General features: G+C 41.7%; 54 protein-coding genes and 4 pseudogenes. 35 read left to right on the top strand and 23 right to left on the bottom strand.

Annotated elements, in window-relative coordinates:
* The first annotated feature begins 230 nt into the window (after window positions 1-230).
* From trxA to CXF69_RS09985, 3 genes are all read left to right on the top strand, one after another.
* Window positions 231-557 carry a thioredoxin gene (gene trxA / locus CXF69_RS09995; RefSeq protein WP_057761928.1) on the top strand — a complete coding sequence of 109 codons (327 nt, stop codon included), beginning with the start codon at window positions 231-233 and terminating at the stop codon, window positions 555-557.
* Window positions 558-1,082: 525 nt separating this feature from the next.
* The gene (gene rho / locus CXF69_RS09990) at window positions 1,083-2,351 is read left to right on the top strand and encodes a transcription termination factor Rho (RefSeq protein ID WP_055125334.1); all 1,269 of its coding nucleotides are present in this window, start codon (window positions 1,083-1,085) and stop codon (window positions 2,349-2,351) included.
* 319 nt (window positions 2,352-2,670) lie between these two features.
* Window positions 2,671-2,898 carry a hypothetical protein gene (locus CXF69_RS09985; protein WP_101204904.1) on the top strand — a complete coding sequence of 76 codons (228 nt, stop codon included), beginning with the start codon at window positions 2,671-2,673 and terminating at the stop codon, window positions 2,896-2,898.
* Window positions 2,899-3,094: 196 nt separating this feature from the next.
* On the opposite strand, the gene CXF69_RS09980 is transcribed toward CXF69_RS09985, so the two are convergent.
* Entirely contained in the window at window positions 3,095-3,982 is an 888-nt protein-coding gene (locus tag CXF69_RS09980; RefSeq protein ID WP_101204903.1) for a KPN_02809 family neutral zinc metallopeptidase, read from the bottom strand.
* A 544-nt stretch (window positions 3,983-4,526) separates the two neighbouring features.
* Here CXF69_RS09980 and CXF69_RS09975 point away from each other — a divergent pair.
* Window positions 4,527-4,886: a hypothetical protein gene (locus tag CXF69_RS09975; RefSeq protein ID WP_101204902.1), complete on the top strand. Its 360-nt coding sequence runs from the start codon at window positions 4,527-4,529 to the stop codon at window positions 4,884-4,886.
* A 246-nt stretch (window positions 4,887-5,132) separates the two neighbouring features.
* Here the strand turns inward: CXF69_RS09975 and CXF69_RS09970 are convergent, their stop codons facing one another.
* The 5 genes from CXF69_RS09970 to rpmI all read right to left on the bottom strand — a co-directional run bounded on the left by CXF69_RS09970 (window position 5,133) and on the right by rpmI (window position 10,292).
* Window positions 5,133-5,432, bottom strand: a complete 300-nt coding sequence (locus CXF69_RS09970; protein WP_057761935.1) for an integration host factor subunit alpha — start codon at window positions 5,430-5,432, stop codon at window positions 5,133-5,135.
* A 215-nt stretch (window positions 5,433-5,647) separates the two neighbouring features.
* Entirely contained in the window at window positions 5,648-8,047 is a 2,400-nt protein-coding gene (gene pheT, locus CXF69_RS09965; protein WP_101204901.1) for a phenylalanine--tRNA ligase subunit beta, read from the bottom strand.
* A gap of 188 nt (window positions 8,048-8,235) precedes the next feature.
* Window positions 8,236-9,291 (bottom strand): phenylalanine--tRNA ligase subunit alpha, encoded by a 1,056-nt coding sequence (gene pheS, locus CXF69_RS09960; RefSeq protein WP_101204929.1) that lies wholly within the window; start codon window positions 9,289-9,291, stop codon window positions 8,236-8,238.
* Window positions 9,292-9,618: 327 nt separating this feature from the next.
* Window positions 9,619-9,975 carry a 50S ribosomal protein L20 gene (gene rplT / locus CXF69_RS09955; protein ID WP_011281252.1) on the bottom strand — a complete coding sequence of 119 codons (357 nt, stop codon included), beginning with the start codon at window positions 9,973-9,975 and terminating at the stop codon, window positions 9,619-9,621.
* Window positions 9,976-10,094: 119 nt separating this feature from the next.
* Window positions 10,095-10,292 carry a 50S ribosomal protein L35 gene (gene rpmI / locus CXF69_RS09950; protein WP_057761939.1) on the bottom strand — a complete coding sequence of 66 codons (198 nt, stop codon included), beginning with the start codon at window positions 10,290-10,292 and terminating at the stop codon, window positions 10,095-10,097.
* 434 nt (window positions 10,293-10,726) lie between these two features.
* Between rpmI and CXF69_RS09945 the strand changes: the two genes are divergently transcribed.
* The 7 genes from CXF69_RS09945 (at window position 10,727) to CXF69_RS09915 (ending at window position 17,124) form a co-directional block, all read left to right on the top strand.
* Window positions 10,727-11,170, top strand: a complete 444-nt coding sequence (locus tag CXF69_RS09945; protein WP_101204900.1) for an acyl-CoA thioesterase — start codon at window positions 10,727-10,729, stop codon at window positions 11,168-11,170.
* A 188-nt stretch (window positions 11,171-11,358) separates the two neighbouring features.
* Window positions 11,359-12,216, top strand: coding sequence for a bifunctional phosphoribosyl-AMP cyclohydrolase/phosphoribosyl-ATP diphosphatase HisIE (hisIE, locus tag CXF69_RS09940; RefSeq protein ID WP_101204899.1), 858 nt, complete (start codon window positions 11,359-11,361; stop codon window positions 12,214-12,216).
* Between the two features lie 218 nt (window positions 12,217-12,434).
* Window positions 12,435-12,674, top strand: coding sequence for a Sec-independent protein translocase subunit TatA (gene tatA, locus CXF69_RS09935; protein WP_101204898.1), 240 nt, complete (start codon window positions 12,435-12,437; stop codon window positions 12,672-12,674).
* 26 nt (window positions 12,675-12,700) lie between these two features.
* The gene (gene tatB, locus CXF69_RS09930) at window positions 12,701-13,411 is read left to right on the top strand and encodes a Sec-independent protein translocase protein TatB (RefSeq protein ID WP_101204897.1); all 711 of its coding nucleotides are present in this window, start codon (window positions 12,701-12,703) and stop codon (window positions 13,409-13,411) included.
* A gap of 149 nt (window positions 13,412-13,560) precedes the next feature.
* Window positions 13,561-14,298 (top strand): twin-arginine translocase subunit TatC, encoded by a 738-nt coding sequence (tatC, locus tag CXF69_RS09925; RefSeq protein WP_379544901.1) that lies wholly within the window; start codon window positions 13,561-13,563, stop codon window positions 14,296-14,298.
* Between the two features lie 216 nt (window positions 14,299-14,514).
* Entirely contained in the window at window positions 14,515-16,014 is a 1,500-nt protein-coding gene (locus tag CXF69_RS09920) for a UvrD-helicase domain-containing protein (protein WP_101204895.1), read from the top strand.
* A gap of 75 nt (window positions 16,015-16,089) precedes the next feature.
* A complete protein-coding gene (locus CXF69_RS09915; RefSeq protein WP_102078165.1) occupies window positions 16,090-17,124 on the top strand; it encodes a tRNA dihydrouridine synthase in 1,035 nt (344 codons plus the stop codon).
* A gap of 217 nt (window positions 17,125-17,341) precedes the next feature.
* Here the strand turns inward: CXF69_RS09915 and CXF69_RS09910 are convergent, their stop codons facing one another.
* Both CXF69_RS09910 and CXF69_RS09905 read right to left on the bottom strand, forming a co-directional pair.
* On the bottom strand, window positions 17,342-17,770 hold the full coding sequence (locus CXF69_RS09910; protein WP_416375003.1) for an MAPEG family protein: 429 nt from the start codon (window positions 17,768-17,770) through the stop codon (window positions 17,342-17,344).
* Window positions 17,771-17,781: 11 nt separating this feature from the next.
* Window positions 17,782-18,195 carry an OsmC family protein gene (locus tag CXF69_RS09905; protein ID WP_102078166.1) on the bottom strand — a complete coding sequence of 138 codons (414 nt, stop codon included), beginning with the start codon at window positions 18,193-18,195 and terminating at the stop codon, window positions 17,782-17,784.
* A gap of 475 nt (window positions 18,196-18,670) precedes the next feature.
* Between CXF69_RS09905 and CXF69_RS09900 the strand changes: the two genes are divergently transcribed.
* A complete protein-coding gene (locus CXF69_RS09900; RefSeq protein WP_057761956.1) occupies window positions 18,671-19,189 on the top strand; it encodes an RNA pyrophosphohydrolase in 519 nt (172 codons plus the stop codon).
* Window positions 19,190-19,285: 96 nt separating this feature from the next.
* Here the strand turns inward: CXF69_RS09900 and CXF69_RS09895 are convergent, their stop codons facing one another.
* Window positions 19,286-20,107, bottom strand: coding sequence for an NRDE family protein (locus CXF69_RS09895; protein ID WP_102078167.1), 822 nt, complete (start codon window positions 20,105-20,107; stop codon window positions 19,286-19,288).
* Between the two features lie 119 nt (window positions 20,108-20,226).
* Entirely contained in the window at window positions 20,227-21,879 is a 1,653-nt protein-coding gene (locus CXF69_RS09890) for a DUF4139 domain-containing protein (protein ID WP_102078168.1), read from the bottom strand.
* A 413-nt stretch (window positions 21,880-22,292) separates the two neighbouring features.
* On the opposite strand from CXF69_RS09890, the gene urtA reads away from it, so the two are divergent.
* The 11 genes and pseudogenes from urtA to CXF69_RS09835 all read left to right on the top strand — a co-directional run bounded on the left by urtA (window position 22,293) and on the right by CXF69_RS09835 (window position 36,723).
* On the top strand, window positions 22,293-23,645 hold the full coding sequence (urtA, locus tag CXF69_RS09885; RefSeq protein ID WP_416375002.1) for an urea ABC transporter substrate-binding protein: 1,353 nt from the start codon (window positions 22,293-22,295) through the stop codon (window positions 23,643-23,645).
* A gap of 214 nt (window positions 23,646-23,859) precedes the next feature.
* A complete protein-coding gene (urtB, locus tag CXF69_RS09880; protein WP_323807181.1) occupies window positions 23,860-25,689 on the top strand; it encodes an urea ABC transporter permease subunit UrtB in 1,830 nt (609 codons plus the stop codon).
* A 10-nt stretch (window positions 25,690-25,699) separates the two neighbouring features.
* A complete protein-coding gene (gene urtC / locus CXF69_RS09875) occupies window positions 25,700-26,770 on the top strand; it encodes an urea ABC transporter permease subunit UrtC (protein ID WP_102078169.1) in 1,071 nt (356 codons plus the stop codon).
* 98 nt (window positions 26,771-26,868) lie between these two features.
* Window positions 26,869-27,624 (top strand): annotated as a pseudogene (urtD, locus tag CXF69_RS09870) (urea ABC transporter ATP-binding protein UrtD); the annotation flags it as partial.
* Window positions 27,625-27,702: 78 nt separating this feature from the next.
* Window positions 27,703-28,401, top strand: coding sequence for an urea ABC transporter ATP-binding subunit UrtE (gene urtE, locus CXF69_RS09865; RefSeq protein ID WP_101204888.1), 699 nt, complete (start codon window positions 27,703-27,705; stop codon window positions 28,399-28,401).
* Between the two features lie 302 nt (window positions 28,402-28,703).
* The gene (lgt, locus tag CXF69_RS09860) at window positions 28,704-29,588 is read left to right on the top strand and encodes a prolipoprotein diacylglyceryl transferase (protein WP_101204887.1); all 885 of its coding nucleotides are present in this window, start codon (window positions 28,704-28,706) and stop codon (window positions 29,586-29,588) included.
* Window positions 29,589-29,736: 148 nt separating this feature from the next.
* Complete coding sequence (gene thyA / locus CXF69_RS09855; RefSeq protein WP_259358611.1) at window positions 29,737-30,378, top strand: thymidylate synthase; 642 nt, start codon at window positions 29,737-29,739, stop codon at window positions 30,376-30,378.
* A gap of 42 nt (window positions 30,379-30,420) precedes the next feature.
* Complete coding sequence (locus CXF69_RS09850; RefSeq protein WP_102078170.1) at window positions 30,421-31,656, top strand: tyrosine-type recombinase/integrase; 1,236 nt, start codon at window positions 30,421-30,423, stop codon at window positions 31,654-31,656.
* Window positions 31,653-34,106 (top strand): tyrosine-type recombinase/integrase, encoded by a 2,454-nt coding sequence (locus CXF69_RS09845; RefSeq protein WP_102078171.1) that lies wholly within the window; start codon window positions 31,653-31,655, stop codon window positions 34,104-34,106. Before CXF69_RS09850 ends, CXF69_RS09845 begins: the two co-directional genes overlap by 4 nt.
* A complete protein-coding gene (locus CXF69_RS09840) occupies window positions 34,106-36,214 on the top strand; it encodes a site-specific integrase (RefSeq protein WP_101204882.1) in 2,109 nt (702 codons plus the stop codon). Before CXF69_RS09845 ends, CXF69_RS09840 begins: the two co-directional genes overlap by 1 nt.
* Window positions 36,211-36,723: a hypothetical protein gene (locus CXF69_RS09835; RefSeq protein ID WP_101204881.1), complete on the top strand. Its 513-nt coding sequence runs from the start codon at window positions 36,211-36,213 to the stop codon at window positions 36,721-36,723. Before CXF69_RS09840 ends, CXF69_RS09835 begins: the two co-directional genes overlap by 4 nt.
* 171 nt (window positions 36,724-36,894) lie before the next feature.
* Here the strand turns inward: CXF69_RS09835 and CXF69_RS09830 are convergent, their stop codons facing one another.
* Both CXF69_RS09830 and CXF69_RS09825 read right to left on the bottom strand, forming a co-directional pair.
* Window positions 36,895-37,746 (bottom strand): thymidylate synthase, encoded by an 852-nt coding sequence (locus tag CXF69_RS09830; RefSeq protein WP_101204880.1) that lies wholly within the window; start codon window positions 37,744-37,746, stop codon window positions 36,895-36,897.
* 629 nt (window positions 37,747-38,375) lie between these two features.
* Entirely contained in the window at window positions 38,376-39,209 is an 834-nt protein-coding gene (locus CXF69_RS09825) for a cation efflux transmembrane domain-containing protein (protein ID WP_058023794.1), read from the bottom strand.
* Between the two features lie 172 nt (window positions 39,210-39,381).
* Between CXF69_RS09825 and CXF69_RS09820 the strand changes: the two genes are divergently transcribed.
* Entirely contained in the window at window positions 39,382-40,263 is an 882-nt protein-coding gene (locus CXF69_RS09820; RefSeq protein WP_102078172.1) for an IS982 family transposase, read from the top strand.
* 205 nt (window positions 40,264-40,468) lie between these two features.
* On the opposite strand, the gene dsbD is transcribed toward CXF69_RS09820, so the two are convergent.
* Together dsbD and CXF69_RS09810 are read right to left on the bottom strand one after the other, a co-directional pair.
* Window positions 40,469-42,640, bottom strand: coding sequence for a protein-disulfide reductase DsbD (dsbD, locus tag CXF69_RS09815; RefSeq protein WP_102078173.1), 2,172 nt, complete (start codon window positions 42,638-42,640; stop codon window positions 40,469-40,471).
* 113 nt (window positions 42,641-42,753) lie between these two features.
* Window positions 42,754-42,957 (bottom strand): annotated as a pseudogene (locus tag CXF69_RS09810) (transposase); the annotation flags it as partial.
* Between the two features lie 55 nt (window positions 42,958-43,012).
* Here CXF69_RS09810 and CXF69_RS09805 point away from each other — a divergent pair.
* Both CXF69_RS09805 and lspA read left to right on the top strand, forming a co-directional pair.
* On the top strand, window positions 43,013-43,663 hold the full coding sequence (locus tag CXF69_RS09805) for an IS1595-like element ISPssp3 family transposase (protein ID WP_101204403.1): 651 nt from the start codon (window positions 43,013-43,015) through the stop codon (window positions 43,661-43,663).
* Window positions 43,664-43,819: 156 nt separating this feature from the next.
* Window positions 43,820-44,527, top strand: a complete 708-nt coding sequence (gene lspA / locus CXF69_RS09800; protein ID WP_075107731.1) for a signal peptidase II — start codon at window positions 43,820-43,822, stop codon at window positions 44,525-44,527.
* 605 nt (window positions 44,528-45,132) lie between these two features.
* Here lspA and merA read toward each other — a convergent pair.
* From merA to merR, 5 genes are all read right to left on the bottom strand, one after another.
* The gene (gene merA, locus CXF69_RS09790; RefSeq protein ID WP_102078174.1) at window positions 45,133-46,572 is read right to left on the bottom strand and encodes a mercury(II) reductase; all 1,440 of its coding nucleotides are present in this window, start codon (window positions 46,570-46,572) and stop codon (window positions 45,133-45,135) included.
* 20 nt (window positions 46,573-46,592) lie between these two features.
* Entirely contained in the window at window positions 46,593-47,012 is a 420-nt protein-coding gene (gene merC, locus CXF69_RS09785) for an organomercurial transporter MerC (protein ID WP_008467331.1), read from the bottom strand.
* Window positions 47,012-47,296 (bottom strand): mercury resistance system periplasmic binding protein MerP, encoded by a 285-nt coding sequence (merP, locus tag CXF69_RS09780; protein ID WP_008110847.1) that lies wholly within the window; start codon window positions 47,294-47,296, stop codon window positions 47,012-47,014. Before merP ends, merC begins: the two co-directional genes overlap by 1 nt.
* 46 nt (window positions 47,297-47,342) lie before the next feature.
* On the bottom strand, window positions 47,343-47,690 hold the full coding sequence (locus CXF69_RS09775; RefSeq protein WP_016899520.1) for a mercuric transporter MerT family protein: 348 nt from the start codon (window positions 47,688-47,690) through the stop codon (window positions 47,343-47,345).
* A gap of 187 nt (window positions 47,691-47,877) precedes the next feature.
* Complete coding sequence (gene merR, locus CXF69_RS09770; protein WP_102078175.1) at window positions 47,878-48,330, bottom strand: Hg(II)-responsive transcriptional regulator; 453 nt, start codon at window positions 48,328-48,330, stop codon at window positions 47,878-47,880.
* Between the two features lie 268 nt (window positions 48,331-48,598).
* Here merR and CXF69_RS09765 point away from each other — a divergent pair, with 268 nt between their 5' ends.
* Both CXF69_RS09765 and CXF69_RS09760 read left to right on the top strand, forming a co-directional pair.
* A complete protein-coding gene (locus CXF69_RS09765) occupies window positions 48,599-49,231 on the top strand; it encodes a recombinase family protein (RefSeq protein ID WP_101204367.1) in 633 nt (210 codons plus the stop codon).
* A gap of 237 nt (window positions 49,232-49,468) precedes the next feature.
* On the top strand, window positions 49,469-49,858 hold the full coding sequence (locus CXF69_RS09760; RefSeq protein ID WP_036592946.1) for a DUF6122 family protein: 390 nt from the start codon (window positions 49,469-49,471) through the stop codon (window positions 49,856-49,858).
* Window positions 49,859-49,976: 118 nt separating this feature from the next.
* Here the strand turns inward: CXF69_RS09760 and CXF69_RS09755 are convergent, their stop codons facing one another.
* Together CXF69_RS09755 and CXF69_RS09750 are read right to left on the bottom strand one after the other, a co-directional pair.
* Window positions 49,977-50,600, bottom strand: coding sequence for a transmembrane anchor protein (locus CXF69_RS09755; protein ID WP_101204368.1), 624 nt, complete (start codon window positions 50,598-50,600; stop codon window positions 49,977-49,979).
* A 16-nt stretch (window positions 50,601-50,616) separates the two neighbouring features.
* Window positions 50,617-51,357, bottom strand: coding sequence for a HupE/UreJ family protein (locus CXF69_RS09750; RefSeq protein WP_101204369.1), 741 nt, complete (start codon window positions 51,355-51,357; stop codon window positions 50,617-50,619).
* 261 nt (window positions 51,358-51,618) lie between these two features.
* Between CXF69_RS09750 and CXF69_RS09745 the strand changes: the two genes are divergently transcribed.
* Both CXF69_RS09745 and CXF69_RS09740 read left to right on the top strand, forming a co-directional pair.
* Window positions 51,619-51,897 (top strand): metal-sensing transcriptional repressor, encoded by a 279-nt coding sequence (locus tag CXF69_RS09745; protein ID WP_101204370.1) that lies wholly within the window; start codon window positions 51,619-51,621, stop codon window positions 51,895-51,897.
* A 29-nt stretch (window positions 51,898-51,926) separates the two neighbouring features.
* Window positions 51,927-53,249, top strand: a complete 1,323-nt coding sequence (locus CXF69_RS09740) for an MFS transporter (protein WP_101204371.1) — start codon at window positions 51,927-51,929, stop codon at window positions 53,247-53,249.
* Window positions 53,250-53,417: 168 nt separating this feature from the next.
* On the opposite strand, the gene dmeF is transcribed toward CXF69_RS09740, so the two are convergent.
* Entirely contained in the window at window positions 53,418-54,311 is an 894-nt protein-coding gene (gene dmeF / locus CXF69_RS09735) for a CDF family Co(II)/Ni(II) efflux transporter DmeF (protein ID WP_102078176.1), read from the bottom strand.
* Window positions 54,312-54,413: 102 nt separating this feature from the next.
* Between dmeF and CXF69_RS09730 the strand changes: the two genes are divergently transcribed.
* The 4 genes and pseudogenes from CXF69_RS09730 to CXF69_RS09715 all read left to right on the top strand — a co-directional run bounded on the left by CXF69_RS09730 (window position 54,414) and on the right by CXF69_RS09715 (window position 56,923).
* Complete coding sequence (locus tag CXF69_RS09730; RefSeq protein ID WP_101204373.1) at window positions 54,414-54,689, top strand: metal/formaldehyde-sensitive transcriptional repressor; 276 nt, start codon at window positions 54,414-54,416, stop codon at window positions 54,687-54,689.
* A 306-nt stretch (window positions 54,690-54,995) separates the two neighbouring features.
* Window positions 54,996-55,586: a recombinase family protein gene (locus tag CXF69_RS09725; RefSeq protein WP_058368781.1), complete on the top strand. Its 591-nt coding sequence runs from the start codon at window positions 54,996-54,998 to the stop codon at window positions 55,584-55,586.
* A 99-nt stretch (window positions 55,587-55,685) separates the two neighbouring features.
* Window positions 55,686-55,804, top strand: a pseudogene (locus CXF69_RS14525) (acyl-CoA dehydrogenase); the annotation flags it as partial.
* Between the two features lie 357 nt (window positions 55,805-56,161).
* On the top strand, window positions 56,162-56,923 hold the full coding sequence (locus CXF69_RS09715) for a substrate-binding domain-containing protein (RefSeq protein ID WP_058368377.1): 762 nt from the start codon (window positions 56,162-56,164) through the stop codon (window positions 56,921-56,923).
* 124 nt (window positions 56,924-57,047) lie between these two features.
* Here the strand turns inward: CXF69_RS09715 and CXF69_RS09710 are convergent.
* Window positions 57,048-57,212: pseudogene (locus CXF69_RS09710) on the bottom strand (protein deglycase HchA); the annotation flags it as partial.
* A gap of 28 nt (window positions 57,213-57,240) precedes the next feature.
* On the opposite strand from CXF69_RS09710, the gene CXF69_RS14580 reads away from it, so the two are divergent.
* On the top strand, window positions 57,241-57,336 hold the full coding sequence (locus tag CXF69_RS14580; RefSeq protein WP_145990099.1) for a DUF4113 domain-containing protein: 96 nt from the start codon (window positions 57,241-57,243) through the stop codon (window positions 57,334-57,336).
* The last annotated feature ends 335 nt before the right edge of the window (window positions 57,337-57,671 follow it).

Below are 57,671 nucleotides of genomic sequence, written 5' to 3'. Positions count from 1 at the left end.
AAATAACAGATTAGACACTCTTGTGCTGCACCGTTTCGATTTATTGTGCTAATACTAGTTGTTAAACAATTTAACCAGCCTGTATCTGTCAAATTAGGGCAAACATGTTAATATAATGGCACATTTTCACCCCTTCTAAACAATTCTTTGACCACCAACTGATTTATTATTAAACCAATATATATGTTGATGAGTGGTGATAGAAGTAATAAAACAAGAGAGATAAAATTATGTCAGACCTTATTGTACATACTACCGACACAGACTTTGATCAAGACGTTCTACAATCAGACGTACCTGTACTAGTAGACTTCTGGGCGCCATGGTGTGGTCCTTGTAAAGCCATTGCTCCTATTTTAGAAGATCTAGCGACTGAGTACCAAGGTAAAGTTAAAATCGTTAAAGTAGACGTAGACAACAACCCACAAGCGGCTAGCCGTTTCGGTATTCGTAACATCCCAACGCTATTTGTATTCAAAGATGGCGAAAAAGTTGATTCAGTAATGGGCCTACAGCCAAAAGCTGAATTGGCTAAAGTATTAGACAAGCATTTATAAGTTACATTTGCTCGCTCTAGGTTACCTTGAGCGGGTAAAATAGAATAACCGAGAAAGCCATTATCTGACTAAGATAGTGGCTTTTTTGCTTGTTTTTTGTGCAAAAAACTCGATAATGTGACTTTTTTGGCAAAATTTATTGACAACGCTATTGTGAAGACCGTATAGTCTGCTGACAAGAGAAAACCAACTGTTTTCCTAAGTATCTTGTCGCTATTCTCCTCGTGTTTATCAACAAAAACACAATCGTCATTATAAACACCATTGCTGAACAAAATGACTAAACGCAATTACTGATATTGAGTTTTTGACGCAGACTCTTATGTAGCCTTTTTTATCCTTATTTCTTATTACCTTGCCTCCAATGATGGCAATGCGTACATAAGCAGACATATAAAACCAAAACTACATAAACTACAGCGCTGTGCACACACCCATATCATCATATTACCGTTATTTTAATCACTGTCGTGACTTGTGCTGCTAATGGCATCTCTCATCTGATCAATTGCTAATGACCTATCTATGAATCTTACTGAATTAAAGAAAAAATCAATCGCTGAGCTATTGGCTATCGCCAAAGAAATGGGTCTTGATAATATGGCTCGTAGCCGTAAACAGGACATTATCTTTGCTATTTTAAAAACCCATGCGCGTAACGGTGAAGCCATTTATGGTGACGGCGTACTTGAGGTTCTTCCTGATGGTTTTGGATTTTTGCGCTCATCAGAAGGCTCATATTTAGCCGGTCCTGATGATATTTATGTCAGCCCTAGCCAAATTCGCCGTTTCAGTCTAAAAACTGGTGACAGTATCGCTGGTACGATTCGTCCACCAAAAGATTCTGAGCGTTATTTTGCATTATTGAAAGTCGGCGAGATTAACTTTGATACGCCAGATCGCTCACGTCATAAGCTTATCTTTGAGAACCTGACACCCCTATTCCCAACTGAGCATTTAAAACTTGAGCTTGGTAACGGAACCACTGAAGATTTGACTGGTCGTATCATCGATCTAATCGCTCCGATTGGTAAAGGTCAGCGTTCTATCATCGTTGCACCGCCAAAAGCGGGTAAAACGATGTTGCTACAGACCATCGCACAATCAATCACTCGTAATAATCCTGAATGCTATTTAATCGTATTATTGATTGATGAACGTCCAGAAGAAGTCACCGAGATGGTGCGTACAGTACGCGGTGAAGTGGTTGCTTCTACTTTTGATGAGCCGCCACAGCGTCACGTACAAGTGGCTGAAATGGTCATCGAAAAAGCCAAGCGTTTGGTTGAACATAAGCAAGACGTGGTGATTTTACTTGATTCAATTACGCGTCTAGCACGTGCTTATAACACGGTCATTCCGTCGTCAGGTAAAGTATTGACCGGTGGTCTGGATGCCAATGCTCTAGAACGTCCAAAACGTTTCTTTGGTGCTGCGCGTAACGTGGAAGAAGGTGGTAGTTTGACCATTATTGCCAGTGCATTGATTGATACTGGCAGTAAGATGGATAGCGTCATTTTTGAAGAGTTTAAGGGAACGGGTAACCAAGAGATTACGCTTGAGCGTGACTTGGCTGAAAAACGTGTATTCCCTGCGATTAATATCAAAAAATCTGGTACACGCCGCGAAGAGCGTCTATTGGACGAAGACAAGCTGCGTAAAGTATGGATTTTACGCAAACTGCTTCAACCGATGGATGGCGTACAAGCCACTGAGTTCTTATTGGATCGCCTAAAAGAAGCGAAAACCAATGATGAATTCTTTGAGCAAATGAAGCGTAAATCACAAAACTAATTCTTAGTTAACTTGTTAAACATATTCAGCTTTGATTTGAAATTAAGACTACCTATAGGTAGTCTTTTTTATGACAGCATCAAAATATTAATAGTTAAACCCATTAAAATGTAATTCCTTCTGTCGTTTACAGCTATTGGTGATGATACAGTACGGCAACATCGCTTACATCTCGTTTGCAAAGTTTAGCGCTTTTACTACGACTATATTATTAGTAACCGACTATTATGACAGACAGTAGGAATATACTTGAAAATATCATGGACACAGTATTTTGAAGGTATTGTATTTTAAACTTGATGACTTAATAGGTGATAATATGAAATTTGCTAAAACGATCGCAATGACTGCAATTACTAGCTCAGCCCTAATCATGACTGGTTGTAACTCTTATAGCGGTATGAGCAATACAGCTAAAGGTGCTACCGCTGGCGCAGCAGCTGGTGCTCTTATTAGAAGCAAAGGCGACAGCAAAGATATCGCTCGTGGCGCATTGGCTGGTGCAGCGATTGGCGGTGCTGGTGGTTATGTTCTTGACAACAACTAAATCTTTCTACGCTGATATTATTTGACAATTGATTGAGTAATATCAGATAAAAGATGATAAAAAAGCCTGCAATTCGTTGCAGACTTTTTTATGTCTTAATTTTGATTATAAGTCCATGCGCTAGACTTATAATCAAAAACATTATTATTAGAAATACATCATTAGTCAAATACACAGTTATTAATACATATGGCCATTAAAGTGCACCGCTGAACGTATCGCAAGATTGTACATTACCGCTTTCTAGACCACGGGTGAACCATTCGACACGTTGTTGACTGGTACCATGAGTAAAGTTATCGGGCACTACTGCACCACCACTCGCTTTCGCTAGACGATCATCACCAATTTGACTAGCTGCATTCACCGCTTCATCAAGATCTCCAGCTTCTAAAAACTGTACACGCTCTTGATTGCGCTGTGCCCATACACCAGCAAAACAATCCGCTTGCAACTCTTGCAATACTGATAGCTTATTGGACTGTGCTTGGGTCACTTGCTGACGAGCTTCATTGACCTGTTGGCTAATGCCCAGTAGCGTCTGAACATGATGACCGACCTCATGCGCTATCACGTAGGCCTGTGCGAAATCGCCAGCCTTGCCTTGGTTCTCTTCACCACCAGAGCCTTGCTGATCGCCTGAAATACCAAGATTCTGACGCATCTCTACAAAGAATGACGTATCCAAATAAACAGTCTGATCCCCTGGACAATAAAATGGACCGGTTGCAGAGCTAGCACTACCACATGCTGAGCTGACCTGACCATTAAACAAAATCAATGACGGTTCTTGATAAGTACTACCAGCTTCATTAAAGATTTGATGCCAGACTTCTTCTGTATCTGCTAGTACAACTTTCACAAACTGCGTGTCTCGGTCTGTGCTGGTTGCCAGCTCAGTAGATGATTCACTACTACCACCTGTAACCGCTTGACCTGTCTGTAATGCGGTCATTGGGTTTACGCCAAATACCAACCATAAAATACCAGCGATAATGATACCCCCAATACCACCGCCGATCATCTTACCGCCACCTGTGCTAGAGCGCACATTAGAGCTACCTCGTCTACCTTGCCATTTCATAATTCTATTCCTCAAATATAGATTGATTCACTATTTCTATTAACTACTATCTCTATTAGCCACTACTTCTATTAATCTTTACTTATGTTATATGTTATTTGACCAGTTAACTCACGCTATGACCTAGTCTACTATCCTAAAAGCAAGTAGAAACCTATAAAATTGCTAACTTAACTAGGATTTATGTAATATAGGACCATAATCGGACTATTTAATTCAATTCTTACCCATAAAAACGGGGCTAATATCAACAATTCGAGACAAAAAATGAGAACCAAAAGAGGTCTTAATCCCTCTGATGTCATTGATTATACGTCGATTAATCTAGCCTCTTGTATTAAAAAGTATATCGGATAGCCAAAGTAAAATATTATTTTAAATTTTATTGTTACTTAATTGTACAGGCTATTTCTATTTACTTAGAAAACCTATAGAATGCGTGGAAGCTGAGTAGCTGCGACTAAGACTAGTTGAATTCTGAGAAATCTCGGATTTCGACCTTTGTTGCTGCTACTGCTCATTTCATTTTTCCGGAGAAAACCATATGAAACTTAAATTACTTGCTCTAGCTGGTATCATGACTGCAACTATGGGCCTTACTGCCTGTGATAGCAGCAAAGAAAACGCTGCTGAAGATTTATCTGACGCGCAAGAAGAAGTGCAAGACGCACAAGAAGAGCTAGCTGAAGGCGCTGCTGACGGTGAAGCTATCCCTGCTGATGCTGACGCTGCTGTTGCTGACGCTGAAGCTGACATCGCTGATGCTCAAGAAGCAACTGCTACTGACGAAATGGACGCTGAAGTTCCTGTAGACGGCGACACCACTAGCGTAGACGTAGCTAGCGAAACTGATACTGCTGCTGTTGAAGCTTCTGACGAAGTAGTAGTTGAAGAAGCTCAGTAATTTATTGTTCATACAATAGATAAACTGTAGTAAAAAAAAGAGAGCCTATGCTCTCTTTTTTTATGTCTATCATTTATGATTTTAGTAGGTTTCTACTTTATAGATAACCCTAATATGCGATGCGTGCTGCAATATCGAAATATATAGATGTACGCAAAAATAACTAAGTGCAAATACGCACTAGCATTCTTATAAACTCACGATAAAACAGACACACTATCGTTCAGCGCAGTGCCAAACTAGGTATTAGCTATCAAACAAACGCTCGTCAACCTTCTGACGAAATTTCTGCCCTGTTTTGAAAGTAACCACACGGCGTGCGGATACTGCAACAGGCTCCCCTGTTTTCGGGTTACGGCCTGGACGGCTGTTTTTATCTTTAAGCTCAAAGTTGCCAAAGCCTGAAAGCTTGACCTCTTTGCCATCAATCAAACTCTCTGACAGCTCATCAAAAAAGTTCTCCACCAGACAGCGGCCTTCTTGGCGTGTTAGGTTTAGGTGACTCATCAAATGCTCAATCATGTCAGATTTGGTTAAGGTGCTCACAGTACGACTCCTATGCTATGTCGTGATGTCGAATATCATGGTTTAGCGGTATGAGGGTTAAGGCTAGCTATTATAAAGGTTTTTTGACTGTTTTTTAACAAAGTCTTCATTAAAATCCTTTATTAATAACCACTTAACTTATTCTATGAATAGCAATGCTCCGTAGCCTCATGGTAAAAAGACTACAGAGCATTGGGTATAATACTTACTAAATGTTAGCTGTCGCGCAGCTGTACAGAATGCTGGTCAGTTAGCGCTTGTACCACTTTATCTGTGGCAGTCTTGACGGCTTCGTCAGACAACGTTTGCGTACTGTCTTGCCATATTAGTGCAAACGCTAGTGAGCGCTGACCTTCTGGTACTTTGTCACCTTGATAGACATCAAATAACCAAAGATCAGTCAACAAATCACCTGCCGCAGTTCGCACCGTTGTCTCTAGTGTCTGCAAACTGATGTCACTGTCTACTAAGATAGCAATATCACGGCGTACTTGTGGGAACTTGCTTGGTGTAGTGATAGCATGCTGCTCACGTGCAGTCGTCAATAGCGGTGCCAGTGACAATTGAGCGACCCAGGTAGTCGGCAGATCTAACTGCTTAGCAGTATTTGGGTGCAACTGACCCAACCAACCAACATATACATCATCGATATATAACTCAGCGCTTTGTCCTGGATGCAGGAAGCTCAGCGTACTACGCTCGTAGCGGATACGTGCGCTATCGATTTGTGCTGGCAATAGCTGCTCAATATCATGCTTTAGATCATAAAAATCTAAGGCGCGGTTCTGATACGCTTGTTCGCTCCATATATCACCAACTGCCACCAACGCAATACTTGGCGTTTGCACTAAGTCACTAATACTTTGTCCAACAAAGCTAAGACCTGTCTCGAAGAAACGTACGCGCGGCTGCTGACGATTTAAATTATATTGCACGCAAGGCAATAGGCTCGATAGCAAAGTACGACGCATAACGGCTAAATCACTAGAGATAGGGTTTGCCAGTGCCAACACCTCCCCTAGCGCTTCGTCATCAAGCAATGCTTCTAGTTTTGCATCACTAAAGCTAAAGCTAATCGCTTCCATATAGCCGTTGTCGACCAATGCGAGCTTCATCTCATGGGTCAAATCCGCAGTATCATCATAATCCATACTTACTTGTAAATGTGGCAGGACGCTTGGAATATTGTCATAGCCATAGATACGAGCAATCTCTTCGATTAAATCCTCGCGGATACTCATATCAAAACGGTAAGATGGCGGCTTGCAAACTAGTGAATCGCTCTGCTGCTCTACGTCAAAACCCAGTTGGGTCAAGATACGTACCATCTCAGTTGGTTCAATATCAATCCCAATGACATCACGCACTTTCGCGATTGGCAATGTAATCGGTGCACGTGCTGGCAAATGCTCAAGGTTTTCGGCCGTGACTATTTGACCTGCTTCCCCGCCAGTAATACTGGTGATTAAATCACAAGCTCGTGCCAACGCCAATGCTGGTAATTCAAAGTCGACGCCACGCTCAAAACGCTGTGATGCATCCGTATGTAGCCCGAAACGGCGTGCGCGCGCAGCGATAGCTAGCTGATTAAAGAAAGCACTTTCTACAACGATATTGGTAGTGCTATCAGTGACACTGCTACGCTGACCACCCATAATACCAGCCAGTGCCAAGGCACCTTTATCATCAGCAATCACAAGCTCATCACCGGTCAAGGTAACGGTTTGCTCATTTAGCAAAGTAATGGTTTCATCAGGCTGTGCCAAACGTACCACGATATCACCTTCGATCGTGTCTGCGTCAAACGCATGTAGCGGTTGACCCAACTCCATCAACACATAGTTGGTCACATCGACCAAGAAGTTGTGTGAACGTAGTCCTGATTGTACCAGCGCATCTTGCATCCATTTTGGAGTATCGATGCTACGGTCAATATTGTGAATCGACTGCAACAGATAGCGAGGGCACGCTTCCTTTGCATCAACTGTCACAGCCGGCGTTGCAGCAGTGCCAGCAGTATTGGCCGAGATTTCTGGCATTTGTACAGATAAATCGTTGATGACAGATATTTCACGAGCGATACCACGTACGCTAAAGCAATCACCACGGTTTGGGGTGATTGAGATATCCAATATTTGATTATCTAAACCTAGATATTCACGAATATCTGTACCAACTGGTGCATCTTTAGGCAACTCAAGCAAGCCATCTATATCATCGACTAAATCAATTTCAGAAGCGCCACATAGCATGCCATTTGAGGCCACACCGCGTAGCTTACTCTTTTTGATTTTAAACCCTTTCTTATCATCGCTTGGCAATACCGCACCAACGGTAGCAACCGGTGCTTTCATACCGACGGTCACGTTAGGCGCGCCGCAGACAATTTGTAATGGCTCAGCGTCACCGATATTTACCTGAGTAACACGTAATTTATCTGCATCAGGATGCTGCTCAACGCTGATGACTTCACCGACAACCACACCGCTAAAAGCACGGGCAACTGCATAGCGATCATCAATCTCAAGACCTGCCATAGTCAACTGTTCGGCTAACTGTTCGCTAGTATTTGTAGGGTTTACCCACTGACGTAGCCACTGTTCGCTAATTTTCATAAATATCTCGGATCAGAATTTTATAATAAAGATGTTGGAGTAAAGCTTGGCGAATTCATTTGCTATAGTCAATCCTATATAAATTAGATACAGCGTCAGGCTCGCTCAGTCTACGATTTGTAGCACTTTCACTCACTTTCCTTGGATCTAAATTATCTTGAACTGACTATATAGCTATAAAAAAAACTCTAGCCAAATTGCTTTAAGAAGCGCACGTCATTTTGGAAAAACAAGCGCAAGTCATCAATACCGTAATACAGCATCGCAAAGCGTTCGATACCCATACCAAAAGCAAAGCCAGTGTATTTGTCGCTATCGATACCGCAATTAGTCAATACTTGTGGATGCACCATGCCGCAGCCCATTACTTCAAGCCACTTGCCATTGTCATCTAAGATATCCACTTCTGCAGACGGCTCAGTGAATGGGAAAAACGACGGACGGAAACGTACGGTCAGCTCTTTGGCAAAAAACGCTTCTAGAAACTCACTGATTAAACCTTTTAGCTCAGCAAAAGTGCTCGACTCAGTGACCATAAGGCCTTCTAGCTGATGGAACATCGGCGAATGTGTTTGATCTGAGTCGTTACGATAAACACGACCTGGGCAAATGATGCGAATCGGCGGCTCATTTTTTTCCATGGTACGAATCTGGACAGGACTGGTATGCGTACGCAATAGATAATGCGCATCAAAATAAAAGGTGTCATGCATCGCGCGCGCAGGATGGTGCGACGGGATATTTAACGCTTCAAAATTATAGTAGTCGCTCTCGACTTCGGGGCCAGTTGCGACATTGAAGCCCGCTTGAATAAAGTACTGCTGCATACGCTGAGTAATCATGGTTACTGGATGCAGATGACCTTTTTGACCACCGCGAGCAGGCAAGGTAATATCAATGCTCTCGGCCTCCAACTTGGCATTGAGCGCTGCGACTTCTAGTTGCTGCTGCTGGTCTGTCAGTGCTTGCTGAATGCGACTACGCACTTGATGCAACCAGCCGCCATAAGTTTTTTTATCATCAGCATCGAGCTTGCCCATCTGCTTTGACCAGCCCGTTAACGGACTCTTTTTACCAGTCAATTGCACACGCAAATCTTGCAGTGTACGCGCATCAGTTACTTGTAAGATTAGAGCTTCAGCAGCACTCGCAAATTCGGTAAGCTGAGCTTCGTTAAGCTCATTAAGCTCTGAAGACAAGGTCGGTAGCGCCGACAAGTCGTTGGTGGCAGCAGGGTTAGTCATAAGACGCATTATTCCTGATTTGAACGGACTATTAATTGTAGGGATTTGACCAAATATTGCAAACCATTTATCCAGTTATGTTTATATAAAAGATTAATATAAAGGCTGGTTATAAGAATGGCTTGAATATTTAGACGATGATAAGCGTATTTTTGCTAGACAAAGTTCAATATAGAGCACGCTTAAAATAATTTAATATAAAAAAAGCCACCGACCAGCGGTAGCTTTTATTAATATCATACTATTAATCAATATTAGTCCTATCCATTTAGACAATTGCTTATAAATAATTATTTAAAAGCATCATACCTAAAGGACGGTTAATATTTAGGCCAATTCCGCTTTTGCTTTTTCGACCAATGCTGTGAAAGTCGCTGCATCATGCATAGCGATGTCTGCTAGGACGCGACGATCGATTGCGATGTTTGCTTTTTTCATGCCATTGATGAAGCGGCTATAGCTTAAGCCGTTTAAGCGTGCACCAGCATTGATACGTGCGATCCAAAGACGACGGAAAGTACGTTTCTTGTTGCGACGGTCACGATAAGCATATTGACCAGCTTTGGTCACTGCCTGTACCGCTACGCGGTAAACACGTGAACGGGCACCGTAGTAGCCTTTTGCGCGCTTTAAGATTTTTTTGTGACGGCGATTTGCCTGTACACCACGTTTTACACGGGCCATAATTTACTCCAAGATTTTTTAATCACTGTTAAGCGAGTGATGATGCCGTTAAATAATAAACATCATTGTCAGATTGCAAAGTCAAATATTTTCAATCAAAGATAGATGACGGTAGGCTATTAAATGTATGGGCACATACGACGAACTGCTGCTTCGTCAGACTTGTGCACCAACTTAAGACCACGCAATTGGCGAATACGCTTAGCTGATTTCTTGGTCAAAATATGGCTTTTGAATGCTTGCTTACGCTTGAAGCCATTCGCTGTTTTTTTGAAGCGTTTAGCTGCGCCGCTTCTGGTTTTCATCTTAACTTTCATGATGATTTGCCTCTTTTTCTGTTTTAGAACCTGGTCGTCAAATAGTCATGCTGAATAATCGTTATATAAATAACCACTAAACCTCTATTTGCCTCGAGGTGGGAGGCGCTATTTTAGCAGATAGTGCCTTGTTTTGCCAAGTAAAGTTTTGGCGAGGTTTTAGTAGTCAATATAGACAAGTAATCAGCATCAAATAAGCGATAGCGGCTCTCCTAAAAGCACCAATAAAACGGCTGATTTTTATCCAAATAGATTGAATGTCAGCCTAAGCTGTGCTTAAGTAGAGACTAAGCTATATCTTCATATAAACACCATTAAAACAGCTTATTTACCATGAATACTTAGACTGTAATGTATAGTCATAACGATAACAGTGCTGATAACCTACAGCACGATAAATAGAATAATCTTTGGCCATCACTCTAGGAGATAGTGTGTCAAAACAAGAGTTAGTATTCGACGACGACTTGTTTGTTTTTGAGACAGTGATGCGTGTACGTCATACGGAAGCCGACGCAGGACAGCATATGACGGTCGAATCTCTGACAGCGCTATTGTCCGAAGCACGGCTAAGATTTCTATACGCTAAAGGTATCAAAGAAATCAACGCAGACCATCAAGGCTTGATTATTGATAAATTGCAGCTAGATATTGTGAGCCGTATCCGCGTACGAGAAGAGCTGTTATTTGAAGTTGGTGTTGAGCCAATATATGATAATGGCGGTAATATAATCCTAAAGGTCACGCGGATGCACACGGGCGAGATAGTAGCAAAAGCGCGCCAGCACTTTCGAGGTTACGACTTTAACCTCAATAAAGTGACTAAGCTTGATAATACGATCAAAGAAGCGTTGTATCCGCATTTATTTAGACTGTAGAATCGCTTGTTATAAATAGTATGCTGTCATTTAGCATAGTTGCACTCTATAGCACATTTAGTTGACATCATATTGCTAGCTGTCAGCATATTGCAGAGCATTTCAGATAATCTCCCCGCTTTAATCATAAGTAGTATAATTGCTTATCACTCTTTTTCACTTTCTACCTATAAGACGACAAATACATTATGACTTTACCTGCTTGGCTGACTGCCGTAACTTTTAATGATGATGGTTTGATTCCTGCAATTGCTCAAGATCATCAGACAGGTCGTATTTTGATGATGGCGTGGATGAATGCAGAAGCATTACAGCTCACTGCACAAACACAGACAGCGGTTTATTTTTCGCGCTCACGTGCCAAACTGTGGCATAAAGGTGAGTCATCAGGTCATACACAAACTGTGCATGATATTCGTCTAGACTGTGATGCAGATGTGATTGTGCTTAGTGTCACTCAAGCTGGCGGCATTGCTTGCCATACAGGACGCGAGTCGTGCTTTTATCAGCGTTTGGATTTATCAGGTCAAACGCCTGAATGGCAAACCGTCGATAAAGTATTGAAAGACCCTGCGGATATTTATCATTCTCATGAATCTACTAGCGACACTCATGAAATTGAAAACACTGGCGCGAATACTGACTCTGATACCATCCAAGCACAACCTGATACAGCTCAAGCGCAAGTCGATAAAGCCTCTGTCTTACAGCAGCTTGATAGCGTATTAGCAGAGCGTAAACAAGCCGATGCCGACAGCTCTTATGTGGCCAGTCTGTATGCCAAAGGATTAAATAAGATATTAGAAAAAGTCGGTGAAGAGAGCACAGAGAGTATCATCGCTGCCAAAGATTTTGCTAACTGTGATGAGAGTACAGACAAAGCAAGCTATGATGAAGCTCGTCATGAGCTGATCTATGAAGTCGCCGATGTCTGGTTCCATACCTTGGTTGGGCTAGCATGGTTTGATATAGAGTCGGATGCCGTGTTAAACGAGCTAGGCAGACGTTTTGGGTTATCCGGTATCGATGAAAAAGCCGCTAGATAAGCCTAAATAAAAAATAAACGTCTATTTTATTTGATTATTGTTGCTTTCACCTATTTGTAATAAGTGCAGGTTATAATATAGCTCTGTTTTATCTCGCATTATATGTCGATGCTTTTTGTTTGCTAGATAAACCTTTTTGCAAACTAAAAGCAGGCATATAAAGACTGAAAACCAAGTCACAAAACTAGGTCACAAAACCAAGTCACAAGGATACCATTATGGGTAGTTTTTCTATTACACATTGGCTGATACTATTGGTCGTTGTCATTGTCGTGTTTGGCACCTCAAAACTCAGAAATGCTGGTAAAGATTTGGGCGGTGCTGTCAAAGGTTTTAAAGAAGCTGTTAAAGATGAAAATACAGAGCATGCCAAAAAACACGCGGTTCTTGACCACGATGCGACGGCACACACTGAAGAGCGCTCAACCACCAAGGTTGATGATAAGCATAACGTATAGCATCTAAACAGTGACATCGGACCATTATGTTTGATATCGGGTTTTCTGAACTACTTCTCTTCGGCGTTATCGCCCTAATCGTACTGGGCCCAGAAAAACTGCCGCAGGCAGCGCGCACGGCTGGGCAATGGTACGCCAAAATTCGCCGTACAGTCTCAACATTGCAGTCTGAAATAGAGGCTGAGCTTGACTTGGCTGAGACGCGTCAGCAAATGCAGAAAGAGCTCGCCAAAATTCGCCAGACCGAAGCTGAGATGAGGCGTGAAATGGCTGAAATGCGCGGCAATATGAAAGCTTTTGAAAGCTCACATAGTCCTGCTTCGATAGCTTCTGAAGCATCTACGAATGCTGAAAATAGTAAGGGTGACGAAGCTCATGAAAATAACCGCACACAAAAGCAGCAACCAGCCACGCCAAAAGCATTCGACTATGCTTATGCCACTGAAGAGCAGCCAGATACATTAGAAAATGGTCACTTATCGAAGCGCGGTCACAGCGGTGACGATGTGGATGATGCAAATGTAGGTGATGCAAATATAGGTGACAACGCCAAGGCAGCGCCAGTTGTTCAGACCATCACTACCCGTCCATGGGAAAACATGTGGTTTCGACTTGGTGCTTATGACAAAGCACGTCGGCTCCCAATGCCGCCATATGTGCCAAACTATAAAGCGGACGCTCTACTCAACAGTCCTGCCAACATGCAGACTTCTGACCATAAGCAGGAGACTGATTGATGTCATTATTCAAGCGCAAAAAAAGTCGTCAAGAGAAAATCGCTGTTTCTGCCATTACTGACCAAGACGTTATTGATCAAGACGATAAAGCAACAACTGATAGCACTCAAAACGAATCATCAGATGACGTCTTAAGCCCTTTGGCTGATATGCCTATTACCGAGCATTTGATTGAGCTGCGTCGGCATTTGATCAAAATATGTGTGGCGGTACTGATAATATTTTTAGGCTTGGTCGGCTATTCGCGCGAGCTATATAACTTGTTATCTGATCCACTAGTTGCGCAGTTACCTGCCAACTCGACCATGATTGCCACTGATATCACGTCAAACTTTATGGCTCCGATACGTCTGACCGTATTCGTAGCCGCGTTTTTGGCAATGCCCTACATTCTTTATCAAATTTGGTCATTTGTAGCGCCCGGTCTGTATAAAAAAGAAAAGAAAATCGCGATTCCAGTACTGCTATCTTCTATATTTTTATTTTATGCTGGTGTGGCTTTTTCTTACTTTATTGTGCTCAAAGGGGTCTTAAAGTTTTTTATCATGTTTGCCCCGCAAAACGTACTACCCATGACGGATATCGACAGCTATCTCAGTTTTGCCTTAAAATTATTTATGGTATTCGGCTTAACCTTTGAGATTCCAGTCGTCACTTTGCTATTGATATTGGCAGGTATTGTCTCCATTCAGAGCTTAGAAGAAAAACGTCGTTATATCATTGTGGGTTGTTTTGCTGTGGCTGCTGTTGTCACGCCGCCAGATGGCGTATCGATGCTCATGCTAGCGATTCCGATGTGGTTGTTGTTTGAGCTTGGTTTGTTTTTGGCGAAGATTCTAATCAAAGAAGAGCCTAGTCCTACTCTCGTGTCGACAGACAAAGAATAAAACACTTACCAGTCTAATCTAGACTAAAATAAAGTTATTGATTACATATAGCTATGCGTTAAACTACCATTACACCGTTTTATTCTTGCCTCATTAGTAAGCTGATTGCTTATTATCACGTTTTAGCATCACCATCATCTATAAGCCATTGTTTACCCAGTGGCTTTTTTTGCCCCTTTTGTTTTTAATCAATTTTTGTATTTAGGTAGCTTTATTATGTCCGCATCTATGCCAGCTTATATGAGCGATCCCACTGACGAGCAGCTGAGCGCGCTGAATATGGCGATGGATCACAAGTCGTTTAAAGTGGTCGCTTATGCGGGCGCCGGTAAGACAACGACGCTCAAGCTAATCGGTGAGCGCTTACGTGGCCGCGGACTGTATCTAGCCTTTAACAAAGCGATCGCCAATGATGCTCGTTCAAAGTTTCCGCCGCATGTAGAGTGTCGTACTTTTCACTCATTAGCTTATCGTCATGTTGCTCGTGATATTACCGCCAAGCTATCTCTGCCGCGCTTTTCACCTAAACGCCTTGGTGATGATTTGGGACTACAGCCTGTACAAGTGCGTCGACAAATGGATGGGGTTAATAAATACATTACGCTGACACCCGCACGATTATCTCGGTTCGTCAGCGATGCAGTAAGTAATTTCTGTAGCACACATGCCAGCTACCCTGCGCCAAGGCACATACTGTTCCCAAGCTGGCTCGATGACTCAGATGCAGAGCAGCTCCGCGAGATGCTCTACCCTGCTGTCGAGCAGCGCTGGTTACAGTCGATTGATGCGCGTCACCCTGCTGGTATTGGCCATGATATTTATCTCAAGCTTTGGGCGTTGTCTAAGCCCAGTATTCCAGCGGACTTCATCTTATTTGATGAAGCACAGGATGCCGACCCATTGATGATGGGTATCTTGACCCAGCAGTCGAGACAAGTCATCTATGTGGGTGATGCCCATCAGCAGATTTATGAATGGCGCGGCGCGGTCAATGCGATGAAAAAGTTGCCATTACCGCAGACATTATTGACGCAGTCTTTTCGCTTTGGTGAGCCGATTGCAGAAGTGGCCAATACCTTATTAAAAGCACTACAAGAAGACGTACCGCTAAAAGGCAATCCGAATAAACAGTCCTCTACCGATAAGGGCATGGTACATAGTAAAAAAGATGCTATTTTATGCCGTACCAATGCGGCTGCCATGTCGCAGCTGTTGACAGGTTTAAAGCACGGGCATCGAGTGGCATTACAAGCAGATACCGACCGTATGCTCAAATTCTGTCAGGCAGCCGAAAACTTAAAAAATGGTAAATCAGCTTACGGTGTACCTGAGCTGGCGTATTTTTATAACTGGAGTGATGTGCAAGAGTACGCTGAGACTAACGAAGGTAGTGATCTAAAAACACTGGTCAAACTGGTCGATGACCACGGTACCAATGTCTTGAGTCAAGCGGTCAATAGTCTGACCAGCATTGAAAACGCTGACTATGTCATCTCTACCGCGCATAAAGCCAAAGGGCTCGAATGGGGGAAAGTACAGTTAGATGATGATTTTTACTACGATGTGACCACCAATGCGGTTAAGGTCAGTCCAGAAGAGCTGCGTTTGCTCTACGTTGCTTGCACGCGTGCGCAAAGTAATTTGGATATTCATAATATTAAAGACCTGATATCAGGATTGCAGACGGGCAAAAAAGTGATTTTTGGCAATACTTAATTACTCTCTACCTCTATCAGTCTCAAGTTTTATTCAATCTCTCTTATAACGACCCTTTAGCAGTGAATCACCAGCATGAATAATAGCCAGCAACTTCAAACGCGTCAAAATACTATTAATCAGTTATTTGCAGCTCCCGTCCGCCTTCTCGCACCTATGGAGGGCTTGACCGATCCATTAATGCGCCAAATTTTAACGCAGATTGCGTCTGACTTGGGTCGTCCTTATGATTGGTCAGTTAGTGAATTTATTCGTATCACTCAACACGTCTTGCCTGCGCATGTGTTTTATAAATATGTGCCTGAGCTACATCACGATGCCAAAACGGCTTCTGGTACGCCCATTCATGTTCAACTACTCGGTAGTGAAGCACAGCTGATGGCAGAAAACGCCGCGTACGCTTGTGAGCTTGGTGCGCCTGCTATCGACATCAACTTTGGCTGTCCTGCAAAAACGGTCAATAGCCATCGTGGTGGTTCTGTATTGTTAGATGAACCTGAAACCATGTATCAGATTATCAGTGCCGTACGTCAAGCCGTTCCCACTGACATACCAGTATCAGCTAAGATTCGTCTAGGCTATACCGATACTAGCCGAATGGATGATATTCGCGGCGCAATTAACGACAGTGGCGCCGACTGGCTAACCATTCATGCACGCACTAAAACCCAAGGCTATAAGCCACCTGCCTATTGGGACAAAATCCAGAGCTTTAATGCGCTCGATATTCCAGTCATTGCCAATGGAGAAATTTGGAACTTTGAGCATGCGCAAAACTGTATGACACAAGCAGGTACACAGCATTTAATGTTAGGTCGCGGCGCAGTAACACGTCCTGATTTAGTGGCACAGGTTGATAGTGATACTGAAAACAGTACTGACAGCGGAGAGAGTACGGCTACATTATTATGGCAGGATTTAATCGCGCATCAGATCAAGTTTTTAGAAGGGGAAGCAAAGAACGATGTGGTGTTAGTCGGACGCTATAAGCAATGGCTAGGTATGCTTACCAAAGGCTACGTTGAGGCGCAGACAGTATGGGAAGGTATTAAACGAGAGAAAAATAAAGCGGTTATTATTAGCGCCCTACAAGCAAGCGTACGAGATTAATCACTTGCTTGTATTTGAGCGTTTTGGCGGTTACGGGTATTTTTACTAGGGTGTGTCCTCATTTCAAAAATGGAGATAAAAATGAGATAAATTGCCGTTAAACGAGAAAAATAGCGTAGATAATATCGAGATACTAGCAAGCGATTTGACGCTGTTTGGCAAAATTTAGCCATTTTTAATCCGTTTAAATAACTGTCATTTGAATTGAGGGCATGCCCTAGACGCTGACTCGTATCGCTAAATAAAATAGCATCAGACAACATGCTATTGATAATACCCAGAGGATAGAGCGGAACATTGCCAAGTTAGTAATATATGCCACACAAAAACCAATTCGTATCATCACATACAGCCAAGCCAATATGTTGATAATCGACTGCGGTACAAAGAACAGCATAGCAACTATCACCGCCGCCAAAAACACTGGCAAGGTTTCATAACTGTTTTGTTGTGCTGCATTAGCACGTGCTGCCATGCCTGTCGCATTTTGAAAAAATTCGCGAGGATGTGCATTATTTCTGATTCTGAAGCCACCAGATACTTTTGCAACGATTGACACCACCCATGGCAGTAAGCTTGCTACCACCATGGCTAAAATGGCAGATGCCACTTTATCAGTTACCAACTCAAAGAATGCACTTATCATTATATAAGTCCCTAGCCTGCAACCACTTCGAAATCATGGGTGATATTGACCCCACCTGCTACTAACATACGGCTGGCAGAACAGTATTTTTCTGCTGATAACTGGATGGCTTTTTCGACTTGTTTTTCTTTGACACCTTGACCAGTGACAACGAAATGCATATGAATATCGGTATAGACCGCTGGTACGGTTTCAGCGCGCTGGGCGGTTAGCTCACAACGTACATCCGTCACTGCTTGGCGTGATTTTTGTAAAATCTCTACGACGTCATAACTGGCGCAACCACCTAGTCCTAACAAAATAAGCTCCATCGGGCTTGAGCCTTTTTCTTTATCAGCATCGATTTGTACATTATGTCCTGATGGTGACACACCCATAAAGGCTTTATTCTCTTGCCATATGACGCTTGCTTTTGATTCTGACATTGTAGATGTTCCTTATTTTAAATGGCGTATTGCCTATTATTATTGTGTGAATGATATATTGCCCAGCTAGTGTAGCATAAGCCAAAGCAAGATTTTATAGGCTCATTGTTTTGCTGTTAGCTCGCCAGTGAAATCTGTGCTTTTATCACTTTATAAATATCGCAATAGTGGACTTCGACAGTTTATTAAATAATGTATGTTCATCCGCCTATTACTACTCTTCAACACTTGCCTAAAAATTCCGTATAAAAAACCTACAAAAGTCTGCTTATAAATAGTTGATTTTAAAAGGTAAAACTCGTGAAACATTTTATAGCAAAATACTGTTACACATTTTGCTTGTTTCTTGGTTTAATAACGGTAATGAATCTTGTTTTGAGCGAATATCGATAACAATCACCTTATAATAATTACGATTGCTGTCACGGTTTCAAGTCAAAACAAGCTATTTTTAAACAAATTAAAAGGTTTAGTCATGATAGATGCAGACGGCTTTCGCGCCAACGTCGGCATCATCTTGGCAAATACACAAGGGCAGGTTCTGTGGGCAAAACGTATTGGTCACAACGCTTGGCAATTTCCGCAGGGTGGTATCGACCGCGGGGAGACGCCGATGGATGCAATGTATCGCGAGCTCTGGGAAGAGGTCGGCTTACATCCGCGTCACGTAGACTTATTGGCAGTCACGCAAGACTGGTTGCGCTATCGTTTGCCAAAACGTTATGTACGTCATGGTCAGCATCCCTTATGTATTGGGCAAAAACAAAAATGGTTTTTGCTACGCTTAGATGAGCCAAATACTCAACATATCCGCTTTGATGAAGGGAAACCTGAATTTGACCATTGGCAATGGGTCAGCTACTGGTATCCACTCGGACAAGTGATTCACTTTAAACGAGGCGTTTATCGTCGTGCCTTGCAAGAATTGGTACGCGAACTCCCCCTAAAGCAAGAGCTGATCATTCCTGAGCAAAATAATCATTTGCTTATGTAATGAGTCACTTAATAGTACGATGCAAAACACCCACGATAGTAGCTAGAATGTTAGCAATTACCGTGGGTGTTTTTTATTATCTACTAACAGTCATTGTCAGTGATTATCAAACTCTCGGCTAATAATATTCGCCTTATAGTTTGCTCCCGTATCTCTCTCTTTGCGCAACGTTAAGATGCTTTGAGTGCGGGTACCATAAGTAGGTTTACTAGTTTCAGTGTCGCCAAAAGCGACAGGTTCAATATAAACAGACGATAACATCTGCTCTACTTCAAATGCTACGCCAGTAACAGGCAATTTGTCTTCTGGTGCTTTGGTACTATCTGACAAGACATTAAAAGCCGCCGCTTGCCAGTACGCAGGTGAGCTATCCTCCGCAATCAAGGGCAGCACTTCTTGACGTAGTCGCCCGCGCAACCGCTCTGTCTTAAACCAACTGTCCTCTGGTTGACCATTAGAGATAACATGTAGACCTGCATATAATGGCGTAGGTGCATGACCGCGGTTATTGACGATCACAGCTTGCGCAGCATCACCAATGATCAGATTAAAGCCCGCATAATCTTGCAAATCAATCTGCCGTGCAAAATCCATCGGACTTAGAGTCCCTGTCAAGAATTCAGTGACCAGTGCACCACGTGAGCGCTCATCACTGCTTGCTTGCACCCCATCACGGAAATTTAATACTGCAGCCCAACGACCATTCTGTTCATAATACTCTGCACTCTGCGCTGGTGACACTTGCTGATGAATGCCTAACCACGTGCCACCGCTTTGTTTATCGCGTCCAGCATAAATAGGTTGATCAGACCACTGGTGGAGCGGCTCAGTTGGACGCTGCAAAAACTCATCACGATTAGACAGTAGTACCAGCGGTAGCTCATCAAATAATTGCCAAGCAATAGCGACAATACACATAGCTTTCCTTTTATAATAATTTTCGTTATTCGGGTAATTTTTAATAAAGGTAAAAATAAGGCAAAAATATTATTCCTGACTTTACCTATTAATGAGGTAGCCTTTATAGATAGTACTTATTAATTGCCAGTCAATAATTTATTAGCAGGATAACTAATTTGGGAGATTGAACGTATTACTTGTGATTGTTTACTTGGTAAGTCAAATTCCCACGCTACCATGCCTTGATTGTTATTCCAATCTCGCTCGGTGACAGGCGGCGTATGTGTCACCGCAACTTTTAAACTATCGTCACGACTGATAGGCTCACTGCCCAGTACTTGCAAGCGTACGCTACGATTGTGCTGATTGGTAAATTGATAGGCCTTGGTGGTCGTCAGTGTTTGCGTACGGTTTAGCACACCTTTTTCACCTTGCTTATCTTCATTGGTCAGCTCTTTTACGAGCATATTTGAGTCACGACCAAATCCAATTCCCTGCTCTTTTAGCATTTGATAGTTATAGCGCGATTGTCCAACATAATTGTCATCACGGTACAGCTGTAGTGAGCCGTCCACCCACTCTGGCGTCAGAAATGGCGCTGATGCATACCAATAGGCGGCCGTCTCAACGCTCGGGGTACTACGAACCCACAGCTTACTGCTGCCAGACTGCTCGCCAATGACAGTACGCACTCGCCTGCCACCACTGGGTATCGTCACTCGCTGCGGCAAGCGATATTCAATAATACCGTTTTTATTTTGGCTACTGACCGTAAAGTTCGGCAGTGGTGCCATATTTGGTGCTCTAGAATCGTCGCTATAACCTTCTCTGGCAGATACTACGACAGGCGTGTTATCCGACATAGGTATTGCATACTCAACATTTTGGTTTTCTTCATAAAGTGATAGGCGCGGCACATGAGGTAGTCGTCCTGTCGCGCGCTGGTTGGGGTTGGCTGTACTGAGAGTGACAGGAACATTTGTCCAGTTCTCGCCAGTTTGCTGAGCAATAATCGCAGAAGCTGTGATACTCAGTTGGTCACTATTTGTGTTTAGACGAGCTTGATACGCAGGCTCCCAACCTGCACCTTGCACTTGATAATGCAACTTAACGCTACTCGGCGAGCGACTTGCCGTACGTACACTCACCTGTGTCACCTTGTTAAAGGTCGATGTCGCGCTGCCTGCCATCAGTTGATTCAGTGCGTCTTGGGCACGAGCTTGTCGCTGTTGAATCTCTAAAATTCTTTGGTTAATACTGGACGCTTGAGTTTCTATATCGCGGGCATTATTGGCAATCGTACTGTCTGTATTGACTTGCGTGGCTTTGGTCAGATTTTGCAAGTAGGCCTTTGCTAACCGTGCTGCTTCCAATTCTGCATTGATATTGGCTAGGGTATTTTGCTGTGTCTGTACTTTGGCGTCACCTTGATATTGGCACTGGGCTGCCTGCTCACCTGTCAGCTCTTCAATACTAACTTCCCCAACGTTGACACTGCCTGTCGCCTGTACGCTTAGGCTTTCTTTATCCATATAAGGTGACAGGCACGAAAACACCACCGTTTGCTCACCGCTACCTGTGACTGGCAATGCGCTCGTCACGCTCGCCAGCCCTTGATAAATAGTCACTTGCTCGACGCTACTGGTGGCCGCTTGTGCCGAAGACAATCCCAAAATAGCACTACTACCAAGTACAAATGGCAGGATAGCAAATCTAGTCATTTGATTAAGCGGCGGCAATACGCTGCCATGGCCTGTTGAGACAGATGACTCTGTTAATTGTGCGTTCATACATCATTCCTTAGCAGTAAAATCCCTCATGGCAGTCACGCATTGGCTCAACGCGCAAAATAGCAACTATCTTAGAGATATTACCGTAGCCGTTTTACAGGTCTTTGGCAATAAATGCTTTTGGCAAACTGCACTTTTAGCAATAAGCACTTTTAACGATAAATCTCTTCATATGATAGCTATTCAATTTTTAAAATTTGTTTTTTAATACTGCACCATTTTTTTGTTCATCTCCCCTTTATGGTGCAGTTTATTAACCTTCCTGCACTAAATTAATGAATATATTAAACAATACTTAATTATTGCTCAATTATTACACGATTATTGGCTTTTTCTACTTGGCACGGAACTTGAACGCTTAATAAGTGTTCAGGAGCCATATTTTATCTTTTGTGTTTATTTAGGAGATGTCCATGTTTTCGTTACCAACTTTAGCCAATCCTCAGTTTGTTGAGACTCATCTGCAAGGCAAAATCAAATCACGCTTCTCATTATTAGCGATTGCCGTCGTTGGTAGCTTGAGTCTCGCTGGCTGTCAAAAGCCTGCCGAAACGGCGACAGCCACAGAGACAACAGCCGAAACCACTACAGAGACAACGACTACCCCTGCCGCTGATGGCGACACGATCAAAGTGGGCATCTTACATTCGCTATCTGGCACCATGGCCATCTCTGAAACTTCTCTAAAAGACACGGCACTCATGACCATTGATGAGATCAATGCCAATGGCGGTGTACTCGGTAAGCAACTAGAACCAGTCGTCGTCGACCCTGCTTCTGATTGGCCATTGTTTGCCGAAAAAGCCCGTCAGCTGCTCACTCAAGACAAAGTAGATGTCATCTTTGGTGGTTGGACATCGGTATCACGCAAATCAGTACTGCCAGTGGTAGAAGAACTAAATGGATTAATGTTTTATCCAGTGCAGTATGAAGGACAAGAGCAATCAGAAAATATTTTTTACACGGGTGCTGCACCAAATCAGCAAGCCATTCCGGCGGTAGAGTACTTAATGAGTGAAGAAGGCGGCGGTGCAGAGCGCTTCGTATTGCTAGGTACTGATTATGTCTATCCACGCACCACCAACCAGATTTTAAAGGCATTTTTGAAATCGAAAGGCGTGGCTGATGCAGACATCATGGAAGAATACACGCCATTTGGTTTCAGCAATTATCAAACCATCGTATCTAACGTCAAAAAATTCTCAACGGGTAAAAAGACTGCCGTTATCTCTACTATCAATGGCGACTCAAACGTTCCGTTCTATCGTGAGCTTGCCAACCAAGGTATCAAAGCGTCAGACATTCCAGTCATGGCGTTCTCAGTTGGTGAAGAAGAGCTACGCGGTATCGATACCAGTCTGCTACAAGGGCATTTAGCGGCATGGAACTACTTTATGTCGATCAAAAACCCAACCAACAGTGCCTTCACCAAACGCTATAAGCAGTATGCATTGGACCAAAAACTACCAAATGCTGAAAAAGTCGTGACCAATGATCCAATGGAAGCTACTTATGTCGGTATCAATATGTGGAAGCAAGCTGTCGAAAAAGCAGGTACAACTGATGTCGATAAAGTACGTGTTAGCATGGCGGGACAAACATTCGATGCACCTTCTGGCTACACGCTAAAAATGGATGAAGAAAACCATCATCTATGGAAGCCTGTGATGATTGGTCAAATTCGTGCCGACGGACAGTTTGATACGATTTTCAAAACGCCAGAAGTTATCCAAGCCCAGCCATGGAGCGAGTACATTCTTAAATAGGCTATCCCTAAATAAATCAGTACTGAAAAGCACGTATATAGTAACTGAAAAGTAGGCGGATGGATAAACGATACCAATAACCGTCCTAACGCCTACTTTTTACACTTATTCTTAACTTTTAAATAACACCAAACCTTATCAACTCTTCTATCGCTTAAAACGCTAAGCAGTAAAAGCTAAAGGTTTGTTGTCTGTGAAAAACAGGGAGCCGCACATGCAGCACCATACTTTACGCCCGTTTGTAGGGCAAACATCGTCCAAAAATGGAAATAACCCACAAGCATCAGCCAGTGAAGTCATGCAGTATGTGGCACGTTTTTCAATTCATGCGCCTCTGCGATTACTTGCATTGATGGCATTATGCATAACAACTTTCACCACCACAGCGTATGCGGATCATGATGGTCAGGTACATGACCACGATACGGATACCGTTCATAGTGAGCAATCTTTGGTCACACCTGTCAACGTAGCCACTTCTACTCAAGCCAGCATCTCCGATACCTCGACAGCAACTTCTACAAGTTCAGGCGATGCCATTCAACAATTCGTGGCAGGTGATTTTAGTAAGCGTCAAGCTATGCTAAGTGATTGGCCAGGATCCGTTGAGAGTTTAGATAGTTTGGTTGAATTCATTGCCAATGATGAGCTGTATCAAGGTAATGGTGGGCAAACGTATTTATTGAATAAAGAAGATCAGCTGTTTACTTATCCTGATAAAAAAGGGACTAACGATTGGCCAAGTGATTTATCACAAATCACCCTGACTAATGCCCTTCGCTCAGCGCTCATCTTTGGACAGGCTAAGGTAAAGCTAGCTTCTGACAAGCCCGCACAGCGCCTGCAAGCTGTAGAGATTTTGGCTGACAATATTGACCAAGTAGATCCAGCTATTATTATGATCGCAGCAGGAAATGAGGACAGCGCTAAAGTCAAAAAGGCACTAACTGCTCTACAGGCGCGTATTGATTTCAAAAACGGCGACCTGCCCACTCAAATTGCAGCGGTCAATCTGCTCGCTGATAGTGATAACCCACAAGTATTGGTCGATATCGAGTCTGCCCTCGCTGCGGATAACTTAGATGCCTCGCTCAAAGCTGCACTTATCGATGCTGAATCTAGCGTGTCACGCCGTATTGAAATAAGCACATGGACGGGTCATATTTTCACCGGTATGAGTACCGCTAGTATTTTGCTGCTAGCAGCGCTTGGTCTCGCCATTACCTTTGGTTTGCTTGGTGTGATTAATATGGCGCACGGTGAGCTAATTATGATTGGCGCTTATACCACTTATATGGTGCAAAACTTCTTTCAAGCTTATATGCCAGATATGGCAGGTTGGTATTTGCTTGCTGCTATTCCAGCTGCGTTTTTAGTCAGCGCTGTCATCGGTATGATTATCGAGCGCATTGTCATTCGCCCATTATATGGTCGTGAGCTAGAGACATTATTGGCGACATTCGGCGTGAGTTTAATATTGATGCAGTTGGTACGGATGATTTTTGGTGCGCAGAACGTTGAAGTCAGTAACGTGGCATGGTTAAGCGGCGCATATCAAGTGTCATCAAGTTTGGTACTGCCTTACAACCGTATTGCCATTATCGTATTCACGGTCATCGTCGTAGCGCTATTGGTTTACTTACTTAACAAAACGCGCTTTGGATTGTTTATACGAGCTGTCACTCAAAATCGCCAAATGGCACGTGCTGTCGGCATCCCTTCTGCACGTATCGATATGATGGCGTTTGGTTTGGGCTCTGGGCTGGCTGGTATGGCAGGCTGTGCCCTTGCCCAAGTCGGCAACGTAGGTCCTGATCTGGGTCAAACCTATATCATTGATACGTTTTTGGTCGTCGTCGTTGGCGGCGTCGGACAAGTCTGGGGCGCAGTATTGGCCGCCTTAGGACTTGGTGTGAGTGGTACGGTACTTGAGATTGGTATCGGTGCGGTACTGGCTAAGATTGTATTATTGGTTCTTGTGATTCTGTTTATTCAGAAACGGCCACAAGGTTTATTTGCACTTAAAGGCCGCTTTGTCGAATAAGGAGAATCCTATGATACTGACCAAATTACTGTCTGATACCCCGCGTAGTGCTGTTTTAATTGGCTTATGTTTTGCCGTACTACTGATACTGCCTTGGCTACATCTTATGCCAGAGACTTCATCCTTTCACCTTTCAGCCTACTGGATTACCCTAATTGGCAAAATCATGGCGCTAGCGATGGTGGCTTTGGCACTAGATCTCGTTTGGGGCTATGCCGGTATTTTGAGCTTGGGACATGGTCTGTACTTTGCTTTGGGTGGTTATGCGTTTGGCATGTACCTAACACGTGAGACAGCAGGCGATGGCTTACCGGACTTTATGCGGTTCTTGAGCTGGACTGAAATGCCCTGGTATTGGGCTGGCACGCAGCACTTTTGGTGGGCAGTCGCACTGGTTGTATTAGTGCCTGGCTTGGTTGCATTTATCTTTGGTTTCTTTGCCTTTCGCTCCAAAATCAAAGGCGTTTATTTTTCTATCATCACTCAAGCCATGGTCTACGCGGCAGCCTTGCTGTTCTTCCGTAATGAGACAGGCTTTGGTGGCAATAACGGCTTTACTGGTTTTACTACCCTTCTCGGCTACGACATTACCGCTGCCTCTACTCGCTCAATGCTGTGTTTTGTCACGGCCTTAGCATTGTTAGTCTCTTATATGGGTTTGCGTCATTTAATGAACCAACCTTATGGGCGAGTACTCGGTGCCATTCGTGACAGCGAAAACCGCCTGCAATATCTGGGCTACCGTACTCTGTGGTACAAGCTATCTGCTTGGGTATTATCCGCTGTCATTGCTGGTATCGCAGGTGCGCTATACGTACCGCAAGTAGGCATTATCAATCCGAGTGAAATGAACCCAGTGAACTCGATTGAGATAGCTGTCTGGGTAGCAACTGGTGGTCGAGGAAGCTTAATTGGCGCGATCTTAGGTACTGGCGTGGTTAACGCTGTGAAAACCTACTTTACGGTTGCCTACCCTGAATTTTGGCTATTGATATTAGGCGGACTGTTCGTCGTCGTGACGTTGTTTTTGCCCAATGGCATTATGGGCTTGTTCGATCGATTCAAAAAGGAGAAACAATAATGCTAAACGATAAGTCCTCATCGACTGAACAATCGACCAAAGCGCTATCCGAATATGATCATACTGATGGACGTGACGGTCTCAGTCATCCCAAAAAATCAGGCGTCGACTTTAGCCATGGTATTGCTCTGTACTTAGAAGACGTGAGCGTCTGGTTTGATTCGTTTCGCGCACTCAACAACCTGTCGCTCTATATCGAAGAAGGCGAGCTACGCTGTATTATCGGCCCCAACGGCGCTGGCAAAACCACACTAATGGATGTCATTACAGGTAAAACCCGCCCTACGGAAGGCAGCGTGTTTTTTGGTCAGACTCATAACCTTGCCAGCTTATCTACCGAACAAATCGCTGAAGCGGGTATCGGCCGTAAGTTTCAAAAACCTACTGTCTTTGAAAATTTTACGGTAATGGATAATCTGTTACTTGCTGCACCAAAAGACAAACGTGTGGTCAAAAGCTTGTTCAATAAACTCAATGCCGATACTCGCGATACCCTCGACGCGACTCTACAGCAAATCCGCCTGACCGATAAGATCAACAAGCCCGCTGGATTGCTTTCACATGGACAAAAGCAATGGCTAGAGATTGGTATGCTACTGATGCAGAATCCCAAACTGATTCTGCTTGATGAGCCTGTGGCAGGTATGACCGATGCCGAAACAGAACATACCGCTGAACTGTGTCTACGGCTTAAAAAGAACCATACATTAGTAGTAGTCGAACACGACATGACCTTTATCGATGCCATCAGTGAAAAAGTCACAGTATTGGCACAAGGGGCGATTTTGGCCGAAGGTACATTAGCGGAAGTGCAAGCCAATGAGGCAGTGATTGAGTCCTACTTAGGTCGATAGCCGAACGAATCATCTAGACGAGCCAAACGAATATTCCCTTTAAAATATTAGAAAAGTTTTAGAGTTTAGGAGACAGCCATGTTACAAGTTAACGATATCAATCAATACTATGGTGGCAGCCATATTTTACGAGATGTCTCGTTTACAGCACCTGTAGGCGCATGCAGCGTGGTACTCGGCCGTAACGGCGTGGGTAAAACCACCCTACTCAAATGTTTGATGGGAATATTACCCATTAAATCAGGAGAGATTCTGCTCAATGATAAAGACATCAGCAAGATGTCTCCAGAGCAACGTGTCCGAGCAGGTTTAGCTTATGTACCACAAGGACGCGATATTTTTTCGACACTGACCGTAGAAGAAAATATATTAATTGGTATGGCTAAGTTTTCACGCAGTAAGGCCAAACATGTACCTAAGCATTTATACGATATTTTTCCAGTACTAGATGAGATGAAACATCGCCGCGGTGGTGATCTGTCTGGTGGTCAGCAGCAGCAGCTTGCTATCGCCCGTGCCCTAGCCTCTGAGCCGACTGTGTTAATTTTGGACGAGCCAACTGAAGGTATCCAACCCTCTATTATTAAAGACATTGGCCGAGTCCTGCGTGACTTGGCTGACAAAGGTGACATGGCCATTGTACTGGTTGAGCAGTTCTATGAATTTGCCGAAGAACTAGCTGACAATTACACGGTACTATCACGTGGTAAGGTAGTGTCACAAGGTGCAGGCGATACGATGGTCGAAAATAACGTACAAGATCTGGTCGCCATCTAATTCCTTTTAATAATAGATGTAATAGTACAACTTGGTAGTGAACGCTCGATAATGCTAAAAATGGCATTTTTATCCCAAGCTAGTAGCTACCAAGATTACATATCATCACGAAAATGCACCCCAATTAAAGTCACTCTTTTACCTCACTTCTTATTTTTTGACTCTTAGCCTATATATTCTGTGCCATTTCAAAAACTCACATTACCAATACCCTCTGATTGGCGTCATAGCAATTATGTATGCCCATTGAACGAAATTTGCTATTATAGTCAGCATTTTATTATCAATATTATGATGCCTTTATGATGATTCATCCTCAGTACGATCCTGTAGCATTAGCAGTTGGACCTGTCGAAGTCCATTGGTATGGGCTGATGTATTTGTTGGCATTTGCCGCCGCCTACGGACTGGCATGGTATCGCAGTACCAAGCGTGAAGGCTGGACAACAGATATGGTCTCCGACCTAGTGTTCTTTGGCGCACTTGGTGTGATATTAGGTGGCCGTGTCGGCTATGTATTGTTTTATCAGTTCAGCGAGCTACTCCAAAACCCTGCTTACCTGTTCAAGGTCTGGGAAGGCGGCATGTCATTCCATGGCGGCCTGATTGGTGTCATGTTGGGTATGCTGTATTTTGCCCGAAAATATAAAAAGACACCTTTCCAAGTACTCGATTTTGTCGTTCCCTGTGTACCAACTGGTTTATTGTTCGGACGTATTGGTAACTACATCAATGCAGAGCTATGGGGCCGCGTCTCTGATGGTGGCTATAACTGGTTGACCTACTTCCCGCAGGCCGCTAGTGTTGATATGCAGCAGCTACAAGCCAATCCTGCGCTACAAGACCTTATGACTGAGGTCAATGGCCAGTACCTGTTGCCTCGTCACCCGTCTCAATTGTATGAAGCCCTTGCAGAAGGTCTACTGTTGTTTCTATTCTTGTGGTGGTACTCATCGAAACCCCGTCCTCGGATGGCAGTGACTGGTGTCTTTATGCTTGGTTATGGCTTTAGCCGCTTTATCATTGAGTTCTTCCGCCAGCCAGACATCGACCAAGGATTCATCTTGCTGGGTTGGATGACCAAAGGTCAGATACTAAGCGCCCCAATGATAATTATCGGTCTGTTCTTGATCGGTTACGCTTACAAACGTGGCATCTACGACTGGGGTAAGCAAGCTTCTTACTAAGCCTGCCTTTTTGTGATAAAGGCTGATGACTTAAAATAGGGTAAGCTGTCAAAACGCTTATCCTAGCAATACTTTCAATAATGACAGTGTCTATATCGACTACCCATCTAGCCTGTATGCGCTGTCAGCAGTAACTAAAGAGCATTTTATGATCAATGGCACCCAAAGTAATAACGAGCAAGGCTATTTAGATTTACTACGCCACGTTCTCGACAATGGCACTGAAAAAGGCGATCGTACTGGTACTGGTACGCTTAGCCATTTCGGCGCACAGCTACGCTTTGACTTAGCAGATGGATTTCCACTGCTAACAACCAAAAAGGTTCACTTTAAATCTATCGCTTATGAGCTATTGTGGTTTTTAAGTGGCAGCACTCATGTCGATTATCTACAACAGAATAATGTTCGTATCTGGAATGAGTGGGCGACAGCAGAACAGACAGCACGCTTCAACAGACCTGCTGGTGATTTGGGTCCTATCTATGGTCATCAATGGCGTAACTACGGCGCGACCAAAAATGAAGATGCCAGTTATAACGCTGATGGCGTCGATCAAATCGCACAAGTCGTTGAACAGATAAAGAACAATCCGAATTCGCGCCGCTTGATTGTGTCAGGCTGGAATCCAGGTGAGGCAGAGCAAGTAGCCCTACCACCATGTCATACGTTATTTCAGTTCTTTGTCGCAGACAATAAGCTGTCATGCCAGCTGTATCAGCGTTCGGCTGACTTATTTTTATTATACCCCCATAACAATAATGCACAATACGGAGTAATAGATCGTATATAATGCAATACATAACTTAGTCTATGTATTGAGATAGTGATTATTATGGATGTTAAAGTTTGTTTTGATACAAAGTTAGATTTATCTAAGTCTTGTTTACTCAATGAGATTCCAAATTTATCATTGAACAAAACCGTAACAGTGAATGGTGTTGGAGTATTTGATGATGATGGCAAGATCCTTCCTCTTGTTTCTGAGTATTTGTCGTATCGAACCAAACATCAAATAATCTCTTATAAATCAGCAGTTACTTATGGTAGAAACCTAAGCTACTTCTTAAGTTATATTCGTAGTCGTCCAGATTATGATGACAGTGAATCTGATGAAGTATTTATTACAGTTCCAAAATACGTAATTCAAGAATACCTGACATTTTTAATCCGTGAAGACCATAAGAACTCATCTACTGTTAGAAGTCGAGATGAGACAATACATGCCTTCATCGAATACCTTTGTAGCCCTACAGAAGACCGTGATAAGCTTAGACAAGATAACCCATATAGCGATGGCTTGCTATCAAAACCACCAAAGCGCACACCGATTAGCTCTTGCACACTTGATGACCTTTTCATATTGATTGAATTTACTGATTCAGAACGAGAAAGAGCTTTACTCCAGTTTTTATACGACTCTGGCTTACGTCGTTCAGAACTACCTAGAGTTACTCTTCAAGACTTTAAAGATATTACTAGCCTTAATTCTGAAAAATATATTTCCCGCGATACTGACCTGCCTATTCATCCCGACTATGTATCTTTGAAAGTTAAAGGAAGTAAGGGCCGTGGTAATCAAATTAAGCCACGCTGGACTTTGCTTAGCTTAGTAACTATCAAACGTGTGGAAAAATACCACGCATCTCCCTTGTATAAAAAATACGCTCGTAAATATTTAAAGCCGTCTGAAACACCAGCGTTCCTTAATGCTGAAGGCACTCCTTACACCCCAAATTCAATCAGTAAGCTACTTGAACGTATAAGTAAACGCGCAATCAAACACGGTCGACTCAATCGACTGATTTCTCCCCACAAGCTACGGCATGGCAACGCTTATTCAATACTACAGTCAAAGGATTTAGGGCCTAACTATGTAGATCGGCTTGCTATTGTGCAGAATTGCTTAGGCCACAACCATCTTAGTACTACACAGATATACACTAATATCCCTCAAGATATCTACAAGAGCATGTGTGACGAGAATGGTGATACATTAACCAAAGCTGAGAAAATGAAGCGCTTATCTGAACAGACACAGTTAAGAATTGGCATTAAGGACATCAAATGAAAAACATTGGAATAACCATTGATGAGATTCATGAGGATTTTCCTGAGCCAGGAATTTTAGGTGCAGACTTTAAGAACGTTGAAGAAAAACAACCGATTAAAGACGCCGAAGCAGCTGTTATAGAATGGGTATCGAAAACAGCTGGAGATAAAGAAGCACTATGGGAAATACCAATTAGTAAAGCGGATAATACTTTGGGCTTCAGTGTAGCTGTTAAGCATATTCAGAGTGCTGTAGGTGTCTCATACTCTGTTGCACAAAAATATAGGGGTCTTACTACTCCTTTAATTGGAAGGATGATTGAAGAAGGGATTCTAGTAATACCAAGTGAAAGCTACGAAGCGGCTGGCATCGAAAACACTAGAAAACTTTTGAATTGGTACAGAAAGCTAACTGTAGAGGAAAAGCACACTTTACCTATTTTCGGCAACAAAATTTCGATAGGAAAAATGTCTCCAGAACAACTACCTATAAAAAAAGAATCCTTAAGATTTAATGTTGTTAAAGATGCTTGGGAATTCATTCACAAAGACTTAGAAAAAATTGGAATTATTGATCCAAATTATAAAAGCGTTGCTGAAAGAACAAGCGAAGCGAATGTCAATAGAATAAATCATAGTGAAAGTCAGATAGAGCGTTTTCATAGACTCGCAGCAAGAGAGCTAAATGCAGCTGATGACTTCTTCCCTCCTTCAAAATTAGAACCGTTTATTCAGGTTGAGCAACTGTTTGCTTGTAGTAGCAAAACTGTCTCTTCAAAATCAGGCAAGAGTAATTATAGAGTTGCGAGTAGTTCATTTATAGAGTTCTTATCTAAACTGTATGGAAATAAACCCTTTAGAATCGTAACAACTTTTGATGAATACCTATTATCTAGATATCGGAAATATTTAGAGGGCAAGGTAATAAATAAAGAAATATCAAGTCATCATGCAAATACAGTTTTGAGTTCAGTCCGTATAACATTGAATCGGCTGACTCAAGTACGCGATATAGAATATAGCTTTTTCAATATAAATGGATTTGCTACAACTAGAGAAACAGATGTTAAAAAGCCATTTACAATGAACGAGCGACTTCGAATATTAGAGGCTATTGAAAAAGGATTGAGCGAATCTAGAAAAGCCCTCAAACCTTATAAGAAAACGGGTTTAGGTAGCAATCCTTTGGACGAAAAGGGTTCAGTCATTAGAGGCCTTTCGACACTAGAGAATGCGCGATGGCTCTTTGAAAACCGCTTAATGTGTAAGCCAGTTCATTATAATACAGCTAAATCACCTATTGAAAAGTCTTTCTTAAGAATTATTAATGATTCAGATAAGGGTTTGATAGAGGTATACAACGACTGGGGCATTACCCCAATGATAAATATGGATACACTAACGCCTTACGTTTTAAGGCTTGCTCAAATTACTGGTTTAAATGCAAATCCTTTACTTTCTCTTGATATAAACGATTATGTAGATTCCCATCCGGCAACATCGCGGCCTTGTCTTAGATATTGGAAAGAAAGGTCTGATGGTCATAAAGAATACCACCTCGATCTTTTTAATGCAGAACTGACATGGCTTACGTCATCTCAAGCTAAGTCTATAAAAATTATTTTTGAAGAATTAGTCCAATTGACGAGTAGTTTTCGACAAGACATTGAAGATAATGCTTTTAAAGATAGGTTGTTTATCTATCAGTCGAATAGTACAAAAAAGCACGGCAGAGTATCTCCACTATTAGGAAACAAAGAAAAAAATACAGAAGCATTGGGAGCTAGTTTGTCCAGGTTTGTTAAGAAATATAATTTAAAAAATGATGCAGGAGATCCCCTAACTCTTACAATAAGTCGCTTTAGACCAACATTTGTTAGTGAGATGCTTAGAAATGGCGTAACTGTACGTGAAATTCAACTCATGTTGGGTCACTCCTCACTCCAAACAACTCTCGGTTATATAGATTCTCTAGATTTTAACTCCATGAGTAGAATGAAGATAAATGATGAATTAGAAGAGATACATCAATCGACTCTGGATAAAAAAGTTGAGAAAGTGCCAGAAGATATAGAGTCCAAAAAAAATGATGAGTTGGTAACAACCTTTCATACTCCTCTAGCTGAATGCAGAAATATTTTTGACCCACCAGATTTTGTAAAAAATCTTTCATCCTACATACCTGGTACTCCATGCTCACAATATAACAAATGTTTGGGTTGTGACAATGTCATTATTACAGCTAAGAATCTGCCTGAAATTTTTGCAATGAAGCGTGACTATACGCTTTTGAAAGAGCACTCCCGTGTCATGGATACACCCTATGGGCATGTTATTTCAGAGAATTTAGAACTGATAAAAGGTATTACAGAACCTGAACTATCTAATTTTTCCTTAGAAGAATTAGAAAATGGACGGCGTTTAGCAGAATACATTGAAACGACCACACTAGTTGATGGAGTAATCTAATGGACTATGAAAAAAAGCTGAATGTATTAACAGGTTTTGCAGAACATCGTTTATATGTTTTAGATGCTCTAGACCATGCTACAGTTCAAAAGAAGAAGCACCTTCAAAATAATTACACAGATGACATAGAGTATGTGACGTACCTTATGGACAAACCTGTATCGAAATTATCAAAGTTTTCTGACGACTTTTGGGACTTTAATGACGACTATCCTAATGCTGCACGAAATGTTCAGGGCGCAAAGCTCCGCATTAGTTTTTCAAAGTATACAGATATCCCAAGATTCGTTTTAATAGAAATAAAAATCATATTCGAGTTGGCCTTGCTAAACAATTCGATTTTCAAGCTTCAAAGTAAGGAAGGCCAAAGTCGAACAAAAAAAGTCTTAAAAGCAAACTCTTTAATTACAATTTTTGAAAATGGATTAACGTTTATTAATGAAATATTTAAACAGGCATCTCATGAGCTAGGCTATGAGTTTGTTCAGGAAAAAATCAGAACACTCTCCGATATAACACCCGAACTGTATTCCAAAGCTGCTGAAAACTATGATCGCGTAAAAGGTGTGGAGCTAGATAAATTTTTCAAATATCTACGCAGCCCGGCTTCTGTCAAGTATGTATTTGAAAAACCTATCGCTTATGTAGAGTTAAATAGCCTGAAATGGAAGAAACTTGCTAATACTAATACTTCGAAAAAAGAACAAGTACTGCCAGATCTGGTATTTGAATCTCTCTCGAAAATGGCTTCCTTTATCATAGTGGACTTTTTAAACGCTACAGGAGCTTCAGCAAAGATATCAGATCCTAACTCCTTAGAAAGATTTAATACAAGCAACCACGTTTCATGGGCAAACGAAGAAGGAGTAACCCACGAAATTTTAAATGCTTATATTGCTATGAGATTAGGAACTAAAGGCTATCCTTCAAGTTTCATTACAAACATAATTGAACCCTATGATTGGATGCTCAAAAAAGACTCTAGTGTCATGGGTGGACGAACTTTACGTAACGCATTGAAAAAACGTGGTTACAAGTTAGATAATCTTAGAGAATACTTTAACCTCGTAGCGTATGCCTGCGCGTATTTAGTGGGTCAATATACAGGTATGAGACCATCTGAACTATCAGAAATAAGAGTTCAGGATTGTTCGTGCTTAATTCAAAGTGACTCCGTCTGGCTGATTGAAAGTACGGTCAAAAAGCATAAAGATGAAGTTAGTACAGGTTTGTTTGACGACAGATGGGTAGCTATACCAATTGTTAAGGATGCAGTATTAGCAGCTTCGTATATCTCAAAAATTAAGGCGTCGCCCTACTTAATTTCTAATGTAGATACTGTTAAACCTGATAACTCCCCCCAGTCAATGACTAGTACTGGTATCGTGTATCAAATGAATAACTTTATTAGCCAACTCTTAGGCGAAAAAGTTGCTAAAGAACTAAAATTCAATCCATATATGTTAAGACACACATTAACATATCAATTGTTTAAGGCTGAAGTTGGATTGCCTCTTATATCGTTTCAATTGAAACATTTTGTAGAGAGCATCTCTAAGTACACATCTACTGGCGCCACCTCGTCAGTTACGTTAGGCTACGGTGATATAGGTGAGATGCTGTCAAAAGACGGCAACCGAAAAGGTGATACGAAATCACTGCGCCGAGCAGCTGAATTAGATGCTATTAAAACTGCCCATAATCCAAATGGTACATATTATGGTGGTAAAGCGAGTGAGCATAAAAAAGGTCTGATCAAGACGTTTAGTGGATATATGGCTGAAGGATACACAGAGGATGAGATTTATGAGGCTATGGTAGATCAAGGGGTTGCCATGGTCTATATGGGACAAGGGCTTTGCTATGGTGGTAGAGCAGAAGAGTATGACTCAAGCCTACCATGTATTGGTTCACTGCGTTGTAACCCAGCTCGATGCAAACAAGCCGTTGTAACTACTAAGCATGCTCCTAAATGGCGTGAAGTTTACATGTTAAATAAAACCAACCTCAATAAACCAGAATATTCAGACAATCGAGAGCAAATTCTATCAGCAATGAACGAGGCCAAAATGGTATTGGAAAATCTTGGTGAGGCAATCGAACTATGAGTAATGAAGCTTATGATCAAAAAAATAATGACGACTATGAAGCAATAACTTCTGCTCTAAATATTGCCCTAATAGATCTTGAAAATAATAAAAAACTAAAACCCACTATAGCGCAACTTTCGAAGATGACTGGTATTCATCGAAATACTATTACAAACCGTGGTTGGCCTGTCCAAAAGCTAAATCAGATCAAAGATATCAGAAAAGCTGAAGAGAAATCGCGTAAAGAAAAAAAAGCTATAGATAACGCTGATGTTAAGAATGCGCTTGAAGCAAAAATGATTCAAGCACAAAATGAGGTTATCTACTGGTTTAATGAATATCAAGATATAAAAAGAGTCACTCAACACTCAGATAAACGGTTACAAAAAATGAAAGAGTCACGAGATTATTATAAAACACAATCTGATACAGATAAAAGGTCGTTATTAGAAGCTAGACAGGAGATTAAAAAACTGAGACAAATGTTAGCTTTAAAAGATGCAACACCGAACCAGCTGATGCACTAATCTATCGAAAACTACCTATGCTATAAAAAGTATAAACTTAATTTCCTTGTACTTAAAAGCTAGCAAGAGCTTAGCTAACAAATATATACCTTATAGCATAAATCACATATATTAATACTTTATGCCTAACAGAAATTTATCATCTTTCTTAACTTTTAATTTATATTTGTATCAAACTGAGAATGGATACGCGATAGACTCATGATACTGATACCCTTCCACTTCAAAATCGTCCAATGTTACCCATGTCTCAATATCTTCGAGAGACTTAATTTCAGGGTTAATGTGAAGTTTAGGGGCTGGATACGGTTCGCGTTTTAATTGCACATCACGCATTAACTCTAATTGGTCTTCATATATATGTGCATTTACAATCTTGTGATAAGCTTTTCCAGCCTCATGCCCCGTAATTTGAGCCATTAAAGCCAATAAAGTAAAAACCTGGACTTGATTGAAATTTTGACCTAATGGCACATCACAGGAACGTTGTGATGAAGTCAAATAAAGCTTGCCACCTAACAACGAAAATGTATGAGTATGCATACAAGGACGTAAACATCCCATATGAAACTCACCTGGATTATAGAAAGTTAGGATTTCACCTCGATCATCAATACCGTTCCGCAAGTTATCATAAATCTTACGAAGCTGGTCAAACTCCTCTCCTACTGAATTACGCCACCTGCGGCCCTGTACACCATATACTCGGCCCATATCATCCTCACCTTTACGATAAGGATTAGCTAACCAAGCTTCATTTTCATTGGCATTAGCGTTCCATGTATTACATCCAATAGCTCGAAACTGAGCTGCGCTATCATAACCACGTAGATACCCTAATAATTCTGCGATAGCTGCTTTCCAATAACTCTTTCGAGTAGTTACTAAGGGAAACTCATTAGCTCCTACATTGTAGTTTAAATCAGCATTAATAACGGTTAAGCAGCGTTTTCCAGTCCGTTCATTCTCGACCCATACACCCTCATCAACTATACGTTGACATAAATCTAGATATTGTTTCATTCAATAACCTTAATTGGACTGTATACTTTTCTCGTGAGGTAATTTCTTATTGCCCGTGATCACAACACATTTTACCTCATGATTTCATTGAGCATTATAAAGTTTCAAGGCTCAATTGTACAAACCTGTTCGTAACAACTAATTGTCTTAATAACTTATCAACAGGCTATGCCCCAATGGATCCAATGAAACCGAATCATTCTATCTAAAACCATTTACCATAATGCAGCTTTATGCGCAGAATGCGCGGTTCCCTAGTGAGGACTTGAATCTTTGGCTGTGAGCTAATGATATTAAGGTTTCAACTTGCTGAGATAGCCACAGTGTACTTCATGATGTACTTACCATAGATATTCTATCTATGATCGGTGCGCTAGTGAGGACTTGAAGAGACCATCCCAGATTCTGTGTAACTGACGTTTAGATTAAATACTTACACAAAATTTAGGAAGGTCTCCCAGATTCTTATCAAAGACTTCATCATCTATTATTCGCCAAACGGCAACTTGCTGATGGTCTTTGGTGGTGACTAGATTTAAAGTTTGTTCAATCATTGCTTGAGGTCTCATATCCTTATGATGTTTATTTGCTTCAAACCCAGTTACTTTACACTTAGCGGTTTAATTAAGCTACTTACTCAACTTCAATATTCTAAAGGCGCCCTGAATAACTAAAGCAAATACGATGCTACCAATAATCAAATCAGGCGTACTAGAGTGTAACCAATTAACCAAAATCCCTGCAACAATTACCCCTAAATTGATAATCACATCGTTTGAAGTGAAAATCATACTGGCTTGCATATGGGCTTCTTCTTCTTTGCTTTTCGATTTTTGTAGTAAATAGAGGCAAATCAAGTTTGCAATTAGCGCAAGAATCGATATGACTATCATGGTAGAAAAGTCAGGTAACTGCTCATTGCCAAAGAAACGTCTTAGTACTTCTAAAAAACCAAGAATCGCTAGCGTAATTTGAAAATATCCGGCAATTCTAGCAATCCGTTTTTTCTTAATGACCGTTCCACCGACCGCAAATAAGCTAATTCCGTACACGAAGCTATCTGCTAACATATCTAAGCTGTCGGCGACCAACCCCATCGAACGAGAAATCAGTCCCGTGCTCATTTCAATAATAAAGAAAGCAAAGTTAATGACCAGCACTATCCATAGTAGCTTTCTTTGCTCAGCATCTTTTTTGTGACTAGAGTCAGCATCAATTTTAAAATTATTGTTGGGATCAGAGGGGTCAATGGTTTCGGTCGAGAGTAGGGTGTCTCCTAATTTTAGGTCATGAATAGCAGTCTCTATCCCTTCTATATTGTCATGATGAAACACAGTTAATTGACGGTTAGGAATGTCGAACTCAAGATGTTCAATATTCGAGTGGCCCTCTAATTTCATTCGGATTAGGTTTTCCTCCGAAGGGCAGTCCATCTTCGATATTTTAAAAGTTGTTTTATTCATAGTTACATTTATATCCGGGTGGTGGTTCAAAAAGTAGGCTGAAAAAAAACAGGCTGAGAAATTGATAAATAACCCCAGTTCGGGATAAGGGCTCAAAAAAAAGATAAAAAAAGAAGTCCGAAGTTGCTAAAGTGAGTTTACCAAGACAAACTTCACAACAAGGACTTCTTACATGGACAACCTAACCGAACTATACTGCCATATTGACGACTTTTATCAGCAATTCAAACCTGAGTTTGACGCTCATTTAATCGCAACGGGACACCAAAGGTTAAGAGCATGCCAGATAAGTGTAGCAGAGATTATGACCATCTTGATACTGTTTCATCAATTACGTTATCGACAGTTTAAGGCGTTTTACTACCATCACATGCTTGGCATGATGAAACGGGAGTTTCCAAATCTGCCGAGCTACTCGCGATTTATAGAGCTTATACCGCGCAGTATCATACCACTGTGCAGCTACTTGCAAAGCATGATGGGCGACTGTACGGGTATCAGCTATATTGATTCAACCAAGATAGCAGTTTGTCATAACAAGCGTATCTACCGTCACAAAGTCTTTGAGAGTATGGCGCAAAGAGGTAAAGGTAGTATGGGCTGGTTTTACGGCTTTAAGCTGCATGCCATTATCAATCATAAGGGCGAGCTTGTATCTGTTAAAGTCACTGCGGGTAATACGGATGACAGAGTGCCTGTTAAGGATATGGCAACGCCTGTGTTTGGCAAGGTGTTTGGGGATAGAGGCTATATCAGTAAAGCCCTAAACGAGTGGCTCACAAAACACAATGATACCACGTTGATAACCAAACTTCGGCGTAATATGAAACCCCAATTACTTGAGCCTATGGATGAGGCACTACTCAATCATCGCTCTTTGGTTGAAACGGTGTTTGGGGAGCTTAAAAACTTGTGCCAAATCGAACACTCACGCCATCGTAGTGTCACGGGGTTTATCACAAACTTGCTGTCAGGTTTAATTGCTTATTGCTGGTTTCCCTATAAGCCCACCATCAAAAACATGCCTCAGCAGGGACAGGTAGCCACATTGTAAATAGTATCAATGAGTTACAATGTGGCTTATCCCGAACTGGGGTTAAGTAGTTAAATGAATAGTAATAAATAACGTTAAACCAAGGATTTAGCGTCTATATTAAAAAGGCTATTTAGTAAGATTGAAAAAGACAACGTCCTATTATCAAAGGACGTTGGCTTTTTAATGGGTAGAAATGATGTGGAATTTATCTACATTTAAACGATTAATTTAGCGCGGTTAAGGTTTGCTCAAACGCTGCGCGCCCGATTTCACCCACTTGCTGATTGACCAATTGCCCGTCTTGATAATACAGCAATGCTGGCGGACCAAATAGTTTATAACGCGCTAAGATTGCTTTTGAATCAGCCGTAGTCTCCGTGATATCAAGTCTGACCAATTGCCAATCTTGCATTTGCGCAGGGCGATTATGAAATAAGTTTTTCTCCATAGTCCGGCATGCAATACACCATTCGGCGGTGACATCGACCAGCACTTTAGGATTGGCGGCGACAATGGCATCTAACTCAGCCAGCGTCGTGACCGTCTTATCGGTTGCATTACTGGTGGCTGGTTGACCAGCAGTTGTCTGCAGCACCGGAACCGCAGTTAGGGAGGCAAGCGGATGCAAGCTGTCGTCATTGCCCAATGCGGCGCCGACGATTAAACACGTCGCCCAAATACCAGCGATTAAGCCTAGCGCTTGGGTCAGCATCCGACCTTTGCCTAGCCAGCTCCACGCCCACATCGCCACGACCATAAACCACAGCGCCCAAACCATCAGCATCACAGGCGAGATAAAGACGCGTTCAATTAATAACAATGCCACGGCAAAAAGCAACAAAGCAAAGCCCTGCTTGACCCAGTTCATCCACTCACCCGCTTTTGGCATGATTTTACCTTGGGTCGCGCCGATTAAAATAAGCGGCGCTGATAAACCAAAACCGAGCATAAATAAAGCCGCAAAGCCAAGTAATGGACTTCCAATCGTTGATACAGCAAGCAGCGCCCCAAATAAGGGTGCCGAAACACAAGGCGATACCACGAGCGCCGATAAGAATCCCGCAATTAAACTGCCGCCCGTACTACCAAGCTTGCTATCCCCCGCTTGGCTTAGACCCTGCATTTTACTACTGATGAATCTTGGCAGACGAATGCTAAATACGCCCAACATATAAAGGGCTAATAAGACAAAAACGATGGCAAAGGCAATTAGTATAATCGGGTTTTGTAGCCAACCGATAATGCCTAACGATTCACCAAATATAGCAATGACCGCACCTAAAATACCATAAGCGATAGCAACACCAATAGCGTAGCTGGTCGTTAAAATAACACCGCGTTTTACCGTTGGATTGTCTTCACGCGCGACGATATTGGCAACAATCGGTAGCATCGGTAACACGCACGGCGTCAATGCTAAGCCCAACCCTGCCAAAAATAATAACACCAATGCCAACCACGGATGCGAGGCTAAGCCAAAAGGGTCGCTATCAATCGCATTATCGCCAACAACGGTATTGTTTGTTGCAGCAGCATTATTTATGACAGCGTCATTGTTCGCTGCTTCACTTGTAACATTATCGCCTACAGCTTCTTCATCGGCACCAGAGATGGTATTGGTCGCACCAAGCTCTGTATCTAACGCTTCGTCATCTAACAAGGCATAATCAATCACCTCGTCATCTGGCGTAGTTTGCTCTGTAGCAATATTATTGGTAACTGTCGCCTCTGTAGAGGCTTGCGCAGTTTCTGCATTGCTATTATTGCTCGCAGAATCTGTAGCAGTGCTACTTGAGCTATTGGCTGCCGATTGTGACGCAGCAGCAATATTGACTGTGGTTTTTATTTTCTCCGGTGGATAGCATAGACCCGCTTTGGCACAGCCTTGCCAACCTATCGTCACGGCGGCATTATTTATCACCTTACCATTACTACTACTCAATATAGTGCTAGCAACCATATTGGCTTGGTCAAAGACCAATACTTGCCCAAAGGTTGGATCATCAATGGAGACTGGCTTTTGGCTAAAGGTAAAAGGTGCAGCGCTCACGCCAGCAGGTAACGTTAGCTTAATTTGGCCTCTATAAACATAGTGCTCAGGCGTAATGTCAAAGTTAATGGCTAAGCGCGTGCCATTATTGGTCGGTTTGCTGCTACTGCTAACTTGAAACGCTTCGTTAACGGGCAAAAATTTCGGTTGGGTCGCGCTTTTATCACTGCTAAATAAATCGCCCAATCCTGCCGCTTGCGATGCCACTGGCGCAACCGTCAGCCCAGTAGCTCCTAGCCCTGTCAATAATGAGCCCGCGCTGAAAGCGAACGCCAACAGATAAGATTTTTTCGACGATTTATTTTGCGTTAATGACGGAGACTTTTCTGCGCTCTTAAGGGACATGAAGGGCTACCTATTATTACCAAAATTCGAATTGACCAATTCACTGTCTGTATGGACTTGTCTATTTACAACCCCAGTTCGGGATAAGCCACATTGTAACTCATTGACACTATTTACAATGTTGCTACCTGTCCCTGCTGAGGCATATTTTTGATGGTGGGTTTATAGGGAAACCAGCAATAAGCAATTAAACCTGACAGCAAGTTTGTGATAAACCCCGTGACACTACGATGGCGTGAGTGTTCGATTTGGCACAAGTTTTTAAGCTCCCCAAACACCGTTTCAACCAAAGAGCGATGATTGAGTAGTACCTCATCCATAGGCTCAAGTAAGGGGCTGTCCTAGATAAGTAAAATTATTTAGGATAGCACTATGAGAAAGAGTAAACTAAGTTGGTATAAACAAAACAGACTCATCGAGCTATTTGTTGCCGGTTCTACCGCGAGAACAGCAGCAAGCCTAGTCGGTGTTAATAAAACCACAGCCAGTTATTACTTTCATAGGCTAAGACTGCTTATTTACGAGAATAGTCAAGACCCTGGTCTATTTGAGGGCGAAATCGAAGTAGACGAATCATACTTTGATGGCACTCGTAAAGGCAAGCGAGGGCGAGGTGCTGGTAGCAAAGTGCCCGTGTTTGGTCTATTAAAGCGTAATGGCAAGGTCTACGCTTGTATTATACCCAATGCTAAAGCAGATACTTTGATCCCCATTATAAGAGAAAAAGTGAAGCCTGATAGCATTGTTTATACTGACTCATTTAAAAGCTATAACGCATTAGATGTCAGTGAGTTTACTCATTATCGTATCAACCACTCCAAAACCTTTGTTAATGACAAGAATCACATTAATGGTATAGAGAACTTTTGGAACCAAGCTAAACGGCATCTACGTAAGTTTAACGGAGTTCCAAAAGAACATTTTCACCTCTATTTAAAGGAATGTGAGTGGCGTTTTAATCACAGTGACCCAAAGTCGCAATTACTACAATTAAAACAATGGGTTAAACAGGGTTTGAACTAGTTATCTAGGACAGCCCCAAAAATTATTACCGTAAGTTTCATAATACCAGAGCGGTAAGTGGAGCCGTTTATGAAAGTGGCGCGATTAATAATCGTATACCAAAAACATATACGTTTAACATTGTTCATTGTATAAACATAGATAAAGGAAACAACTATGACTGAATCTACCGACAGATTAGATAGTACTAAATTGAATAGCGTTGAATCGGCTAGTACTAATATTGCTGACAAGAAGGTACCTATAGCTGTGAGTAGTACTCATCAATCGATTGACTCTAAAACCATAAATCATACGCCTAAAGCTATGTACGTGACTTCAGGCAACTCAATAACACCTAAAGATAAGTTGGACAAAATGCCAAAAATGGTTGCCAATGGCAGTCGCGCTTTTATCTGGTATTTGTTGGCGATAATGGTATTAATACTTGATCAATGGACTAAGTGGTTGGCCCAAACCACATTAGCGTTCAATGACCCCGTACCGGTCATTGAACCATTTCTCAACTGGACACTCGCTTATAACTATGGGGCAGCATTTAGCTTTTTAGCCAACGCTGGCGGTTGGCAGAAATGGTTTTTCTCAGGCTTAGCTTTTGTAATGGCTATCTTTTTAACGGTTTATTTAATCAAAGCGCCACGTGCAGCCAAGCTATTATCTATGGGGTTGGCCTTAATGCTTGGTGGTGCGATTGGCAACTTAATCGATCGTTTAAGAATTGGTAAAGTGGTTGACTTTATCCATGTGCATTATGCTGATGTCTGGAATTATCCTCTTTTCAATGTTGCAGATATAGGTGTCTGTGTCGGTGTCGCATTGATTATAATTGACATGATATTTTTAGAAAGTAAGCGTAATAAATAAGCACATTGATGCCGATTATCACAAACAAAATGAACTAGCGTCGTATTCACTCTATACGGAAAAATACTTTTTATACTTGAGTATGTTTATAAAATGTGAACTGGAAGGTAATGTATGACTGGTATAGGTACTCACTCATTTTAGGTCTTAAAACTCAATACTTAAAAGCTCTGCGTAGAGCCATTATTATAGAGAAATTGAATAATCCATAAATTCTTTATTGATAATAACAAAAGGAAAATACAGTGTCACAGACTCAGCCAACTATTGAAAAAATTCACAGCCTTAGAAAAAAAACAAGAGACAGCGTTAAAAAGTCTTACCCTTATATAGTCGATACACTCTAAAAATGTCATAGCACTACTGGGATGAATTTTGCGCAGCCTCCTATCGTGCGCTCAAAGAAATTTGAAGCGGACTATAATAATTACCATCGTTTGTCAGGCGAGGGTAAGCGGGATACAGACACATTCAGAAATGAAATGAAGAATTTTATTACTATGTATCCTGAAGATTTTGAGAAAAAACCGCTAGAAAATTATTTGAAATAACAGCTATTAATGGCACTCCATTAACATTTCTGTAAGTACATTACCGTTAAATGATTACCCTGCGCAGCAAGATAGCTCTTTAACGTCTTTGCTAAAGGTTTGAGCGCATAACTTCAATCCTTCAACCATCGTCAAATACGGAAATAGTTGACCTGCCAATTCTTCGACTGTCATTTTATTATGAATAGCAAGAGCCGCACTTTGAATCAGTTCTCCGCCTTCATGGGCTAAAATTTGTGCGCCTATCAGTTTTCCCGTGGATTCTTCAGCTACCAACTTGATAAAACCATCCGTTTCAAAATTTGCTAAAGCTCTTGGTACGTTTTCCATATCAAGTACACGACTTATCGTATTTATTCCTACCGCTGAAGCTTGTACTTCGGTTAGACCTACCGTAGCAACTTGTGGGTCGGTGAATATAACAGCAGGCATGGTAGATAAGTCGAGTTGCGCATTTCCACCTGTCATATTAATTCCAGCCCTACTTCCGGCAGCAGCAGCAACATAAACAAATTGTGGCATATTGGAGCAATCTCCAGCGGCATAAATGTTAGCTGTTGATGTTTCCATCATACTATTAACAACAATGGCACCACTTTTATCTGTTTCAACACCAACATTTTCTAAACCAAGCTTTCCAGTATTTGCATGGCGACCCGTAGAGATAAGCAATTTTTCAGCGATTAATGTTCCTTCGTTAGTTTCCAATGAAAAACCATTGCTATCATAAGAAACATGACTTGCTTGCGTATTATTAAGTACCCTAATACCTTCTTTTTCAAAGCACTCTGCCAGTTTTTCACCTAATAACGGATCTTCAGCATATAAAAGGGTATGTCTGGCTAGAATTGTCACACGGCTACCTAAACGGGCATAAGCTTGCGCAATTTCCAGAGCAACAACGGAGGAGCCGATGACAACTAGACTACTCGGTAACTCTTCTGCAAATAAGGCTTCTGTTGATGTCCAATAAGGTGTATCAACTAAACCCTTAATTGGCGGAATGCTTGGTGTAGAGCCTGTTGCAATTAAAATGCGATCTGCAACCAGCTCTTCTTCACTACCATCAGACTTGTGAACTAGCAAGGTATTTTGATTTTTAAAACGTGCATAACCTTTAAGTAAAGATAGCGCGGGATTACTCTCTAAAATACGTTGATATTTAGCATCGCGTAGTTCTTCGACGCGAGCGTTTTGCTGATGTGCTAATAAGGAGCGGCTAAGTTGTGGCTGAATATTTTCTAAACCATCAAACGGGTTAGTACGTTGCTGATGCGCTAATTGCGCAGCACGGATCAATATTTTTGAAGGAACACAGCCGACATTTACACAGCAACCTCCGATTACATCGGCTCCTTCAATGATAGTAACTCTTGCTCCGCCTTCTGCTGCTTTAACCGCACTGGCAAAGGCCCCTGAACCACTACCAATAATGGCTACATGTAATTGTTCTGGCTGGATGTCATTTGGCGAGCAACAACTACTCGTTGACATATTTTATTCCTCTTAAAAAGTTAAGCGGTACAAGTTTCATCATCACAGCGTTTATTCGCAGGAGAAACCATGTCCCAAATTGATACAGCAACCATTAGTCCTAGCCCCGTATAAGTAACGTATGAACTCCACCCGTACTGGAACCAAGGGTATAAAGAGAGTAAAACCAAAATGGGGCCAATTGAACCGATAAAACTACGGTGCCATTGACGATGGCTAAACCAGCCTAAGATATTCATTGCCAGCGCTAATACTGCAAACAGTGGTAACAACGTATTGATAAATACCCCTTCCCACTGACTAAGAAATCCCATCCCAATTGCCGCACCAAGACTAGCTATCGCGGGAAAACACATGGCGCATCCCATTGCCGAAACAAGTGCACCTATAGAGCCTGCTTTATCTCCGATACGCGTAACTAGTTCTAAGGGGCTAAATATTACTTATTTTCACTTTTTAAATTTGAAGGGTAGCCAGCGTTGGTAGTCGCTGCAATTAATGCATTGATGTTGGTTTTAGTGTCATCAAAAGAAACAACAGCTAGCTTAGGCTTGTAGGTAACTTTCGCATTTTCAACGCCATCAACATTTTCTAATGACTTTTTAACTGTGATTGGACATGTCGCACAGTTCATCGTTGGCACTTCCAGTGTAACTGTTTTTACTTCAGCAAAAGCACCAAAACTAGAAAGTGAAAGCAGTGCGGTTAATAATAATTTTTTCATAATTAGCTCCAAATTTTAAAATGTTATAAATTTCTTGATCTGTATATTAAGCAAACAAAAGTATCCAATAATTACTGGTCACTAAAATTGTCGCAACTATAGCGCTCAGCCAGAAAATGACTTTTCGTTGTTGCTGTTTCTTAGGAATTGCACAGGCCGTTCCCGGCTCACACTCTTCTACAGGACGGTAAATTTTCCAACCTGAGTAACCAAACAACAACACTACAAATGCGATAAATAATGGCCTATAGGGTTCAAATGCAGTTAAATTACCAATCCATGAGCCACTTACCCCAAGTAATAACAGGAGCAAAGGACCTACACAGCATACGCCTGCGCCTAATGCTGCTATGATGCCTCCTATCATTGGAAGGTTTGATTCTTTTTGATTCATATAGATACCTCATTAGATAATGCAAGTGTATTGCATGTACCTAAGTACGGAGTCAAGGGTGATTTATAAAAAATTTATCTTTGATAATCTGCTACGACAGATACGGGGAATAAGCTAACTTGAATTAAGGCGCAGAAGTAAAATTGGATATGCTGTTTTAGTGGGAAATGGTAGTTAAGTGAATCATTTACTTCGGTTGCAACGAATCAATTATTGGGCAGTGGCTATCGTCATCATTATTTTGGCATTGTCCTAAATGTTCTTCCAAAGCGTGTTCTAACAACAACAAGTCAGCCATCTTTTTTTGTACTGCGATCAGTTTTTTATTAGCTAATTCTTGTACTTTACTACATGGACTATCGTTTAACGCAAGTAACCCTTCAATCTCATTTAGCGTAAAACCTAATTCTTGAGAACGCTTGATAAAATGCATTCTATTTACCGTTTCTTTCGGGTAATGTCTATAGCCCTGCATAGGCTTTGGTGGTTGTTTAATTAAGCCTTTGCGTTCATAAAAGCGAATTGTTTCGACATTTACACTCAGTTCTTTAGCCAACATACTTATGGTTCGTTTAGACACGTTATCAATTACCTTACTGACTTTTTGTTTACTTACTTTATATCTAATTAAAGTGACCATCAATGAATACCAGTTTAAACATCGCTAATTGATTTTGTTTTTTCTTCTATTAAATAAGTAAAGTTACCGTTGTTACAACAATATTAAACCACAACAATGTATGGTTTATCCTTTTTCATTATCAAAGTCCAAATTAGTGTTATTACATGCAGTTCTACATGAGTATACCCTAAGGGAACCACCTATTTCACCCTTCAAACCTATTAACAGACCACTTAAAACAGACTGGTATAATGGAACCACTTATAACAGACTATTTTAGGTGTTTATGTTTATTAGAGCGTATCTACGAGCGTCTACCAAAGAACAAGATGCTAAGCGTGCCAAAAGCGAGCTCATAGCATTTGCCAACGATCATGGCCACAAAATTGCTGCCTTCTATGTCGAAAACGAATCAGGCGCTATCTTGGCGCGACCAAAGCTGATGCAGCTGATTGAAGACGCTCATAAGGGCGATGTGATCTTAGTTGAGCAGATTGATCGCTTGGCGCGTTTGAACCAAGCTGATTGGGATACGCTAAAAAGAATGCTATCAGAGAAAAAGCTCTCTATCGTATCAAAAGAGCTGCCGACCTCATATATGGCGCTTCAATCTGAAAGCAGTACAGAATTTATGAGCAGTGTATTGCAGGCCATTAACTCGATGATGCTGGATATGCTCGCAGCCATTGCTCGAAAAGACTATGAAGATCGCCGTAACCGTCAGATGCAAGGTATTGCTCGTGCTAAGGCAGAAGGTAAGTATTCAGGACGTAGGAAAGATACGGAAAAGCGCAAGATCATCGCTAGTCTGCTCAAATCAGGTCATAGCTATTCTGATATTCAAAAAATGACCAAGTGCTCACGGCATCTGATCGCTGATGTGGCCAAGGAAAGACCGAAGATGCTCAGTACTCATTAAGTGGTTCCACTACGGCAGTCTACTATAAGTAGTCTGTTAATTGATTAATAAGCCTTTTTAGTTGGTTCCGCTGGGATATGTCCTATATTAGCTAGTGTTTTTTTGGACAGGTACAATAATAAGAGAGTGAGTGTATGTATGATGCATATATTTCACATGCAGTCGAAAGACAAAAATATCTTATGTTTTATCTGAGACTGTTGTGCCACTACAAACTATCTTGAATCGGAAAAAACGATGATTCAAACCGTTATCCATTATTTTCTACACTTTGGCATGCCGTTGATGGTTGCCTATATATTTTTTCGTGACGACTATAAACGAGTATATTTGATTCTTTTAGCCACTATGCTAGTAGACTTAGATCATTTGCTAGCCACGCCTATTTTTTCGCCCAATCGCTGTAGTATTAACTTTCATCCGCTGCATACTTATTATGCAATGGCAGCATATGCGGCTATGCTATTTCTACCTAAGACCTATAAAATAATTGGTTTGGGGTTATTGTTACATATGCTAACTGATTTGAATGACTGCGTGATGACCTATCTGAATTGTCCGCAGTGCTTGAATAAGGCTTCTGCCCGTGAGTTGGTGAAATGGTTGGTCACAGCCACGAACGCTTGATGTAGCTGTGAGCACATCGTTTAGTATTTTTCCTAACAAGCATTTTTTTAATGCATTTTCAGCGGCTAACCTAATGTGTTTTGCTGCTAGGATTTATTTAGATTATTAGTGCACGTTTTTACATCGTTTTAATAGTGCTGTAATCGCCACGGGTACGTAAAACAACTTGAACATCTGAATCGCCACGATTTCGCCAGAACCAACCGTGATTACCTGTAAATGCGGCCTCTAAAACGCCTTCATCAGAAGCAACCCCGCGACCTTTCTCATAGCTAATGGCTTTACCCAAGGCATCACCGTGAGTATCAAAATTAACCTCACCGCCAGTGACTGCCCAAGAGTAATTTGCTTTATCACCTTCAGACATTTTCATTTTAATTTCTATTCCTTCACCTGGAGTCAGGGTGAAGGGAATCTCATCACGCCACTGTCCATCAGCAACGGTAGTATCAGTAGGCGTGGTATTTATTGTTTGTTCTGTCATATTGTCAATGTCTGAGGTTCCGGTTGCTACTAAACCAGCCGCATCTGCGGCAGCTTCTTCTGCCAATTGCTGCTTAATCTGTCCCATCTCTGTTAATCGAAGCAGTTTACCAACCCCAGTTGGATCAATACCATATTCTGCCGGTAGAACCACTGTAAATAAAATGACTATTGCTGCAATTGCAGCCAGAATAGTAGATTTTATGAGTTGCTTTGAAGAGGGCAGCTCAGCTTGTGAAGGGGTGTCACTGTTATACATATTAGAAATCCTTGGGTTATTGAGACATTAAATAGCCAGTAAGCTGCATGCCCACTAAAATAAATCCTGCGCTCATCATGGCAACGTTGGCGGTATAAGCGTTACGGATGAAACTTGACGTGCGTCGCCAGTAGCTCATGCCAATCAATATGATTGCTAGAGCTAATAGCTGCCCAATCTCCACACCCACGTTAAATGCGAGTAAGTTAGGTAGCAGGCCGTCAGGAGACATATCGTATTCTAGAATCTTAGTTGACAACCCAAAGCCATGGAAAAGACCAAATATAAGTACCGCTATTTTTGTATTTGGTTGATATCCGAACCATCGCTGGAAAGCACCAATGTTGTCTAAAGCTTTATAAACAACAGAGAGGCCAATAATTGCATCAATCAGATAACTATTTATACCAATGTTGAAATACACACCTAAAATCATCGTGGTGGAATGACCCAATGCAAATAGGCTCACATAGACACCAATATGTTTCATACGGTAAAGAAAGAAGATGACCCCGAAGAGGAACAGTATATGGTCATATCCCGTTATCATGTGCTTAGCACCCAAGTACATAAAGGGTAAAATATTGACTCCTGAAATTTCCTGAATATAACCTTTATCACCTGCGGTTACAGCGTGAGCAAAAGCTTCGTTACTGCCAAAAATGACACAGGAAAGCAGTACCGAAAGTAACAGCAGACGGGTCTGCCAAGTCGCCCATGACGAGCTTGTTGACCTATTATGAGCATAGCTGTGCATTGAGAATCCTATGGTGTGAAATAATGGATACGCGGCCTAATGTAATACAATAAAAAATTTTGAACTCATTCAATAGAAAGTAATTATGACTGGCACCTCAAAGCACTTTCTTACAGATAGGGCACATAAAATACGAATTTTTTAAATGCAAGCCGAGCAATTAAGGAGTAAGATGATATCCCCTAGGGGGGGATTAGGTCAATAAAAAATTAAGTTTTTATCGGGTATAATTGCGCTCTCTAGAGGAAGGACACTGCCATTATGAAAAAACCGCACATACACGAGTCTCATCCAGCTGTTATCACACGCCTTAAAAAAGCAAATGGTCATCTGAATAGTACGATAGAGATGTTAGTAGATGGACGAACTTGTCTTGATGTAGCGCAGCAGCTGCAAGCTGTAGAAAATGCCATTCATCAAGCTAAGAAAGTTCTAATTCAGGACCACTTGGATCATTGCCTTGAAGATTTACTAGGATCTGTCGACAAAGAACAGAAAGACTCTCTAGATGAGTTTAAGGAAATAACCCGTTATCTATAAGGTCCATCGGCTGAAATAAAGAGGCTCGGATGCTAAGTGTTTTTGTGAATCGAACTTATCGTCACTTGTTTGCTGCCCAAGTCATTGCTTTAATTGGAACTGGCCTCGCTACTGTGGCGCTAGGGTTATTAGCTTTTGATCTGGCAGGTAGTAATGCTGGTGTCGTTATGGGAACCGCATTGGCCATCAAGATGATTGCTTATGTTGGTATCGCCCCAATTGCAGCAGCCTTTGCCGAACGACTGCCCAAACGTACGATGTTGGTAACGCTAGATGTGATACGAGCAGGTGTCGCCCTGCTTTTGCCGTTTGTTTCGCAGATTTGGGAAGTTTACGTGCTGATCTTTGTATTGCAAGCTGCCTCAGCGGCCTTCACGCCGACTTTTCAAGCCACTATTCCTGATGTTCTGCCTGACGAGCAGGATTACACTAAAGCCTTATCACTTTCACGCCTTGCGTACGATATGGAAAGTCTGATAAGTCCCATGTTAGCAGCAGCATTGCTGACAGTAATGAGCTTTCATAATCTGTTTACGGGAACAGTGTTGGGATTTTTAGTCTCTGCCATATTGGTCGTATCGGTGGTACTACCCTCACATGCTATACCAGAGCGTCGTAGCATCTATGATAGAACTACGCGCGGTATTCGGATCTATTTAGCCACACCTCGATTGCGCGGATTGCTTGCAGTCAATGTTGCCGTTTCTGCCGCAGCGTCTATGGTTTTTGTAAATACGGTTGTAATCATTCAGGGTGGCATGGGACTCACTCAGAGTGCAGTGGCATTAGCCTTAGCGAGCTTTGGCGCTGGTTCTATGATTGCTGCATTGGCTTTGCCAAGCCTACTAAGTAAGCTGACAGACCGTAGGGTCATGTTAAGCGGTGTAGGGCTGTTAGTGGTGGGTATGTTCGCTGGTACATTGATGATGGGACAAAACTCACTTATGGCCTTATGGTTCGTGTTAGGTTTGGGTTATTCTGCTGCTCAAACTCCCTCTGGCCGCTTGCTATGGCGATCCTCACATCAAGAAGATCGCCCAGCACTGTTTGCCGCTCAGTTTGCTTTATCTCATGTCAGTTGGTTGGTATTTTACCCCTTGGCAGGTTGGTTAGGTGCTCATTACAGTATGACTGTTGCTTTTGCAGTATTAGGCGGTGCTGCTGCACTAGCGGTATGGGCGGCTTTTAGAGTCTGGCCGTCTATTGATTTAACAGAGATTGAACATGAGCATTTCAATCTACCAGAGGGTCATATCCATGCTACTGGATCTCCTACACCCAACGGGATACGACATACCCATCCTTTCGTAGTCGATGACTATCATCCGCGTTGGCCGAGCTCAGGTCATTGATTTTGAATCTGTATACAAGAAGGGGGTTGCCATTGCGGAAGCATTAGTGTTTGAAAAGGGCACTACCAAGGACTTTTTCTCAAAAAAAATGATATACGGCGCTGATATTCTGAAGCTTACTATGCTACTGATTTATCAAGGCACTTTCCTAGATTCAAATAACCCTATTCAGGTTTTATTAACTTCAACAGACATATGAGACAGTTGAGGTAAGGATTCTAATAATATTTTTTTGTATTCTTCCGTACTTAAAGGGGATGGTGAGGACACTGAAAGGATGGCAGCTTGGTGGGTTGACGCAATTTTCCAGACATGAATATCGTTAATAATCGTATTTTTCTTATCGAGAGTCTGCGATATCTTCTCAAAAGTTGAAACATCAACAGATTTATCTAAAAGCACGGTACTCGATTCTTTGATCAATCCATAAGACCAGTGAAGAATCACTATTGCACCGACAATGCCCATGACAGGATCAATCCAGATGATGCCCATATATTTACCGGTTAATAACGCCACGATAGCAAGCACAGAAGTTAGGGCATCCGCTAAAACGTGTAAATAAGCCGCTTTCATATTGTGGTCATGGTCATGGTCATGGTCATGGTGATGGTCATCTTTAAGTATAAATGCCGATACTATGTTTACGATTAGACCAATAACAGCAACGATAATGGCTTCGTTAAAATATATATTATTTGGCTCTATTATTCGTTGGACTGATTCTAAAATCATTAATAATGCGACAATGGCTAATGCAATGGCACTCGCAAAACCACCGAGATAATTTACCTTGCCCGTACCAAAACTAAATAATTTATTATTAGCGTTCTTTTTAGCATACGAATAAGCAAAGATAGCGATAAGAAATGCGGCTGAATGTGTGCCCATGTGCCACCCATCAGCAAGTAATGCCATAGAGCCAGACCATGTACCAGCAGCGATCTCTAAAACCATGATTATCGTCGTCAACCAAAATACAATCTTTACTTTAGATTTGTTTTGGGCACTATCGACACCGAAATTATGAGAGTGTTCCCACTGAATACTTGATTCTTTCACGTTTTAAATCCTTAGCTGTATATAAAAAGATGGCAATCTTATGTATTATAAACATCATTAATAAATATACTACCCCCCAGTATAATGTAAGGCAATAAAATAATGTCACACACTCAAAACAGTAAGAGCAAGCTACTAGGACGTATCAGACGTATCAAAGGTCAGTCAGTAGCAATAGAAGCGTCATTAGAAGGTAATCCTGAATGCATGGCTCTTTTGCAGCAAATAGCGGCATTAAAGGGCGCGGTGAATGGCCTTATGAAAGAAGTCTTGGAAGAGCATATAAGAGAACATTTAGGGGCAGAAGACATTACCCAACAACAACGACAACAAGAGATAGAAGATGTGTTATCTATCCTAAAAACTTACCTAAAGTAAAAAGATAAAAGTCTTTCAAAAAGAATGATTTTTTCATGTTGAAAGGTACACTGCTATGTACAATGAGCTGCTGTAAATAATGTAGGCTATTGTTATCATTAGCCTACAGCTGAAGGTTTAAGTCCTCACTAGGGTACCGAACCAGTGAAAGCGCCTGACAATCTACCATTAGACTATACCTAAAACATAAAACTTCTAAACGATAACTTAGCTATCATTAGACTTGTTTCTAAAATTAAATGATAGTAATATCTTGCTATTATCAATGAACATTAATTATTAAGTCTAAGTAATAGAGGTCGCGTTATGACCGTTCGTATTTATGTGAGAGCCAGCACTAAGGATCAAGACGCTAAGAGAGCCTTGTCTGACTTGATTACCTTTAGCCAAAGCTATAACGTTAAACATGTTGAGTACGTTGAGCATTTCAGTGGTACAAAGCTCGATAGGCCAGTATTAGCTAAGCTATTAAAAGACGCTGATCAAGGCGATATTCTGCTGGTTGAAAGCGTGGACAGATTAAGCAGGCTATCTCAAGATGATTTTGCAATTCTAAAGCAGCGCATCAAAGACAAGGGCTTGCGATTGGTGGTGGCTGATCTACCAACTACGCATACGGTAAGTAAAGGCATGACAGGTGAGATCCTAACAGTGATTAACCATATGCTGATCGACTTATTAGCAACGATGGCAAAGCTTGATAACGACAAGCGTAGAGAGCGTATCAAGCAGGGATTGGCTAACAGTGGCTATAAGCCCTCCGGTAAGAAGCCTAATACAACGAAACACAATCGTATTAGAGAATTAGACAGTCAAGGCAATATGACAAAAGAGGAGATCGCTAAGGCGGTTGGTGTTGGGGTAGCTACGGTTTATCGGGTGTTAAAGCAGGGCTAGACGACACTATGTCGGAGGGTCTCCAAACCCGGTACGGTTCACCTAGCAAACATTCGTTATTTTTTGGCCTTAACTAAACTTTGTGCGTAATGGTATTTTCTGGCTGACTTCTACTTTGAACGCATGTTACCGCGCACTCAAGGTCATGCTGAAGAATGGTCAATCCTTCAAAAACCATGACGTCATTGGCCGCTGAACACTTTAGCTTTGACTACTAATTAATAGTGTCAAAACGATAAAAAGAGCGCCGATGCACTCTTTTTATTCCTAGTCCGACCTTACAATTCAACTTCCCCCAGCAACTTAGCTGTCGCTCCAATTTTCTGGCCTCATCCTTAGACTTTGGCAAAAGCGTCCCCTACAGTTAAAAAGAGTTCACTACGCTCACTGATAGTTTCTTTAGAGTAAGTGCATTAAAAATTCCGTCATGTCTCTGTCTTTCTACAACTTAAATTTAAGTAAGAAAATCGCGCTAATATTTAAAAAACTCTTTAACAAAAAAAACAATATAAATATTTAAATACATCAGCAAAACAAATATTATCAACATTCACATATCAATAAAGGGAATAAAAATGTCAAAAAATTATAAGCTCAGCCACTATATCTTTCCGCTCATGCTGGGCTTTTTATCAATGAATGCTATAGCGGCAATTAATGTCTATGGTCCAGGTGGACCAGCACCAGCGATGCACGAAGCAGCGAAACAATTTAAAAATAAAACAGGGATTGATGTCCATGTAACCGCGGGCCCTACTTCACAATGGAGCGACAAAGCCAAGCTTGATGCCGACGTCATCTATAGTGGTTCGGAAGCCATGATGTCTGATTTCGAAAGCTTATTTGCCGACAAAATCGTAAAGGACTCGATTGAGCCTATTTACCTACGCCCTGCTGCCATTTTAGTCAGAAAAGGCAATCCCAAACATATTCAAGGATTTAAAGATCTAAGCAGGCCAAACACTAAAGTTTTGGTCACCCATGGCGCAGGCCAAGTCGGCATGTGGGAAGATATTGCAGGTAGAACGGGCAACATTCAGCTCACAAAATCCTTCCGTAAAAATATCGCCATGTATGCACCCAATACAGGCACAGCGAAAAAAGCATGGGAAACTGACAGCAGCTATGATGCATGGTTGGTGTTTAATATTTGGGGAGTCAGTAATCCAGACATTGGGCAAATTATCCCGATCGAACCTGAACTGGTGATTTACCGTGATGCAGGTGTTGCACTAACTCAACACAGTCTAAAAAATCCTGAAGCAAAAAGTTTTATTACGTTTTTAAGCTCTGCACAAGGCCATGCGATTTTTAAACAGTTTGGTTGGAACAAATGAGTGCTTAATTTTAATCTTTGATCCACATTCAAGATCAGTTTCCAAGCTTAAAAAATCGAACTTTTAACAAGCAAATTGGACATAAAAAAGAGCGCCACGGCGCTCTTGATTGAAGAAAATATAACTACTGAACCTCGGCCAAAAGCGTTTGTGCTGCCATTTTACCCAAGGTATTCGATGCCAAAGGACTATCTCCTGTAATTAACTTACGGTCTTGAATACACTGTCTCGACATCTCTTTATTAACCACTTCCACACCCAACTTTTCTAAGCGATCTGCCAGCAACCATAGTCAACATGAAAAAAACGAAAATCTCATGCAAGCCTTTGAAGCGATCCAAGCCAAATACGGCAAATCTAAAATTGCATTGAGTGGTTGTTATTTGCCAAATCGTGCTTGGAGTATGAGCTGAGATCGTTTGACGCAGAATTATTTTAGTTGGGATGGGTTACTTCGGGTGTAGCACCGCCCAGTTCAACATCAGTAAATTCATAAAGTTAGCAACACAATCCAAGAAATAAGAAATTTATCTCTGCACACGACAAAAAAACAAAAAAGTCTGTTAAAGCAAAGGCATAATAGTAATTTTTAAGACGAATCAGACCATGCCAAACTTTAACAGACTTAGTGAAACTTTAACTCAAAACCTGAGTATGAACAAGGCAAGAATCACATGTTTGAGCCTAATGATAATAGCCCTGATTACTGCTCAAAGCAGTAATCTTAAAAAAAATAGCAAGACACCTC

The organism is Psychrobacter sp. Choline-02u-9 (assembly GCF_002836505.1).
Lineage (GTDB): Bacteria > Pseudomonadota > Gammaproteobacteria > Pseudomonadales > Moraxellaceae > Psychrobacter.
The sequence above is the reverse complement of the archived record's forward strand: the minus strand, read 5'-3'. Positions and strand labels throughout refer to the sequence as shown.

Bases quoted from the DNA above. Each gene is read 5' to 3' on its own strand.
- CXF69_RS09975 (WP_101204902.1), top strand. From the start codon at position 4,527: ATGAAACTTAAATTACTTGCTCTAGCTGGTATCATGACTGCAACTATG.
- CXF69_RS09920 (WP_101204895.1), top strand. From the start codon at position 14,515: ATGTCCGCATCTATGCCAGCTTATATGAGCGATCCCACTGACGAGCAG.
- CXF69_RS09750 (WP_101204369.1), bottom strand. From the start codon at position 51,357: ATGCACAGCTATGCTCATAATAGGTCAACAAGCTCGTCATGGGCGACT.
- rpmI (WP_057761939.1), bottom strand. From the start codon at position 10,292: ATGAAAGTTAAGATGAAAACCAGAAGCGGCGCAGCTAAACGCTTCAAA.
- CXF69_RS09740 (WP_101204371.1), top strand. From the start codon at position 51,927: ATGCTAAGTGTTTTTGTGAATCGAACTTATCGTCACTTGTTTGCTGCC.
- pheT (WP_101204901.1), bottom strand. From the start codon at position 8,047: ATGAAAATTAGCGAACAGTGGCTACGTCAGTGGGTAAACCCTACAAAT.
- CXF69_RS09805 (WP_101204403.1), top strand. From the start codon at position 43,013: ATGAGAAAGAGTAAACTAAGTTGGTATAAACAAAACAGACTCATCGAG.
- CXF69_RS09730 (WP_101204373.1), top strand. From the start codon at position 54,414: ATGTCACACACTCAAAACAGTAAGAGCAAGCTACTAGGACGTATCAGA.
- CXF69_RS09915 (WP_102078165.1), top strand. From the start codon at position 16,090: ATGAATAATAGCCAGCAACTTCAAACGCGTCAAAATACTATTAATCAG.
- tatC (WP_379544901.1), top strand. From the start codon at position 13,561: ATGCCTATTACCGAGCATTTGATTGAGCTGCGTCGGCATTTGATCAAA.
- CXF69_RS09985 (WP_101204904.1), top strand. From the start codon at position 2,671: ATGAAATTTGCTAAAACGATCGCAATGACTGCAATTACTAGCTCAGCC.
- tatB (WP_101204897.1), top strand. From the start codon at position 12,701: ATGTTTGATATCGGGTTTTCTGAACTACTTCTCTTCGGCGTTATCGCC.
- CXF69_RS09890 (WP_102078168.1), bottom strand. From the start codon at position 21,879: ATGAACGCACAATTAACAGAGTCATCTGTCTCAACAGGCCATGGCAGC.
- CXF69_RS09850 (WP_102078170.1), top strand. From the start codon at position 30,421: ATGGATGTTAAAGTTTGTTTTGATACAAAGTTAGATTTATCTAAGTCT.
- CXF69_RS09725 (WP_058368781.1), top strand. From the start codon at position 54,996: ATGACCGTTCGTATTTATGTGAGAGCCAGCACTAAGGATCAAGACGCT.
- hisIE (WP_101204899.1), top strand. From the start codon at position 11,359: ATGACTTTACCTGCTTGGCTGACTGCCGTAACTTTTAATGATGATGGT.
- CXF69_RS09900 (WP_057761956.1), top strand. From the start codon at position 18,671: ATGATAGATGCAGACGGCTTTCGCGCCAACGTCGGCATCATCTTGGCA.
- CXF69_RS09835 (WP_101204881.1), top strand. From the start codon at position 36,211: ATGAGTAATGAAGCTTATGATCAAAAAAATAATGACGACTATGAAGCA.
- CXF69_RS09715 (WP_058368377.1), top strand. From the start codon at position 56,162: ATGTCAAAAAATTATAAGCTCAGCCACTATATCTTTCCGCTCATGCTG.
- rho (WP_055125334.1), top strand. From the start codon at position 1,083: ATGAATCTTACTGAATTAAAGAAAAAATCAATCGCTGAGCTATTGGCT.
- CXF69_RS09895 (WP_102078167.1), bottom strand. From the start codon at position 20,107: ATGTGTATTGTCGCTATTGCTTGGCAATTATTTGATGAGCTACCGCTG.
- CXF69_RS09745 (WP_101204370.1), top strand. From the start codon at position 51,619: ATGAAAAAACCGCACATACACGAGTCTCATCCAGCTGTTATCACACGC.
- CXF69_RS09755 (WP_101204368.1), bottom strand. From the start codon at position 50,600: ATGTATAACAGTGACACCCCTTCACAAGCTGAGCTGCCCTCTTCAAAG.
- merA (WP_102078174.1), bottom strand. From the start codon at position 46,572: ATGTCAACGAGTAGTTGTTGCTCGCCAAATGACATCCAGCCAGAACAA.
- lgt (WP_101204887.1), top strand. From the start codon at position 28,704: ATGATGATTCATCCTCAGTACGATCCTGTAGCATTAGCAGTTGGACCT.
- CXF69_RS09820 (WP_102078172.1), top strand. From the start codon at position 39,382: ATGGACAACCTAACCGAACTATACTGCCATATTGACGACTTTTATCAG.
- pheS (WP_101204929.1), bottom strand. From the start codon at position 9,291: ATGACTAACCCTGCTGCCACCAACGACTTGTCGGCGCTACCGACCTTG.
- CXF69_RS09775 (WP_016899520.1), bottom strand. From the start codon at position 47,690: ATGAATCAAAAAGAATCAAACCTTCCAATGATAGGAGGCATCATAGCA.
- CXF69_RS09905 (WP_102078166.1), bottom strand. From the start codon at position 18,195: ATGTCAGAATCAAAAGCAAGCGTCATATGGCAAGAGAATAAAGCCTTT.
- CXF69_RS09760 (WP_036592946.1), top strand. From the start codon at position 49,469: ATGATTCAAACCGTTATCCATTATTTTCTACACTTTGGCATGCCGTTG.
- CXF69_RS09765 (WP_101204367.1), top strand. From the start codon at position 48,599: ATGTTTATTAGAGCGTATCTACGAGCGTCTACCAAAGAACAAGATGCT.
- urtA (WP_416375002.1), top strand. From the start codon at position 22,293: ATGTTTTCGTTACCAACTTTAGCCAATCCTCAGTTTGTTGAGACTCAT.
- merR (WP_102078175.1), bottom strand. From the start codon at position 48,330: ATGGTCACTTTAATTAGATATAAAGTAAGTAAACAAAAAGTCAGTAAG.
- merP (WP_008110847.1), bottom strand. From the start codon at position 47,296: ATGAAAAAATTATTATTAACCGCACTGCTTTCACTTTCTAGTTTTGGT.
- CXF69_RS09980 (WP_101204903.1), bottom strand. From the start codon at position 3,982: ATGAAATGGCAAGGTAGACGAGGTAGCTCTAATGTGCGCTCTAGCACA.
- CXF69_RS09910 (WP_416375003.1), bottom strand. From the start codon at position 17,770: ATGATAAGTGCATTCTTTGAGTTGGTAACTGATAAAGTGGCATCTGCC.
- lspA (WP_075107731.1), top strand. From the start codon at position 43,820: ATGACTGAATCTACCGACAGATTAGATAGTACTAAATTGAATAGCGTT.
- CXF69_RS09825 (WP_058023794.1), bottom strand. From the start codon at position 39,209: ATGAATAAAACAACTTTTAAAATATCGAAGATGGACTGCCCTTCGGAG.
- dsbD (WP_102078173.1), bottom strand. From the start codon at position 42,640: ATGTCCCTTAAGAGCGCAGAAAAGTCTCCGTCATTAACGCAAAATAAA.
- urtC (WP_102078169.1), top strand. From the start codon at position 25,700: ATGATACTGACCAAATTACTGTCTGATACCCCGCGTAGTGCTGTTTTA.
- urtB (WP_323807181.1), top strand. From the start codon at position 23,860: ATGCAGCACCATACTTTACGCCCGTTTGTAGGGCAAACATCGTCCAAA.
- CXF69_RS09840 (WP_101204882.1), top strand. From the start codon at position 34,106: ATGGACTATGAAAAAAAGCTGAATGTATTAACAGGTTTTGCAGAACAT.
- rplT (WP_011281252.1), bottom strand. From the start codon at position 9,975: ATGGCCCGTGTAAAACGTGGTGTACAGGCAAATCGCCGTCACAAAAAA.
- CXF69_RS09845 (WP_102078171.1), top strand. From the start codon at position 31,653: ATGAAAAACATTGGAATAACCATTGATGAGATTCATGAGGATTTTCCT.
- trxA (WP_057761928.1), top strand. From the start codon at position 231: ATGTCAGACCTTATTGTACATACTACCGACACAGACTTTGATCAAGAC.
- CXF69_RS09830 (WP_101204880.1), bottom strand. From the start codon at position 37,746: ATGAAACAATATCTAGATTTATGTCAACGTATAGTTGATGAGGGTGTA.
- CXF69_RS14580 (WP_145990099.1), top strand. From the start codon at position 57,241: ATGCAAGCCTTTGAAGCGATCCAAGCCAAATACGGCAAATCTAAAATT.
- tatA (WP_101204898.1), top strand. From the start codon at position 12,435: ATGGGTAGTTTTTCTATTACACATTGGCTGATACTATTGGTCGTTGTC.
- urtE (WP_101204888.1), top strand. From the start codon at position 27,703: ATGTTACAAGTTAACGATATCAATCAATACTATGGTGGCAGCCATATT.
- thyA (WP_259358611.1), top strand. From the start codon at position 29,737: ATGATCAATGGCACCCAAAGTAATAACGAGCAAGGCTATTTAGATTTA.